At 64.5% G+C, this 57,671-nt stretch carries 44 protein-coding genes, 1 tRNA gene and 1 pseudogene (2 of these 46 only partly in view); 25 read left to right on the plus strand and 21 right to left on the minus strand.

Going from position 1 to position 57,671, the window contains the following annotated elements:
- Positions 1-119, minus strand: partial view of a Holliday junction resolvase RuvX gene (ruvX, locus tag PSQ39_RS14955; RefSeq protein WP_273927622.1) — the beginning only. The gene continues 307 nt to the left of window position 1, outside the view; 119 of the gene's 426 nt are visible here — the first part of the coding sequence; it begins with the start codon at positions 117-119; the stop codon falls past the left edge of the window.
- Positions 116-715: a YqgE/AlgH family protein gene (locus tag PSQ39_RS14960; protein ID WP_273927623.1), complete on the minus strand. Its 600-nt coding sequence runs from the start codon at positions 713-715 to the stop codon at positions 116-118. The genes ruvX and PSQ39_RS14960 overlap by 4 nt, the downstream gene beginning before the upstream one ends.
- A gap of 21 nt (positions 716-736) precedes the next feature.
- Between PSQ39_RS14960 and PSQ39_RS14965 the strand changes: the two genes are divergently transcribed.
- Positions 737-2,206: a cryptochrome/photolyase family protein gene (locus PSQ39_RS14965; protein ID WP_273927624.1), complete on the plus strand. Its 1,470-nt coding sequence runs from the start codon at positions 737-739 to the stop codon at positions 2,204-2,206.
- 72 nt (positions 2,207-2,278) lie between these two features.
- Here PSQ39_RS14965 and PSQ39_RS14970 read toward each other — a convergent pair whose 3' ends face one another.
- From PSQ39_RS14970 to PSQ39_RS14995, 6 genes are read right to left on the minus strand one after another with little or no spacing between them, the layout of a single operon-like run.
- Complete coding sequence (locus PSQ39_RS14970) at positions 2,279-8,890, minus strand: Hpt domain-containing protein (protein WP_273927625.1); 6,612 nt, start codon at positions 8,888-8,890, stop codon at positions 2,279-2,281.
- A gap of 40 nt (positions 8,891-8,930) precedes the next feature.
- The gene (locus PSQ39_RS14975; RefSeq protein WP_273927626.1) at positions 8,931-11,258 is read right to left on the minus strand and encodes a methyl-accepting chemotaxis protein; all 2,328 of its coding nucleotides are present in this window, start codon (positions 11,256-11,258) and stop codon (positions 8,931-8,933) included.
- Between the two features lie 22 nt (positions 11,259-11,280).
- A complete protein-coding gene (locus PSQ39_RS14980) occupies positions 11,281-11,826 on the minus strand; it encodes a chemotaxis protein CheW (RefSeq protein WP_273927627.1) in 546 nt (181 codons plus the stop codon).
- Between the two features lie 18 nt (positions 11,827-11,844).
- A complete protein-coding gene (locus tag PSQ39_RS14985) occupies positions 11,845-12,210 on the minus strand; it encodes a response regulator (protein ID WP_273927628.1) in 366 nt (121 codons plus the stop codon).
- Entirely contained in the window at positions 12,210-12,608 is a 399-nt protein-coding gene (locus PSQ39_RS14990; protein WP_273927629.1) for a response regulator, read from the minus strand. The genes PSQ39_RS14985 and PSQ39_RS14990 overlap by 1 nt, the downstream gene beginning before the upstream one ends.
- A 51-nt stretch (positions 12,609-12,659) precedes the next feature.
- Positions 12,660-12,812 (minus strand): rubredoxin, encoded by a 153-nt coding sequence (locus PSQ39_RS14995; protein WP_273967498.1) that lies wholly within the window; start codon positions 12,810-12,812, stop codon positions 12,660-12,662.
- A 113-nt stretch (positions 12,813-12,925) separates the two neighbouring features.
- Here PSQ39_RS14995 and thiD point away from each other — a divergent pair, with 113 nt between their 5' ends.
- On the plus strand, positions 12,926-13,858 hold the full coding sequence (gene thiD, locus PSQ39_RS15000; RefSeq protein ID WP_273927631.1) for a bifunctional hydroxymethylpyrimidine kinase/phosphomethylpyrimidine kinase: 933 nt from the start codon (positions 12,926-12,928) through the stop codon (positions 13,856-13,858).
- Positions 13,842-15,155, plus strand: coding sequence for a glutamate-1-semialdehyde 2,1-aminomutase (hemL, locus tag PSQ39_RS15005; protein WP_273927632.1), 1,314 nt, complete (start codon positions 13,842-13,844; stop codon positions 15,153-15,155). Before thiD ends, hemL begins: the two co-directional genes overlap by 17 nt.
- Positions 15,156-15,263: 108 nt before the next feature.
- Here the strand turns inward: hemL and purH are convergent, their stop codons facing one another.
- The 3 genes from purH to dusB form a co-directional block, all read right to left on the minus strand.
- Complete coding sequence (gene purH, locus PSQ39_RS15010; protein ID WP_273927633.1) at positions 15,264-16,850, minus strand: bifunctional phosphoribosylaminoimidazolecarboxamide formyltransferase/IMP cyclohydrolase; 1,587 nt, start codon at positions 16,848-16,850, stop codon at positions 15,264-15,266.
- Between the two features lie 74 nt (positions 16,851-16,924).
- Positions 16,925-17,161 (minus strand): Fis family transcriptional regulator, encoded by a 237-nt coding sequence (locus tag PSQ39_RS15015; protein WP_273927634.1) that lies wholly within the window; start codon positions 17,159-17,161, stop codon positions 16,925-16,927.
- The gene (dusB, locus tag PSQ39_RS15020) at positions 17,158-18,210 is read right to left on the minus strand and encodes a tRNA dihydrouridine synthase DusB (protein ID WP_273927635.1); all 1,053 of its coding nucleotides are present in this window, start codon (positions 18,208-18,210) and stop codon (positions 17,158-17,160) included. The genes PSQ39_RS15015 and dusB overlap by 4 nt, the downstream gene beginning before the upstream one ends.
- 169 nt (positions 18,211-18,379) lie before the next feature.
- On the opposite strand from dusB, the gene PSQ39_RS15025 reads away from it, so the two are divergent.
- From PSQ39_RS15025 to PSQ39_RS15035, 3 genes are all read left to right on the plus strand, one after another.
- The gene (locus PSQ39_RS15025) at positions 18,380-18,850 is read left to right on the plus strand and encodes a YqaA family protein (protein WP_273927636.1); all 471 of its coding nucleotides are present in this window, start codon (positions 18,380-18,382) and stop codon (positions 18,848-18,850) included.
- A gap of 86 nt (positions 18,851-18,936) precedes the next feature.
- Positions 18,937-19,464 (plus strand): exosortase H, encoded by a 528-nt coding sequence (gene xrtH, locus PSQ39_RS15030; protein ID WP_273927637.1) that lies wholly within the window; start codon positions 18,937-18,939, stop codon positions 19,462-19,464.
- Positions 19,461-20,060, plus strand: a complete 600-nt coding sequence (locus PSQ39_RS15035; RefSeq protein WP_273927638.1) for an exosortase H-associated membrane protein — start codon at positions 19,461-19,463, stop codon at positions 20,058-20,060. Before xrtH ends, PSQ39_RS15035 begins: the two co-directional genes overlap by 4 nt.
- A 21-nt stretch (positions 20,061-20,081) precedes the next feature.
- Here PSQ39_RS15035 and PSQ39_RS15040 read toward each other — a convergent pair whose 3' ends face one another.
- Complete coding sequence (locus PSQ39_RS15040) at positions 20,082-20,873, minus strand: glycosyltransferase family 2 protein (protein WP_273927639.1); 792 nt, start codon at positions 20,871-20,873, stop codon at positions 20,082-20,084.
- A 518-nt stretch (positions 20,874-21,391) separates the two neighbouring features.
- Here PSQ39_RS15040 and PSQ39_RS15045 point away from each other — a divergent pair.
- The 5 genes from PSQ39_RS15045 (at position 21,392) to PSQ39_RS15065 (ending at position 30,329) form a co-directional block, all read left to right on the plus strand.
- On the plus strand, positions 21,392-23,029 hold the full coding sequence (locus tag PSQ39_RS15045; RefSeq protein ID WP_273927640.1) for an ATP-binding protein: 1,638 nt from the start codon (positions 21,392-21,394) through the stop codon (positions 23,027-23,029).
- 216 nt (positions 23,030-23,245) lie between these two features.
- Complete coding sequence (locus tag PSQ39_RS15050; RefSeq protein ID WP_273927641.1) at positions 23,246-24,805, plus strand: type I restriction-modification system subunit M; 1,560 nt, start codon at positions 23,246-23,248, stop codon at positions 24,803-24,805.
- The gene (locus PSQ39_RS15055) at positions 24,802-25,920 is read left to right on the plus strand and encodes a restriction endonuclease subunit S (protein ID WP_273927642.1); all 1,119 of its coding nucleotides are present in this window, start codon (positions 24,802-24,804) and stop codon (positions 25,918-25,920) included. Before PSQ39_RS15050 ends, PSQ39_RS15055 begins: the two co-directional genes overlap by 4 nt.
- Positions 25,921-25,936: 16 nt before the next feature.
- Positions 25,937-27,238 carry an AAA family ATPase gene (locus PSQ39_RS15060; protein ID WP_273927643.1) on the plus strand — a complete coding sequence of 434 codons (1,302 nt, stop codon included), beginning with the start codon at positions 25,937-25,939 and terminating at the stop codon, positions 27,236-27,238.
- Positions 27,231-30,329, plus strand: coding sequence for an HsdR family type I site-specific deoxyribonuclease (locus PSQ39_RS15065; protein ID WP_273927644.1), 3,099 nt, complete (start codon positions 27,231-27,233; stop codon positions 30,327-30,329). The genes PSQ39_RS15060 and PSQ39_RS15065 overlap by 8 nt, the downstream gene beginning before the upstream one ends.
- A gap of 114 nt (positions 30,330-30,443) precedes the next feature.
- Here the strand turns inward: PSQ39_RS15065 and ychF are convergent, their stop codons facing one another.
- Entirely contained in the window at positions 30,444-31,538 is a 1,095-nt protein-coding gene (ychF, locus tag PSQ39_RS15070) for a redox-regulated ATPase YchF (RefSeq protein ID WP_273927645.1), read from the minus strand.
- Positions 31,539-31,887: 349 nt separating this feature from the next.
- On the opposite strand from ychF, the gene PSQ39_RS15075 reads away from it, so the two are divergent.
- Positions 31,888-34,491 carry a chemotaxis protein CheW gene (locus tag PSQ39_RS15075; RefSeq protein WP_273927646.1) on the plus strand — a complete coding sequence of 868 codons (2,604 nt, stop codon included), beginning with the start codon at positions 31,888-31,890 and terminating at the stop codon, positions 34,489-34,491.
- Between the two features lie 19 nt (positions 34,492-34,510).
- Here PSQ39_RS15075 and PSQ39_RS15080 read toward each other — a convergent pair whose 3' ends face one another.
- On the minus strand, positions 34,511-35,386 hold the full coding sequence (locus PSQ39_RS15080) for an MOSC domain-containing protein (RefSeq protein ID WP_273927647.1): 876 nt from the start codon (positions 35,384-35,386) through the stop codon (positions 34,511-34,513).
- A 126-nt stretch (positions 35,387-35,512) separates the two neighbouring features.
- On the opposite strand from PSQ39_RS15080, the gene PSQ39_RS15085 reads away from it, so the two are divergent.
- The 4 genes from PSQ39_RS15085 (at position 35,513) to PSQ39_RS15100 (ending at position 40,053) form a co-directional block, all read left to right on the plus strand.
- Positions 35,513-36,655, plus strand: coding sequence for an FAD-dependent monooxygenase (locus PSQ39_RS15085; protein ID WP_273927648.1), 1,143 nt, complete (start codon positions 35,513-35,515; stop codon positions 36,653-36,655).
- A gap of 44 nt (positions 36,656-36,699) precedes the next feature.
- Positions 36,700-37,443 (plus strand): DsbC family protein, encoded by a 744-nt coding sequence (locus tag PSQ39_RS15090; protein ID WP_273927649.1) that lies wholly within the window; start codon positions 36,700-36,702, stop codon positions 37,441-37,443.
- Positions 37,444-37,561: 118 nt separating this feature from the next.
- The gene (locus PSQ39_RS15095; protein ID WP_273927650.1) at positions 37,562-38,026 is read left to right on the plus strand and encodes a DUF3429 domain-containing protein; all 465 of its coding nucleotides are present in this window, start codon (positions 37,562-37,564) and stop codon (positions 38,024-38,026) included.
- Between the two features lie 107 nt (positions 38,027-38,133).
- Positions 38,134-40,053 (plus strand): M61 family metallopeptidase, encoded by a 1,920-nt coding sequence (locus tag PSQ39_RS15100; protein ID WP_273927651.1) that lies wholly within the window; start codon positions 38,134-38,136, stop codon positions 40,051-40,053.
- Here the strand turns inward: PSQ39_RS15100 and PSQ39_RS15105 are convergent.
- On the minus strand, positions 39,993-40,814 hold the full coding sequence (locus tag PSQ39_RS15105) for an enoyl-CoA hydratase-related protein (protein WP_273927652.1): 822 nt from the start codon (positions 40,812-40,814) through the stop codon (positions 39,993-39,995). The two genes, PSQ39_RS15100 and PSQ39_RS15105, sit on opposite strands and share 61 nt — an antisense overlap.
- A 199-nt stretch (positions 40,815-41,013) precedes the next feature.
- Between PSQ39_RS15105 and PSQ39_RS15110 the strand changes: the two genes are divergently transcribed.
- The 4 genes from PSQ39_RS15110 (at position 41,014) to PSQ39_RS15125 (ending at position 44,345) form a co-directional block, all read left to right on the plus strand.
- Entirely contained in the window at positions 41,014-41,793 is a 780-nt protein-coding gene (locus PSQ39_RS15110) for an enoyl-CoA hydratase (protein WP_273927653.1), read from the plus strand.
- Positions 41,794-41,886: 93 nt separating this feature from the next.
- Positions 41,887-41,963 (plus strand) — tRNA-Met (locus PSQ39_RS15115).
- 395 nt (positions 41,964-42,358) lie between these two features.
- Positions 42,359-43,012: a hypothetical protein gene (locus PSQ39_RS15120; protein WP_273927654.1), complete on the plus strand. Its 654-nt coding sequence runs from the start codon at positions 42,359-42,361 to the stop codon at positions 43,010-43,012.
- Between the two features lie 13 nt (positions 43,013-43,025).
- Positions 43,026-44,345: a porin family protein gene (locus PSQ39_RS15125; RefSeq protein WP_273927655.1), complete on the plus strand. Its 1,320-nt coding sequence runs from the start codon at positions 43,026-43,028 to the stop codon at positions 44,343-44,345.
- A 46-nt stretch (positions 44,346-44,391) separates the two neighbouring features.
- Here the strand turns inward: PSQ39_RS15125 and PSQ39_RS15130 are convergent, their stop codons facing one another.
- A complete protein-coding gene (locus tag PSQ39_RS15130; protein WP_273927656.1) occupies positions 44,392-46,050 on the minus strand; it encodes a DUF5666 domain-containing protein in 1,659 nt (552 codons plus the stop codon).
- Positions 46,037-46,906 carry a DUF6502 family protein gene (locus PSQ39_RS15135; protein WP_273927657.1) on the minus strand — a complete coding sequence of 290 codons (870 nt, stop codon included), beginning with the start codon at positions 46,904-46,906 and terminating at the stop codon, positions 46,037-46,039. The genes PSQ39_RS15130 and PSQ39_RS15135 overlap by 14 nt, the downstream gene beginning before the upstream one ends.
- A 280-nt stretch (positions 46,907-47,186) precedes the next feature.
- On the opposite strand from PSQ39_RS15135, the pseudogene PSQ39_RS15140 reads away from it, so the two are divergent.
- Positions 47,187-47,876 (plus strand): annotated as a pseudogene (locus PSQ39_RS15140) (Bug family tripartite tricarboxylate transporter substrate binding protein); the annotation flags it as partial.
- Positions 47,877-47,912: 36 nt separating this feature from the next.
- Here PSQ39_RS15140 and PSQ39_RS15145 read toward each other — a convergent pair.
- The gene (locus PSQ39_RS15145) at positions 47,913-49,052 is read right to left on the minus strand and encodes an FIST signal transduction protein (RefSeq protein WP_273927659.1); all 1,140 of its coding nucleotides are present in this window, start codon (positions 49,050-49,052) and stop codon (positions 47,913-47,915) included.
- A gap of 231 nt (positions 49,053-49,283) precedes the next feature.
- On the opposite strand from PSQ39_RS15145, the gene PSQ39_RS15150 reads away from it, so the two are divergent.
- Positions 49,284-51,809, plus strand: coding sequence for a polysaccharide deacetylase family protein (locus tag PSQ39_RS15150; RefSeq protein ID WP_273927660.1), 2,526 nt, complete (start codon positions 49,284-49,286; stop codon positions 51,807-51,809).
- Positions 51,810-51,813: 4 nt separating this feature from the next.
- Here the strand turns inward: PSQ39_RS15150 and bioB are convergent, their stop codons facing one another.
- On the minus strand, positions 51,814-52,896 hold the full coding sequence (gene bioB / locus PSQ39_RS15155) for a biotin synthase BioB (protein ID WP_273927661.1): 1,083 nt from the start codon (positions 52,894-52,896) through the stop codon (positions 51,814-51,816).
- A gap of 212 nt (positions 52,897-53,108) precedes the next feature.
- Here bioB and PSQ39_RS15160 point away from each other — a divergent pair, with 212 nt between their 5' ends.
- Entirely contained in the window at positions 53,109-53,807 is a 699-nt protein-coding gene (locus PSQ39_RS15160) for an acyl-CoA dehydrogenase family protein (RefSeq protein ID WP_273927662.1), read from the plus strand.
- Positions 53,808-53,817: 10 nt separating this feature from the next.
- On the opposite strand, the gene PSQ39_RS15165 is transcribed toward PSQ39_RS15160, so the two are convergent.
- Positions 53,818-55,083: a methyl-accepting chemotaxis protein gene (locus PSQ39_RS15165; protein ID WP_273927663.1), complete on the minus strand. Its 1,266-nt coding sequence runs from the start codon at positions 55,081-55,083 to the stop codon at positions 53,818-53,820.
- 8 nt (positions 55,084-55,091) lie between these two features.
- A complete protein-coding gene (locus PSQ39_RS15170; protein WP_273927664.1) occupies positions 55,092-55,457 on the minus strand; it encodes a response regulator in 366 nt (121 codons plus the stop codon).
- A 549-nt stretch (positions 55,458-56,006) separates the two neighbouring features.
- Here PSQ39_RS15170 and PSQ39_RS15175 point away from each other — a divergent pair.
- Together PSQ39_RS15175 and PSQ39_RS15180 are read left to right on the plus strand one after the other, a co-directional pair.
- The gene (locus PSQ39_RS15175; protein WP_273927665.1) at positions 56,007-56,420 is read left to right on the plus strand and encodes a response regulator transcription factor; all 414 of its coding nucleotides are present in this window, start codon (positions 56,007-56,009) and stop codon (positions 56,418-56,420) included.
- Positions 56,421-56,481: 61 nt separating this feature from the next.
- Positions 56,482-57,671: the 5' portion of a methyl-accepting chemotaxis protein gene (locus tag PSQ39_RS15180; protein WP_273927666.1), read on the plus strand. Its footprint extends 733 nt past the window's final position; only the first 1,190 of its 1,923 coding nucleotides appear in the window; the start codon lies at positions 56,482-56,484; the stop codon falls past the right edge of the window.

The raw sequence follows: 57,671 nt of genomic DNA on the forward strand, positions 1-57,671 counted from the left end.
GAGCGCGTGAAGCGGTTGCCCACCGCCACGCCGGTGCGTTTGACACCGAAATCAAAGGCCAGGAACGATTGGAACTGGGCGGGAACCACCGGCACGGGCAGGCCGTCGGCAGCGCTCATGCGTGCCCCGCTTCGGGCGACAGCATCCAGCTTTGCAGGCCCAGCAGGGCCAGCGCCTGGTCGTAGCGCTCGTGAATGGGGGTCTCGAAGATCAGGCGGCTGTCGGCGTCCACGGTGAGCCAGTTGTTCTCGGCCAATTCGGACTCGAGCTGACCACCGCCCCAGGACGAGTAGCCCAGGGTGACGATGACGCGGCGCGGGCCGGCGCCCGTGGACAGGGCCTCCAACACATCGCGCGAGGTGGTCATCTCCAAGCCCCCGGGGATGGACATGGTGGAGGCATAGGCCGACTGGTCGGCCTCGGGGGTGCCGGCCAGCATGGCGTCGTGAAGAACAAAACCGCGCTCGGTCTGCACCGGGCCGCCGTGCAGCACGGGCGCCTCGCTGAGATCGGTGCGGCGCAAAGAAAGATCAACCTTATCGAACAGCGCCTTGAGGCTGATGTCGCTTGGCTTGTTGATGATGAGGCCCAGAGCACCACGTTCGCTGTGCTCGCACAGGTAGACCACGCTGCGCGCAAAAGCCTCATCCTCCAGCCCGGGCATGGCGATCAGGAAATGATTCGTCAGGTTGATGGGGGCAGAATCAGAGGGCATCCCTCGATTTTAACGGTCCCCATGCCCAAGCCTTACCACTCTGGTCTTTTCTGGATCCGCCGCGACCTGCGCGCGCACGACAACGCCGGCCTGCACCAGGCCCTGAGCGAGTGCGACCAGGTGCACTGCGTCTTTGTCCTGGACCGCGACATCCTGGACCCGCTGCCCCGCCAGGACCGCCGCGTGGAGTTCATCGTGCACAGCCTGGCCGAGCTCGACACCGAGCTGCGCGAGCTGGCCCAGCGCCCCGGTGTGGGCCTGCGCGTGGAACATGCCCGTGCCAGTGAGGCCGTGCCTGCCCTGGCCCAGCGCCTGGGCGTGCAAGCCGTGTTTTGCAACCACGACGACGAGCCCGCCGCGCTGGCGCGTGACGCCCAGGTGCGAACCACCTTGGCCCGCCAGGGCCAGGCCTTTCACACCCGCAAAGACCATGTGATTTTTGAGCGCCAAGAGGTGCTGACCCAGTCCGGCACGGTGTACGGCGTGTTCACGCCCTACAAAAACGCCTGGCTCAAGAAGCTCACACCTTTCTACCTGAAGCCCTATCCGGTGGCGCGCCATGCGGCGGCTCTGGCCGACTGGCCTGAAGGCCCACCCGCGCCGGTGCCCAGCCTGGCCGACATTGGCTTTGAGCCCAGCAACTTGGGCGCGCTGCGCCTGCCCACCGGCAGCCGAGGCGCCCAGGCCCTGCTGACCGACTTCCTGCCCCGACTGCCCGCCTATGGCCAGGCGCGCGACTTCCCGGCGGTGAAAGGGCCCAGCTACCTCAGCGTGCACCTGCGCTTTGGCACGGTGTCGATCCGCCAGTTGGCCGGGCTGGCCCACGAACGCGCACAGCAAGGCTGTGCAGGCGCGGCCACCTGGCTGTCCGAGCTGATCTGGCGCGACTTCTATGTGCAGATCCTGGCCAACCACCCGCGCGTCGTGGAGCGCAGCTTCAAGCCCGAGTACGACGCCATCGAATGGGAGCAAGGCCCGCAGGCCGAGGCTTTGTTCCAGGCCTGGTGTGAGGGCCGCACCGGCTACCCCCTGGTGGACGCGGCCATGCTGCAACTCAACCAGACCGGCTACATGCACAACCGCCTGCGCATGGTGGTGGCGAGCTTCCTGGTCAAGGACCTGGGCATCGACTGGCGCTGGGGCGAGCGCTACTTTGCGCAACAACTCAATGACTTTGACCTGTCGGCCAACAACGGCGGCTGGCAATGGGCCAGCTCCAGCGGCTGCGATGCCCAGCCCTACTTCCGCATCTTCAACCCCATCAGCCAGAGCGAGAAGTTCGATGCCGAGGGCAAATTCATCCGCCGCTACCTGCCCCAGTTGGCGGCCCTGCCGAACGCCGACCTGCACGCGCCCTGGCTGGCTCGGCCGCTGACGCTGCAAGCCACGGGCCTGCAACTGGGACGGGACTACCCGTTGCCCATCGTGCAGCACGACGAGGCCCGCGAGCGCACGCTGGCACGCTACGCGGTGGTTAAGAAAAAGGCCTGAGACCGTCCCCCGCCGCCGCCTCGCGCCCCTGCCCCGAGGGGCCAGGCCACAGGCCCGCGACCGAGGCCCCGCTCAGGCGGCGTCGGTGGCGGCGGCCTGGGCCGCGTAGCGGCGCACCAGGCTCAGCAGCTCTTCTTCCGAGTAGGGCTTGCCCAGGTAGTGGTTGACGCCCAGCTCCAGGGCATGCTCGCGGTGCTTGGACGCAATGCGCGAGGTGATCATGACGATGGGCAGGTCGCGCAGGGCTGCGTCGTGGCGGATGTTGCGGGTCAGGTCAAAGCCGTCCATGCGCGGCATCTCGATGTCCGACAAGACCACCACCGGCCGTTCTTCCTGCAAGCGCTCCAGCGCCTGCAAGCCGTCTGAAGCCAGGGCCACACGGTAGCCTTCGCGCTGCAGCAGGCGCTGGGTGACGCGGCGCACGGTGATGGAATCGTCCACCACCAACACCAAGGGCACCTGGGCCAGGGCCGCACCGGCAGACGGACTGGCCGCAGCCGGCAGATCGGGGTTTTGCGGGTCCAGCGCGGCCTGCTCTGCCTGGGCCAGGCGCTGTTGCTCGGTGGTGCGCCGGATCTGATCGCCATACACCGTGGCCAGGGCCACCGGGTTGTAAATCATCACCACCGCGCCCGAAGCCAGCACCGACATGCCGGCCAAACCGGGCAAGCGCGCCAACTGCGGGCCCAGGTTCTTGACCACCACTTCCTGGTTGCCCAGCACTTCATCGACGTGCACCGCGATGCGCTGGGCCGCACTGCGGAAAATCACCACCGGGCGCGTGCGCGCCGCCGGCTCAGCCGCCGAAGGCGCGATTTGCAGCAAGGCGCTGGCGGTGAAGAAGGGCACCCATTCCACGCCCAGATCGAACTGAGCGGACTGGTAAGACGCCCCCAACTCCTCGGGGCCAACACGGCGCACGATCTCCACCAAACTGGCGGGCACGCCCACCGTGACCTGGCCGCAGCGCAGCATGACCACCTGGGTCACCGCCGTGGTCAGGGGCAGCACCAGCTTGAACTGGCTGCCTTCACCAGCGCGGGTGTGGGTCTCGATGCGGCCCCCCAAGGCATTGACCTCGGTGCGCACCACGTCCATGCCGATGCCGCGCCCGGCCAGCTCCGTCACCTCGGTCATGGTGGTGAAACCGGGTGTGAAGATCAACTGGGCCGCATCCTCGTCGGACAGGGCCTGCCCCGGCGACAACAGGCCTTGGGACTCGGCCCGGGCGCGGATGCGCGCCAGGTCCAGCCCCGCACCATCGTCGGCAAACTCCACCGACACGTCGTTGCCGCTTTGCGCCACCGCAATGGTGATGGTGCCGGCCGCCGGCTTGCCTTCGGCCAGGCGCTGCTCGGGCAGCTCCACGCCGTGGGCCACCGCATTGCGCAGCAGGTGCTCGAAGGCGGGCGTCATGCGGTCCAGCACACCCCGGTCCATCTCGATGCTGCCGCCCGTGATGTCGAGCTTGATCTGCTTGCCTGTCTCCTTGGCCGACTGGCGCGCGATCGCGTACAGGCGCTCGGACACGCCGTCAAACTCCACCATGCGGGTGCGCAGCAGGTCGCGCTGCAGCTCGCGGGCCTGGCGGGCCTGGGCGATCAATTCGTCTTCCGTGCCTTCCACCGTGCGCTGCAGATTGCGCTGCACCGTGGCCACGTCGTTGACCGACTCGGCCATCATGCGGGTCAGTTCCTGCACGCGGGTGAAGCGGTCGAACTCCAGCGGATCAAAGCCCGCTGCGCTGTCCTTTGCCTGCGCCAGACGCGACTGCATCTGCGACTCGGCCTGCACCTCGATGTCACGCAGCTGTTGACGCAAGCGGTCCAGGTTGCCCGTCAGCTCGCCCAGCGAGCCCCGCAGCTGGCCCATGCGGGCTTCCAGGCGCGAGCGCGAAATCATCACCTCGCCGGCCTGGTTGACCAGGCGGTCCAGCAGTTGCGAGCGCACGCGCACCGACTGCCCCGACAAGGCTTTGGCCGGCAGCAGTTGCACCGTGGGCGGGAAATGCAGCACCGGGGCGGCGGCGACCGGCTCGGCGACGGCCTCGGGCAAGGCGCTGTCGGCCACCGGAAGGTCGACCGGCGTGAGCGCGGCTTCAGCGGCCTGCTGGCTGTAGTCGCGCAAGGCATCAAAGCTGTCTTGCATGGCGTCAAAGCGGGCCATCAAGGTGTCCAGCGCGGCGGCATCGGCCCCGTCTTCACCCAGGCCTTCGATCAGCGACTCCATGCGGTGCGCCATCTCGCCCAGGCGCAAGGCCCCGGCCAGGCGGGCACTGCCCTTCAGGGTGTGCAGCAAACGCAGCACCTCGGGGCGTTCGGAGGAGCGGCCCGCCGCGCCTTGCCAATGGCGCAGGCTGGCGCCCAGGCGCGGCAGCAACTCCAGCGCTTCTTCTTCAAAAATCGGGAACAGGTCGGGGTCGATCACGTCGACCGCATCGATGTCGTCCTCCAGTTCGGCACGGGCTGGGGCGCTGACCGGCGCAGGTGCGGGGACCAGGGGCTCGGGTGCTGCTTCCAGATGGGCATCGGACTCGACCTCAGGCGCTGGTTCAGACGCCGCCTGGGGTTCGGACTCGGCCTCGGGCTGCGGCGCCAACTCTGCCTGGGGTTCAGACACGGGTTCGGGTTCAGGCAGCGGTTCCGGGTCCGGTTCAGGTTCTGGTTCTGCTGCGGCCTCCAGCAGGTCCACGGGATCGGCCAGGTCAGCCGGCGTGTCGGCCAGATCGTCGAGGCCGGTGTCCGGCGCGCTGGTCAGCCCGGGCTCGGTCTGCTCGACCTCGACCTCGACTTCAGCCTCAGCCTCAGCCGCAGGGGCGACTTCGCTGAGCGCATCAGGCGCGTTCAAGGCCTCATCGAAGGCCGGCTCATTGGAGGCCGGCTCGCTGAGCAGCTCGGACAGATCCAGAGGCTCCTCATCCAGCGTCAAATCCGGCAGCAGGGGGGCTTCGGCCTCCGGCTCGGTGGCGAGGATGTCCAGCAGGGCCTGCACGACCTCGGCCTGGGGCTCTTTGAGGAAGCCCGCAGCGAACTGGTGCAGCAGGCGCCGGATCTCGTCGGCGGCATCCACAAAGGCTTGCGCCTGCTGGCTGCGGCCCTGGCTTTGCAGCTGCACATGTTGCAACGCATGCTCCAGCGTGCGGGCCAGGGCGGACAAAGACTTGAAGCCCACGGTGCCGGAACTGCCCGCCAGCGAGTGCGCGTAGGTGATGGCGTTGTCGGGCACAGGCTCGTGCAGCTCCAGCGCCCACTCACCCAGGCTGGTTTGCAGGCGGCGCGACCACTCGTCGGCCTCATTGAGGTAGACGTTGTAGAGCGGAATGCTCAGGCGCAGATCGCCAATCACCTTGATGGATTCGTTGGCAATGGCCTCGGCAAACACGGTGTCGGGGCCCGCCACGGCGTCCGCGGAGGCCTCGGGCGCAGGCGCTGGCGCCGCCACCGGGCTGGCCCCGGGCAGGATGTAGGGCGCGGGCTCCAGGCGCAAGTCAAAGTCAAATGGCGCCTCGGTCTCGGCGGGCGCTTCCTCGTCGCTGGCGGGCGGCGGGGCGTCGGCGGACGACAGGTCCAGATCCGGCAGGTCCAGGTCGGGCAGGTCGCTGGGCCAGGCGGGACTGGAGCTCGCCGGGGCCGACTCGGGGCTGGCGAATTCGGGCGCGGTGGGCAGCTCGGGGTTGAGGGCTTGCTCCAGCGCTTGCTCGATCGGGTCCACCGCGGGCGTTTCGTCCAGGCCGGCCTGCAGTTCGGCCTCGAACTGCGCGAAGTCGATGTCGTCCACCTGCCAATCGACGGCGGTCGGCGTGGGCTCGGTCGCTGCGGCGCGGTCTTGCGGGTCCAGCAGGCGGGTGGGCGCGAAATCGGGCAGTGGCTCGTCCTCGGCCGGGGCGGCAGGCGGCGCGATCTCCGGCAGGTCCAGCGAAAACGCATCGGGCAGCAGGTCGACCGCTTCGGGCTCGGGCAAGGCCAGCTCCGGGGCGTCCTCGGCGGGGGGCGCCGGGGGCAAACCAAAGTCCAGCGCGAAGTCGAGATCGGCAAAGTCGGGTTCGGTCGCGGGCGCGGGCAGCAGTTCGGCGTCCTCGCCAGAACCGACATCGAGTTGGGCCGCGAGCTCGGGCTCGGGCAGATCGAGGGCCGGCAGTTCGGGCAGCGCCGGCAGATCAGGCAATGCATCGCCCCCCTCCACCAGCGACACCGCGTCGGCGTCGGTGACGGGATCGAGCCCAGCCTCGCTCGCGCCGGCCTCCGCGCCCTCGGACGCAGGCAGCAACAAACGGTCTTCCAGGCGCAGGGCATCCGCCAGCTCGCGCAGCGGCTGAGCGCGCCAGGCTTGGGCCTGGTGGGCGGCGATGTCGTCCGTCCACTGGGCCAACTGGGCCAGCGCATGGCGGCACACGCTCAGCAAGGCGGGGCTGGCGGGCTTTTGCTCGGCCAGCCAAGCGTTGAGCAATTGCTCCAGGGCCCAGGCCGCCTCGCCGTACTCCGTCAGGCCCACCATGCGGGAGCTGCCCTTGAGGGTGTGGAAGGCACGGCGCAGCACGGTCTGCTCGGTCAGTTGGCGGGGCTCGTCGGCCAGGGTGTGGACGGCGGCCTGGCCGGTGCTCAGCACCTCACGGGCCTCCTCCAGAAAGACGTCGATCAGGTCGTCTTCTTCCAGGGCGGGCTCGGGCTCGGCCAAAGCGCCACTGGCGGTGACCGGTGTGGGCACAGGCAGGGCTGGCGCGGCCAGTTCGTCCAGCGCGGCCCACGCGTCCATGGCCGACTCACGGGCTTCGGTGTGGGCCTCATCGGGTTGGGCTTCAAACGCGGCCTGAGGCAGCTCGGCCTGGAAGTCACTGGCGGGCAAGCCTGGCAGCGCGGGCGCTGTGGCCGGAGCGGCCTCATCGAGGTCGGCGGCCGCATCGGTCGGCGCCGCCACCTGTTGGCGCTGGCGTCCGCCCAGGAACTTGAGCTCGCCGGCTTCTTCGTCATAGACGAAGAGCTTGCGCGCCAGGCTGCGCTGGTAGCTCAGCATGTCGATCAAAAAGCCCAGCGCGCCCAGGCTGTTGCCCAGTCGCTCGAAGGTGCCGGCGCGCACGGCGTCGTCGGTCACCTCATCGACCATCAGGCGCTCCACGCTGTCGCGCATGCGCATGGCCGCGTGGGCGGCCTGGTCCAGGCCGAGCACCGACAAGACGCCGCGCATCTGCGACAGCTTGGCGGGCACTTCGCTGAGCACCTGACTGTCGGTGGGTTGGCGGAAGAAGCTGTCCAGGGACTTCTCCACCTCGGTCAGAGTCGAGCGCAGTTCTTCCACCACGCTGCCCATGGTCTGGCGGTCGCTGACGCGGCGGTACAGCTCTTCCATCCAGGGTTCGAGCGCCCCCACCTCATCGCCTTCCAGCACACGCTGCAGGCGCTGGGCCAGGGCGCCAGCGCGCTCGGCCATGACGGCTTCGTCGGTGTCCAGGTCTTGGTAGCAGGCCTGCAAGAACAAAATCGCCGTGGCCACTTCCATGGCCAAGGCCGGGCTGGGCAACTCGCCCTGCTCAGCCGTGACCAGGGCCGTGTGCTGCAGGGCTTCGCCCAGGGCCACGCTGGCCGGGTGCAGCTTGCGCAGGGATTCACCGACCAGGTTGAACTGGTCCACCGCGCTGCGCAGCTTGTTGCGGTCACCGCCCGCCAGGGCCGACCAAGTGTCGGTGGCGGTGGCAATGCGCTTGCGGGCCTGCACCAGCACGGAAGGGTCGAAGCGGCCAAAGCGGCGCGCCTCGTAATCGGCGCTGGGGTGGTCGGCCAGGCCAAAGGCTTCGCGCACCGGGCGCAGCAAGGGGGCCTCGTGCTCGGGCGTCAGCTGGGCCTGGGCGCAGTAGAACAACAGGTCTTGAAACAGGCGCTCGGACACGGCTGCATCGCCGCGAGACAGCGCGGTGTACTGCACCAGCACGCGCGAGATCACGCGTTTGACATACACATCCAGCGGCACCAGCCCCAGGGAAATGCCTTCAAAAAAGCCAGCCGCAACCTTCCAGAACAGCTTGCTGCCCTGGCTGCCGGCATCGGCCAAGCCCGCCGCCAGCTGGCCCATGGCGCGCGCGCCGGCAGGCCGGCCGGTTTTGACCAGGCGCAGCATGGCGTGGTCAAAGCGCGAGCGCACATCAGGGCTGTAGGCCAGGGGCTTGATGTCCTCGGGCAGCGCGGGGTCGGCCAGGCGACGCTCAGGGGTCCAGAGGTCGGCCGGGTGAACCCGCTCTGCGCCCAGCCATTGCTGCACGTCACGGTATTGGGGAAACAGGGCCACGGGCGATACCGCGTGGCCAGCCAGCACGGCTTCCAGGTATTCGCTGATGGCGAAGCTGGCGCGCTCGATGTGGCCGATCACGGTCTCATCGCACAGCTGCGGGCTTTGGATCAGTTTTTGCGCCACACCTTCCATGGCGCGCAGCATCAGGGCCACGGGCGGCTGCCCCACCATCTCGAGCGCACCGGTGGCCTGGTGCAATTGCTGGCGAGCCAGGCGCAAGGCGCTGACATCGGGGGCACTCAGCTCCGCGCCCGCACTTTGCGCGGCCTCGCGCACAAAACGCCGCAGCGCCTTGACCGAGCCCTCAAGGGATTTGCGCAGCTCGTCGAGCACCCAGGCCAAGGGGCCCAGGTCGTGATCCGCGGCATCGGGGCCGACAGAGGCCTCTGCTTCAGTGGGTCGCATGGAGTCGTCCGGTGGGGCGGGAAAGCGGGGCCGTCGTCAATCAGGCGATCTTGAAACGCGCCACGGACTGACGCAGTTCCTCGGCCATGTGGGACAGCTCGCGCACCTGCTGGGCCGTGCTGCGCGTGCCCTCGCCGGTCTGCTCGGTCACCGCAAAAATGTGCTGGATGTTGTCCGCCACCTCGTTGGCCAGGGTGGCTTCGTTCGAAGCCGAGGAGGAAATCTGCTCAATCAGCTCGGCCAGGCGGCGTGACACGCTGTCGATCTCGGTCAGTGCGGTGCCGGCGCTGTCGGACAGGCGCGCCCCTTCGACCACCCCTTGCGTGGAGCGCTCCATGGCGGCCACCGCGTCTTGGGTGTCGGTCTGAATGGCTTTCACCAGGGCCGAAATCTGGCGCGTGGCGTCAGCGGAGCGTTCCGCCAGGCGCTGCACTTCTTCAGCCACCACCGAGAAGCCGCGACCGGCTTCACCGGCCGAGGCGGCCTGGATGGCGGCGTTCAGGGCCAGCACGTTGGTTTGCTCGGTGATGTCCGAAATCAGTTCGGTGATTTCACCGATCTCCTGGGACGATTCGCCCAGGCGCTTGATGCGCTTGGAGGTGTCCTGGATCTGGTCGCGGATGGCGTTCATACCGCCGATGGCGTTTTGCACAGCTTGCAGACCGGAGTCGGCGGCTTGCAGCGACTGGCGCGCCACCGAGGCGGATTCTTGCGCCTGGGCCGACACGCCGTTGATTCGGGTCGCCATGTCCAGCACGGAGCGGCCCGTTTCGCGGATTTCGCGCAGCTGTTCGGTGGAGGCGGCCAGCAGCTCGGTCGAGGTGTTGTCCACCTGGGCCGTGGTCTGGGCCACCCGGGTGGCCGTGTTTTGCACGTTGCCCACCAGCACCCGCAGTTCTTCCACGGTGTAGTTGACCGAGTCGGCGATGGCGCCGGTGATGTCTTCGGTCACGGTGGCTTCTTGCGTCAAATCGCCTTCAGCCACGGTCTGCAATTCGTTCATGAGCCGCAAAATCGCGGCCTGGTTGGCGTCGTTGACGCGCTTGGCTTCCTGCTCTTGGCGCTGCGCTTCGAGCTGCTGCAACTCGGCTGAGGTCTGGCGGTTGCGGCTGTCGAGCAGCTGCACGCGGGCCAAGCCGAAGGCGCAGATCAACACGAAGAACGACGCCACCACCAGGGACAGGATGGAGGTCAGGCTCAAACCGGTTTGCGAAGACAGACGACCTTGCAGCTCTTCGAGGTCGCGGCGCAGCGGCTCGCTGTCGCCCAGGATGGCCGCCTGGGCCTCGCGTGCCGACACCAGGCCTTGCAGGTTGCCCAGAATGGCGCCGGCCTGGGTTCGGGTCTGCTCGTAGACCTTGATCAGGGCTTCCAGTTGCTCGCGGGTCTGGCCGTCCTTGGACGAGCCCAGGCGCAGCTCGGGGCTGCCGTTGAGCAGGCCCTGGGCGATTTCGCGGAAGGAGTTCAAGTCCTTGCCCAGCAAGAACACCGCCTCAGGGCTGACGCCCTCTGTGGTCTGGAACTCGTTGGCCGACTTGCCAATGCGCTGGGTCAGCATCACCAACTGGCCGGCGGCCGAGATTTCCGAGGCTGGTGCGTTCTGCTGCAGCTTCAGGGAGGAGATGGTCTCAGCGATTTCCAGCAAGTCCGCAGACTGGCGGTTGATGGTGCGCAGCGCGTCGCCCACCTGGGTCAGGATTTTTTGCTGGCCCATGACCACGCCAGCATTGCGCTCGGCGCGCTCGATCAGGGGCATGACCTTGTCGAGCTCAGGCTTGAAGCTGTCGTTCAGGGGCTCCAGCCGCATTTGCTCGTCACCCGAGCCCAGGCCACGCACGGCCTTGACCAGCACGCCCGAGCTTTCGACCACGTCGGGGAAGGCCTGGGGGCTGCCCACCAGCGCCTGCGACACCGACTTGGCCAAGCGTTGCGACTGCATCAGCGACTGGCCGGTGGCGGCGAGCTGCTGGGCCACTTTGTCGGCCTGGCTCAGCGCATAACCGGCGATGGCGGCCAGCACCAGCATGGCCACCCCCAGCAAGATGAACAAGATGCGCTGATGGCGCGCCACCGAGCCACGGCCCAGCAGGGGCAGGTCGATCAGGCCTTCGGTCGCGTCCTTGATGTCGGACTCGGCCAAGCGGGTTTCAGCAAAGCCCCCGACGCGGTTGTCCATCTCGGTGCTGGGCGCCAGGGACTCCGGCAAGGACAGGCCCGACTCCTGATGGGTGTCATGGCGTGCGCCAAAAGCCTGCTCGGTGATGGCCTCGTCCTGACGCGTATCAGGCACCCCGATGGACACCGAGGAATCGGCCTCCGTCGAGGTCTTCTTGGCAAACAGCTTTCCTAATTTGTCGACAAATGACATGGCACGACCTTGGCTGAAAAACTCAGGCACTGATACTGAGGAACTGGGCGGATTGCGACAGCAGCTGGAGTTTGATCTCCTGCCAGCGGTCGCCTTGGGCATCGGTGTAGACCCCGCCCAAAAAGGCCGGCGCGCCGGGCTCTGGGGGGGTGGAAGAGACAAAGGCGTCGGGGCTGCGCAAGCCGGCCAGACGGTCCACCACCAGGGCGGCATTGACGTCGAGGGCGGTGTTGAGCGCCAGCAGGCTGCAGCTGGATTGGGCCAGCTCGGTGCGCGGCAGCGGGCGGGGGGCACCCGACCAGGCCTCGGCCAGGAAGGCCGAGAGATCCACAATGCCGGCCAGGCTGCCACGCAGATTGGCCACGCCCCAGAACCAGGCCTGGGTGTAGGGCACGGCCTGCACCGGTGCCCAGGGGAAGATCTCGCCCGACTGGGCCAAGGGCATCAGGTAGCGGCCCGCGCCGGCTTCGACCGCCAACCAGGCAATGGAGGGGCCATCTGACTGAGCCGCTTGCAAACGCACCGCGAGACGGCTCTGGAGTTCACGAAGGGCTTCACGATTGGCCATTGCGATTGGGTTCTGCGCTCAGTTCAGCGCGTTGATCTTGGCTTTGAGTTCCGCTGGATCGACCGGCTTGGTGATGTAGCCCCTCGCCCCTTGGCGCAGGCCCCAGACCCGGTCGGTCTCTTGGTTCTTGCTGGTGCACATGATGATGGGCACGTCGGCGAACTTGGGGTCGCGGCTGATCGAGCGGGTCAGCTGGAACCCGTTTTGCCCGGGCATGACCACGTCCATCAGGATCAGGTCGGGCTTGTCTTCGGCCAGGCGCTTGAAAGCCTCATCGGCGTTCTCGGCCGTGCGCACTTGCATGCCATTCTTTTGCAGCAGATCGGACAAAAACAGCAACTCTGTTTTTGAATCGTCCACGATCAGCACCTTGTGAATGGGCATCACCTCGCTCCTTGGGTCTGCATGCCGAACTGCCGCACAGCTTGCAGCAGTTGGTCTTTGGTAAATGGTTTGGTGAGGTAGTCCTGACAGCCCACCATGCGGCCGCGCGCCTTATCGAACACGCCATCCTTGGAAGACAGCATGACCACCGGCGTGGCCGCAAAACGCTCATTGCGCTTGATGATGGCACACGTTTGGTAGCCATCCAGCTTGGGCATCAGGATGTCGCAAAAGATCAGTTGAGGCTCGTAGTCGCTGACTTTGGCCAACGCGTCGAAACCGTCGTCGGCGAGCATGACCTCATAGCCGCCCTGCTTCAGAAAAATTTCGGCGCTGCGCCGGATGGTGTTGCTGTCGTCCACCACCAGGACCTTGAGTCCTGAACTGTCACCGGGCATCAATGGGTTCCTCCTGTCGCCAGATTCGACGCCAGCAAGGGAGTCAGCTTGTCAGATCTGGACCATTTCAAAATCTTCTTTGCGGGCGCCGCACTCGGGGCAAGTCCAGTTCATGGGGACTTGTTCCCAGGGGGTGCCGGGGGCAATGCCCTCTTCCGGCGAGCCTGTCGCTTCGTCGTAAATCCAACCGCAAATAAGACACATCCAAGTTTTATTATCAGTCACAGCTTAAAGGGCCTTCAATTAGAATGCAACGATTGTATCGAGTCCTGCGGCAGGTTCTGCCACCCTGCAAAGGCTGCCCTTTTCCGGACTTCATGACCACGTTCACCCCCCCCGAATCCCCCCTTCTGACCTCTGACGAAGAAGGCACGCCCGCCTGTGTCATGGTGTTCAACGGCAGCGATCCCAGCGGCGCGGGTGGCCTGGGGGCCGACATCACCACCATCGCCTCCGTGGGCGGACACGCGCTGCCCGTGGTCACGGGTGCGTACATCCGAGACACGGCAGAAATCTTTGACCACGCGGCCTTTGACGACGAAGTCGTCACCGAGCAAGCCCGCACCGCCCTGGAAGACATGCCGGTGCAGGTGATCAAGGTGGGCTTTGTCGGCGACCCGGAAAACATCAGCGCCATCGCCAGCATCAGCGCCGACTACCCAGACATCCCGCTCGTGGCCTACATGCCCAACCTGTCGTGGTGGGAAGAAGACCGCATCGACAGCTACCTCGATGCGTTTGCTGAGCTGCTGCTGCCCCAGACCTCGGTGTTGGTCGGCAACCACAGCACCTTGTGGCGCTGGCTGCTGCCCGACTGGAGCCATGAGCGCTCGCCGACCGCGCGTGACATCGCCGCGGCGGCATCTGAAAAAGGCGTGCCCTACACCCTGGTGACCGGCATCCCCCTGCCCGACCAGCATGTGGACAACGTGCTGGCCAGCCCGCAGACCACGCTGGGCCATGTGCAGTTCGAACTGTTTGACGCGGTGTTTGCCGGCGCTGGCGACACCTTGTCCGCGGCCCTGGCCGCCCTGCTGGCCACGGGCATGGACCTGGGCGAGGCGACCAGCGAAGCCTTGAGCTACCTGGACCGCTGCCTGGACTCGGGCTTTCGACCGGGCATGGGCCATGTGGTGCCCGACCGCCTGTTCTGGGCTCAGCCCGAAGACGACGAAGAAGACGACGACCCCACCGAGCCCAGCGACCCGCTGGCCGGTTTTGTGATTCCACCCCATGACACCAAGCACTGATCTGAACCTGCCCCTGTTCGAACGCGCCAAGCGCGTCATCCCCGGCGGCGTGAACTCGCCGGTTCGCGCTTTCCGCGCCGTGGGCGGCACGCCCCGCTTTGTGAAGCGCGCCGAGGGCGCCTACTTCTGGGACGCCAACGACCAGCGCTACATCGACTACATCGGCTCCTGGGGCCCCATGATCCTGGGTCACGGCCACCCGGCCGTGCTCGAAGCCGTGCAAAAGGCCGCATTGGATGGCTTCTCCTTCGGCGCCCCAACCGAGCGCGAAATCGAACTGGCCGAAGAAATCCTCGGCCTCATGCCCTCGATGGACATGGTGCGCCTGGTCAGCTCGGGCACCGAAGCCGGCATGAGCGCGATCCGCCTGGCGCGCGGCGCCACCGGCCGCAGCAAGCTGATCAAGTTTGAAGGCTGCTACCACGGCCACGCCGATGCGCTGCTGGTCAAGGCCGGTTCCGGTCTGGCCACCTTTGGCACCTCGACCAGCGCGGGTGTGCCCCCTGAAGTGGTGCAACACACCCTGGTGCTCGAGTTCAACAACATCGCCCAACTCGAAGAAGCCTTTGCCGTGCACGGCCGCGAACTGGCCTGCCTGATGATCGAGCCGATCGCCGGCAACATGAACTTTGTGCGCGCCTCGGTGCCCTTCATGAAGCGCTGCCGTGAGCTGTGCACCGAATACGGCGCGCTGCTGATCCTGGACGAAGTGATGACCGGCTTCCGCGTCGCGCTGGGCAGCGCGCAAAGCGTGTACGCCCAGTCCATCCCGGGCTTCAAGCCCGACATCACGGTGCTGGGCAAGGTGATTGGTGGCGGCATGCCGCTGGCGGCGTTTGGCGCCCCGCGCGCCATCATGGAACACCTGGCGCCCTTGGGCGGCGTCTACCAGGCCGGCACCCTGTCGGGCAACCCGGTGGCGACGGCCTGCGGCTTGACCACCTTGCGCGAGATCCGCAAGCCTGGCTTTTTTGAAGCCCTGTCGGCCCGCACCCAAAGCCTGGTCGACGGCCTGCGTGCCGCTGCCGCGGCCGAAGGCGTGGCCTTCAGCGCCGACTGCCAGGGTGGCATGTTCGGCTTCTTCCTGCTGCCCGAGCTGCCGCAGAACTACGCCAAAGTCATGACCAGCGACAGCCCGCGCTTCAACCGCCTGTTCCACGGCCTGCTGGACCGTGGCGTCTACATCGCTCCAGCGCTGTACGAAGCCGGTTTTGTCAGCGGCGCCCACACCGAGGCCGACATCGCCGAGACCGTGGCTGCCGCGCGCGCCGTGTTCAAGGAACTGGCCGCCGGCTGAGCACCCCACACGCGTCGGCCGCGCAGCCGACACGTCCAAGCAAAAAGCGGCCCGCAGGCCGCTTTTTTTCGTCCGGGGGCAGCAGGCCAGGGCCCGCTGCGTCAGACCTCAGTGGCGGAAGTGGCGCACACCGCTGAACACCATGGCCACGCCACGCTCGTTGGCGGCGTCGATCACTTCCTGGTCGCGCATCGAGCCACCGGGCTGGATCACGCAGGTGGCACCTGCGTCCACCACCACGTCCAGGCCGTCACGGAAGGGGAAGAAGGCGTCGCTCGCCACGGCCGTGCCTTGCAGGCTCAGGCTGGCGTGGCCGGCCTTGATGCTGGCGATGCGGGCCGAGTCCAGGCGGCTCATTTGGCCAGCGCCCACCCCCATGGTCATGCCGCCCTTGCAGAACACAATGGCGTTGCTCTTGACGTACTTGGCGACCTTCCAGGCGAACAGCAGGTCTTGCAGTTCTTCGGCCGTGGGCTGCTTGGTGGTGACGACCTTGAGGTCGGCCAGTTGCAGCTCGTGGTTGTCGGCGGTCTGCATGAGCAGGCCCGAGCCAATGCGCTTGACGTCGACCAGGTTCTGGCCCTTGTCCCAGGCGGTGCTGCCACCCGTGGGCAGCGCGATCTTGAGCAGGCGCACATTGACCTTGCTCTTGAAGACTTCCAGCGCTTCGACGCTGAAGTCAGGCGCCATCAGCACTTCCACAAATTGCTTGCTGACTTGCTGCGCGGCCACGCCGTCGAGCGGGCGGTTGAAGGCGATGATGCCGCCGAAGGCCGAGGTCGGGTCGGTCTGGAAAGCCTTGCTGTAGGCCTCGAGCGGGTTGGCGCCCACGGCCACGCCGCAGGGGTTGGCGTGCTTGACGATGACGCAGGCAGGCGCGTCGAAGCTCTTCACGCATTCCCACGCAGCGTCGGCGTCGGCGATGTTGTTGTAGCTCAGTTCCTTGCCTTGCACCTGGGTGGCCGTGACCAGCGAGCCCGGCGCCGGGTACAGGTCCCGGTAGAAGGCGGCTTGCTGGTGCGGGTTCTCGCCGTAGCGCAGGTCTTGCAGCTTGACGAAGCGGCCATTGCTCTGGGCCGGGAACAACTGCTGCGAAGGCGTGTTGTTGCCTTCTTCAAAGTTCAGTGCCGACAGGTAGTCGCTGATGGCGCCGTCGTATTGGCTGATGCGGTTGAAGGCGGCCACCGACAGGGCAAAACGGGTCTTGTCGGTCAGCTTGCCGGCGCTCTTGAGCTCGGCCAGCACGCCGGCGTATTGCGACGCGTCGGTCAGCACGCCCACGTCCTTCCAGTTCTTGGCGGCGCTGCGCACCATGGCCGGGCCACCGATGTCGATGTTCTCGATCGCGTCTTCCAGCGTGCAGCCGGGCTTGGCCACGGTGGCTTCAAACGGGTAGAGGTTGACCACCAGCAGGTCGATGGTGTCGATGCCGTGCGCGGCCAGGGCGGCCATGTGCTCGGGCACGTCGCGGCGGGCCAGCAGGCCGCCGTGCACCTTGGGGTGCAGGGTCTTGACGCGGCCGTCCAGCATTTCAGGGAAGGCGGTCACTTCAGCCACTTCGGTGACCGGCAGGCCTTGTTCGGCCAGCAGCTTGGCGGTGCCGCCGGTGGAGATCAGCTTGATGCCGAGGGCATGCAGTTCCCGGGCCAATTCGACGATGCCGGTCTTGTCGGAAACAGAGAGGAGTGCGTTCATGCGAGGTCTTCTGGTTGGAATGTGGAAAGGGGGTGGTGACCAGGCCGGAGCCGGGCCACCTGCAGTTCAAAAAGTCATTTGAGCAATTGGTGCTCGAGCAGCTTCTTGCGCAAGGTGTTGCGGTTCAGGCCCAGCCATTCGGCGGCGCGCGACTGGTTTTGCTCGGCCTGGGCCATGACCACTTCCAGCAGCGGCTTTTCGACCAAGCGGATCAGCATGTCGTGCATGCCGTGGGGCTCTTCGCCGTGCAGGTCGCGGAAGTACTCCAGCAGGTTGTCACGGACACAGTCTTCGATGTTCTTATTGCTCATGCAGCGATTTCCATTGTTTCTTCGTCCACGCCCACAGCGGCCGCACCTGCCCACTCCGGCAGGCGCTCCATCCGGTCGCCCAAAGCGTCAAAATACCCCGCCACCGCAGCCCACTGCTGGGCGCTGTCTTCGATGCCATTGATCTGCTGGCGCAAGTCCTCGCCCTGGGGCAAGCCCTTGACGTACCAGCCGATGTGCTTGCGCGCCGAGCGCACGCCGGTGAATTCACCGTACAGGCTGTAGTGCTCCTGCAGGTGCTCGAGCAGCCAGTGCCGCACCTCGGCCACGCGGGGCGGCGCCAGCAGCGTGCCCGTGGCCAGGAAGTGCGCGATCTCGCGGAAGATCCAAGGCCGGCCCTGGGCGGCGCGACCAATCATGATCGCATCGGCCCCGGTGCGCTGCAGCACCTCCAGCGCCTTGTGCGGGCTGTCAATGTCGCCATTGGCCACCACCGGGATGGCGACTGCGGCCTTGACGGCGGCAATCGTCTCGTACTCGGCCTGGCCTTTGTAGCCCTGCTCGCGGGTGCGGCCGTGCACGGTCAGCATTTGCACGCCCACCGACTCGAAGCCCTTGGCCAGCACCAAAGCGTTTTTGTGCTGCTGGCACCAGCCGGTGCGCATCTTTAAGGTGACGGGTACGCGGTGCGGCGCGCAGGCCTCGACCACGGCCTCGGCAATGGACAGGGCCAGCGACTCGTCCTGCATCAAGGCCGAGCCGGCCCACTTGTTGCACACCTTCTTGGCCGGGCAGCCCATGTTGATGTCGATCACCTGGGCGCCGCGCTCGATGTTGTAGACCGCAGCGTCGGCCATCATCTGGGCTTCGGTGCCGGCGATCTGCACCGCGATCGGCTCTTTTTCACCCTCGTGATTGGCGCGGCGGGACGTCTTCAGGGAGTTCCACAAATCACGGCGGGAGGTCACCATCTCGCTGACCGCGTAGCCCGCCCCCAGCGATTTGCACAGCTGTCGGAAAGGCCGGTCCGTGACCCCCGCCATGGGGGCCACAAACAAGGAATTTTCAAGCGACAGGTGACCAATCTGCATGGATCAGGCAGGTTTTGCGGGTGACGGGGGGAGAGGTGCTGCATGCCGGAGCATGCTGAAAAATGAGGCATGATTGTAGCTGCTTAATTTTTCAGCAATTGAAATGGGCTTTTGGCCCGCCTCCGCCACCCCCAACAAGGGGTTTGCGCGATGCCTATACTGAGCGCCCATGCAAGCCTGGATCGACACCCTGCTCCACCTCTTGGCCCTGCCCGAGTTGGGCCTGAGCACGCTGTTCGTGGTGTCGTTCATCTCGGCCACCTTGCTGCCCCTGGGCTCGGAGCCCGCCTTGTTCGGCCTGCTCAAGCTCAACCCGGATTTGTTCTGGCCCGCCATCGCCGTGGCCACCGCCGGCAACACGTTGGGCGGCGCTGTGGACTGGTGGATGGGCTACGGCGCCCACAAGGCGATGGACCACTACCACCGCTCGCCCCACCACCTGCGGGTGCTGAGCTGGCTGCAGCGCCTGGGGCCCAAGGCCTGCCTGCTGAGCTGGCTGCCCCTGCTGGGCGACCCCCTGTGCGCCGTGGCCGGCTGGCTGCGCCTGCCGTTTTGGCCCTGCGTGGGCTGGATGCTGATCGGCAAGTTCCTGCGCTACCTGGGCATGACCGTGGGGCTGCTGTACCTGTTCCCGAACTGAGCCTCCGTTAGAGCAATGCAGGTGCCCGCCCGGGCCACTGTGCGCTACAGTCAGCGCTCTGCAACTCCGAGGGAGGGCACCGCCCCATGGTGCGTTTTTTTCTGATTTTTCTGGCCCTGCTGGTGGCCTTGTTCGTCGGCGAACTGACCCCACCGGCGCAGCAGTGGCTGGTCCTGCCCTGGACGTCTTTCCTGGCCAGCGCCAGCGCCTTCCTGGTGCAGTTGTTTGATGCCAATGTGGTGTCGTACGGTAAGATTTTGCAGAACGCCAAGACGGGCATCGGGGTCTCGATCGAGGCCGGCTGCAACGGGGTCGAAGCCTGCCTGATCCTGCTGGCGGCGCTGCTGGCCTACCCGGCACGCTGGTCGGCCAAGCTGGTGGGCTTGGCCCTGGGCTTTGTCGCCATCCAGGCCCTGAACCTGCTGCGCATCATCTCGCTGTTCTACCTGGCGGGTTGGAACACCCAGGCTTTTGAGTTTGCCCACCTGTACTTGTGGCAAGCCCTGATCATGCTCGACGTGCTGGTGGTCTGGCTGGTCTGGATGCGCTGGGTGGCGCGGCAGGACTTTCGCCGCCAACACCTGAATGACGCGCCCTCAGGGGTCGCCCCATGAAGCCCGGCTTCAGCGTCATCAGCGGCTTTTTTGTGCGGGCCCTGCTCTGGCTGGTGCCCTGCCTGGCCCTGTGGTATGCGGGCCGCCACTATGTGGTGCTGGCGCCGGCCTGGCTGGCCGAGTTCACCATGCACAACCTGTTCCCGTTCTGGGTTCATGGCTCTGAATTGCAAGGCACCCAACAGGTGCTGCTGACAGGCCTGAGCGTGGCTATGCCCGGCGGCCGACTGGCCGACGTGACGCCCGAAGCCAATGTGCTGACCTACGCCTATGGCGCGCCGCTGCTGGCAGCCCTGTTCCTGGCCGTGCGCTCGCCCGGGTGCTGGTGGAAGATCCCGCTGGGCTGGCTGATGCTGCTGCCCTTCCAGGCCTGGGGTGTGTGCTTCACCTGGCTGCTGCAGTTGGGCGTGCACATGGCCGATGCCACGCGCAGCCAAACCCGTTTTGATGCCTTCGACACCAACCTGATCGGTGCGGGTTACCAAATCGGCTTCTTGCTGCTGCCCACGCTGGCCCCCATCCTGATCTGGCTCGCACTGGACCGGAGACTGATCCAACAGGTGCTGATCGAAGGGGCGCTGAGCGCGGGTGAGTGAAGCGCCGCTCCGTCGGTTGGCTCAGCGGCCCAGCCGCTGCCAGAGCTTGAGCGCGTAAAACTCCAGCACCCCGCGCTGACGCCGGTAAGTGCTTTGCGACTCGGCATAGGCGGCCAGCATCTGAGGCCGCGTGCAGGCACTGATCAGGCTGGGCCCGCCGACCCGCCGCGCCACCACCGGTTCGGCCAGGGCCACATGGCCGGCCTGGCGCACGGCGCGCATGAAGAAATCAATGTCCTCGTACACCGGCATGGTGGTGCTGAAGCCGCCCGTGGCCTGAAAAGCCTCACGCCGGATCACACAGGTGCTGCACACCAGCAAGGCCGGCCCGAACAACAGGCGGGCCACCACGCGCAGCGAGGACGGCCCCCGCGCCAGCCAGGCCACGGCCTGCTCGAAATAGGCCCGCTCTTCCTCGACCCGGCGCGCATCCTCTCCAAAGGGCTGGGGCGCGCTGATCAAGACCCCGGCACTCGATGCGCTGAGCTGGGCGCAGGCCCGGGCCAAGGCCTCAGGCAAGGCCCGGTCGTCGTCGTCCAGAAAGTACAGCAGCGGCGCCCGCGCCAGCGCAGCGCCCCGGTTGCGCAGCACCGCCGGGTGGCCGCCGGTGGGCGGCTGGTGCAGCAGGTAGCTGACCCTCGGGTCGTTCAACCCTTCGATCACCGCACGGGCGCTGCCCTCCGGGCTGTCGTCCAGCACAAAGACCTCCACCTGCAGACCGGGCACCGCGAGCGCACTGTGCACCGCGTCCAGCAACATGGCTTCGCGGCGGAAGGTGGGGATGATGATGCTGAGGTCGGGTGAGGGGTTCATCGCGGGACTGGAAACAAAAAAGGGGGCGGGCGCTACCAACGCGCCCCTTCACCAGCGGCCCGTACCGTTCGATCATTGAGCCAACGGCACGGTGACGGTTTTTTTGGGGTTATTAGCGTGTCATGAAAATCAGAGATCCGCAGAAATTCGAGTCAGCTCGACGGCACCGCAAGTCGCCTCAAAAGGCGGAATCAAGACAGGCATGACCGGATCCTCAGTGCGGCTCCCACTGTTAGACTTGGACGACCAACCCAACGTCTTGCGCAAACTCAGACAGAGGCTCGTTATCAAGCGTCGGCACTTTTGATCGTTGCGAGAAAGGTCATCCAACCATGTTGGGACTATAAAGGCACTTTTTGTCAAAGACCAACGCGCATGAAACCCCGCCACATCACCTCAGACCGCAGCGGAGGTTTTAGCGCCCCGATGCGGTCGAGTCGGTGATAGCGGCAGAAGCCGAAGTGAAATCAAGCGGTGGGCGAGCAAACAACAACAAGCGCAGCAGAGGAAGGTAGCAAGTGAGCTTGGAAGGACAACTCCTTGACCAGAAGTCCTTGCGGGCCGTGACCGGCAAGACGGCGGACTGGAACGAAATCGCTAAGGACTGCATTGCCTTTGCCAATGCAACGGGTGGCCGTCTACTGCTGGGGATTGAGGATGGGCAGAGCGAGCCCCCAGCCGACCAGCGCATCCCTCCAGACCTGCCTGACACATTGCGCCGCAAGTTGGCAAAGCGCACGGTCAACGTGACGGTGCTGCCGGATGTCACCCTCGCGCCCAATGGCGGCCAGTACATCGAATTGCGCATTCCGCGCGCCATGGCCGTTGCATCCACCACGGACGGCCGCTACTTCTTGCGCGTAGCCGATCAAAGCAAGCCCGTGACGGGCGATGACGTGATGCGCCTCGCCAGTGAGCGTTCCGCATTGCCGTGGGAAACGCAAACCACCTTGCATGTTCCACGTACCGAAATTGATGTCGCCAAACGCGACAAGCTGCTTGCAGCCTTGCGCGCATCGGATCGCGTCAAGCCGTCCGTGAAGGAGAAGTCTGACGACGAACTGCTCGATCACTATCAGCTCGCACAAGGACCAAACCTCACCAACCTGGGCGTGCTCAGTCTCGGTCGCCAGCATCATCGCGCGCAACTGACCACCGCTCCAGTCATCCAGTTCATCAAGTACGACGAGCACGGGCAGAAGGTCAACAAGCTGGTGTGGGACGACCACACGCAAAGCCCGATGGAGTTGATCGAAGTAGTCTGGCAGGAGGTGCCTGACTTCCGCGAGCGCTACGAGCTGCCCGATGGCCTGTACCGCCAGAACGTGCCTGCCTTTGATGAAATCGTGGTGCGCGAATTGTTGGTCAACGCGTTGGTGCACCGTCCCTACACCCAGCGCGGTGACATTTTTTTGAACCTGCATCCAGACCGGCTGGAAATGGTCAACCCTGGACCGCTACCGCTGGGCGTCTCGCCACAGAACGTGCTCCACACCACGGTACGCCGTAACGAACACCTGGCACGCCTGTTCCATGACTTGAAACTGATGGAGCGGGAAGGCAGTGGCTTCGACAAGATTTTCGAGGTGCTGCTCTCACAAGGCCGCCCGGCTCCCGAGTTGATCGAGAGCCACGACCGTGTGCAGGTGACGGTGCGCCGCCGCATCCTCAAGCCCGAGATCATCGACTTCATTGCGAAGGCAGACCAGACCTATCAGCTCACGCAGCGCGAGCGGATCGCGTTGGGCCTATTGGCGCAGCACGATGCCCTGACGGCGCGCGAGCTGGCAACGTCGCTTGAACTGCCATCGGTTGAAGCATTGCAACCTTGGCTCAAGCGGCTCCTGGACTGGCAGTTGGTGCAAAGCGCCGGCCGCACCCAGGCAACGCGCTACTTTGTTGACCCGAGCCTGCTGCGCAGCCTCCAGTTCACCGGCGAGACCACCCTCAAGCGCATTGAGCCACACCGCCTGGCCGCACTGGTCTTGGAAGACCTGCAGCGCTACCCCAGGTCAGCCATCAGCGACATCCACCAGCGCGTCGGCGGTGAAATCCATCCCAAGCAAGTCAAGCGCGCGCTGGAAGAGCTGATCGAGCGCGGGGACGTCCGGTTTGAGGGCAACAACCGCTGGCGGCGGTACTGGGCGGTGGCATGAACAGTCTATCGGACAACCTGTGTTCTATCGGCGATAGATGGGTGATAGAAGCTGGGCGATACGTCGGCAACCGCCTGAAGAAGCAAGGATTTCTATCGACCCAAGGCGACAAAAGCAGGGAGATAGAACGCGGCCCTCTTGCCGTAACAACCCATTTCCTCCAGTTCAAGCATCGAGCCTGAGCCGGACCCAACGAATCAAAACTGGACTTTTAAGATGACAAGTAACGAACAACGCGCTGCCCTACAGCGCAAGATCTGGGATATCGCCAATGACGTCCGCGGTGCCGTCGATGGGTGGGACTTCAAGCAATACGTACTGGGCACCCTGTTCTATCGCTTCATCAGCGAGAACTTCATCGACTACATCACCGGCGGCGACCCCTCTGTCAATTACGCCGCCATGGCAGACAGTGATCCGAACATCGCGGCCGCCAAAGATGACGCCATCAAGACCAAGGGCTACTTCATCTACCCCAGCCAGCTGTTCGTCAATATCGCGGCCAACGCCAACACCAATGAAAGCCTGAATACCGATCTGGCCAACATCTTTGCCGCTATCGAAGCCTCCGCCAACGGTTACCCCTCCGAGCGCGACATCAAAGGCCTGTTTGCTGATTTCGACACCACCAGCAACCGCCTTGGCAACACCGTCAAAGACAAGAACGATCGACTGTCCAAAGTGCTCAAGCGCGTGGCGGAGCTGGACTTCGGCGGTTTCGATGCTAGCCACATCGATCTGTTCGGGGACGCCTACGAATTCCTGATTTCGAACTACGCGGCTAACGCGGGCAAGTCGGGCGGCGAGTTTTTCACACCGCAGCATGTGTCCAAGCTGATCGCCCAGCTGGCCATGCACAAGCAAACCAGCGTCAACAAGATTTATGACCCCGCCTGCGGCTCCGGCTCGCTGCTGCTGCAAGCTAAGAAGCACTTCGACCAACACCTGATCGAAGACGGGTTCTTTGGGCAAGAAATCAACCACACCACGTACAACCTGGCGCGGATGAACATGTTCTTGCACAACGTGAACTACGACAAGTTCAACATCCAGTTGGGCAACACGCTGGAAGAGCCGCATTTCGCTGACGACCGGCCATTTGATGCCATCGTCTCCAACCCGCCGTATTCGGTGAAGTGGATCGGCAGCGACGACCCCACGCTGATCAACGACGAACGCTTTGCCCCGGCCGGTGTGCTCGCGCCCAAGTCCAAGGCCGACTTTGCCTTTGTGCTGCACGCGCTGAACTACCTTTCCAGCAAAGGCCGCGCGGCGATTGTCTGCTTCCCCGGCATCTTTTACCGGGGCGGTGCTGAGCAGAAAATCCGCCAGTATCTGGTGGATAACAACTACGTCGAATCCGTGATCTCGCTTGCCCCCAATTTGTTTTACGGGACCACTATCGCCGTAAACATTCTGGTACTGGCAAAAAACAAGAAGAACACCACTACTCAGTTCATCGATGCCAGTGGGCTATTCAAGAAAGAAACAAATAACAACGTACTGCTGGAATCGCATATCGAGCAGATCATGGTGGCGTTCGACAGCAAGGCCAACATTGAGCACTTTGCCAAGACCGTTCCCTTAGAACAGGTCGCTGCCAACGACTACAACCTCTCGGTCAGCAGCTATGTGGATGCGAAGGACAACCGCGAGGTAGTAAATATCGTCAAGCTCAATACCGACCTGAAAGCCGCGGTGACCAGAATCGACCAACTGCGAAAAGACATTGATGCCATCGTCGCGGAGATTGAGGGACAGGAGTTCGAAGCATGAGCCAAGCGAACTATTTGGAAAAGCTTCTGGATGGCGTTGGGGTGGAATGGATGCCTCTGACAGATGTCGTTGACTTCAAGCGAGGCGAGCAGCTAAAGCCAACCAACATTATCCCCGGCCCATATCCAATAGTGACCGCCAGCAAAACGGAAGTCGGATCGCATTCCACGTGGAACTTCGGGCCCGTGAGCATCACCATTACGTCGCACGGCGCATATGCAGGCCACGTCAACTATTGGTCAACCCCAATCTGGCTAGCCAATAATGTTTTCCTCTTGTCGCCAAAGATTAAATTGCTTCATAAGTTTCTCTATTATTTCTTGAAAAACAATGAATCAGCAATTCAGGGTCTTGCAAAGGGTGGCGGAGTACCATACTTCAACACGCGTGACGTTGCGCCGCTTTTGATCCCAATCCCCTGCCCGAAAAATCCCAAAAAATCGCTGAAAATCCAAACCGAAATCGTCCGCTTACTGGACAGCTTCACCGAGCTTACCGCTCAACTTCACGCCGAGCTGACTGCCCGAAGAGAGCAATACCATTACTATCGTGATGAGTTATTAAGTTTTGACGATAGTGACGTTGAGTGGAAAACTCTGGAAGAAGTTACAAAAAGTATCGCCTCAGGGCGAAATAAGGATCGAGTTGCAGATGGTCCTGTCCCAGTCTATGGATCGACGGGGCTGATTGGCTTCACTAGCGAAGCAGCGTACTCGGGCGAAGTGCTTCTCGTTGCGCGAGTCGGCGCAAACGCTGGGCGAGTCAATGCGGTATCGGGTAGTTTTGACGTATCTGATAACACTCTCATAGTTCGCCCTAAAGATGAATGGAATATTCGCTTCGCGTTTCATCAGCTAACGCACATGAATCTGAATCAGTATGCGGTGGGAGGAGGTCAGCCACTAGTGACGGGCGGCCTTCTAAAAGGATTGAAAATCCCGTTTCCATCAATGCGGGAGCAAGAGCGAATTGCGGGCATCCTTGATAAGTTCCACACCCTAACAACATCCCTCACTGCAGGCTTGCCTCACGAGATCGAGCTACGCCAAAAGCAATACGAATACTACCGTGATCTACTGATGAGCTTTCCAAAGCCGGAAGAGGTGAAGGCATAACATGGGAAAGACACTCGTGCAGATTGCACAACAGCTGCAAAATGCTAACAAAAAGGTGCAACTAATCTATGCATTCAATGGATCAGGCAAAACTCGGCTATCCCGGGCGTTCAAGGATTTGATTGCACCAAAGAACTCCGAGGACCACAATGGAGGAGAAATAGCCCCCCCGCGGAACAAGATACTTTATTACAACGCATTCACTGAAGACTTGTTTTACTGGGATAACGACTTAGACAGCGACGTTGAACCCAAGCTTAAGGTTCAACCGAATACTTTTACGGACTGGCTGATCACGCTACTCCAAGAGTTGGGTGAAGATGGCAACATTGCATCAAACTTTCAACGGTATACGAGCAGCAATATCAATCCGGTGTTTAATCAAAGATATACGAAGAAGATTAGAAATTTTGACGAACAAGAGGTTGACTTGGTCGTTCCAGCCTTTTCTGAAATTTCTTTCCAGGTGCCTATCAATAGGCCTGTTATCGCCGCTCAAACCGATTCGGGCGCGAGTGTTGTCGACGCCCCAATTCAGGGTCAATACCAAATAATTAAAATCTCTAAAGGCGAAGAAAGTAATTTTATTTGGAGTGTTGCGTATACACTTTTAGAGCAGGCTGTACTAATACGCAATGAGGCCAATATAGCAAATAGAGTTACCGATAAATTCAATAGCTTGGAGTATGTTTTTATTGATGATCCGGTAAGTTCGTTGGATGACGGCCATCTCATAGAACTTGCTGTTGATTTGGCTGGGCTAATCAAAAAAAGCGCTTATGTTGAGGGCAAAGGATTGAAGTTTGTAATAACAACGCACAGCCCTCTTTTTTACAACGTTTTGCACAATGAACTTAACAACGATCTAAAAAAACGCAATCAGGATGGCACTTCATCCTGGATTTATAAGCGTGGGCAATCTGAGAAATACAGGCTAGAGAAGAAGGCCGATGGCAATTTTGATTTGATCACATCCAATGACCATCCTTTCTCTTATCACTTGTTCTTGCTGGCCGAATTGCGATCCGCCATAAAGGACGGACAGATAAAGAAATATCACTTCAACTTTTTGAGAAACATTCTCGAAAAGACGGCGACATTCTTGGGCTATCTACGATGGGAAGATTTGCTTCAGACGACTTCAGATGGTGTGCCGGACCCATTCGCAAACAGAATTCTGAATCTGTCTAGTCATTCTGCACACTCAGGTGAAGAAGTGGCTGAGATAGAAGAATCTGATAAGGAAAGGCTTGCTCAGCTGGTTTCATTTTTAGGCGAAACCTACCGCTTCAAAAAGCAGGAGGCCGAGAATGTTTGATTACAAGGCCATCGCTGAGTCCAAGAACTTCATCGTTCTCGAGCAGTACACCCGGGAGTGGAAGGCTTCAGAGAGCTACCAGAGCGAAAGCGATCTGGAGCGCGAGCTGATACAGGATCTGGTCAACCAGGGCTACGAGTTCGCCTCGTTCCTCAAGACCCCTGTTGACCTGCTGGCCAACGTGCGCGTGCAACTGCAGGCACTCAATACCGTGCAGTTCACCGATAGCGAATGGCTGCGATTCGTGGAGTCCTGGCTGGACAAGCCAAGTGACGGCATCGTCGAGAAGACACGCAAGATCCACGACGACTACATCCACGACTTCGTCTTTGACGACGGCCGCATCCAGAACATCTATCTGGTGGACAAGAAGAACGTCACCCGCAACAAGGTGCAGGTGATCAAGCAGTTCGAGCAGACGGGCAGCCACGCCAACCGCTATGACGTGACGATTCTGGTCAATGGCCTGCCGCTGGTGCAGGTGGAGCTGAAGAAGCGTGGTGTGGCCATCCGCGAGGCCTTCAACCAGGTGCACCGCTACAGCAAGGAGAGCTTTAACAGCGAACAGTCCCTGTTCAAGTATTTGCAGCTGTTCGTGATCTCCAATGGCACCGACAGCCGCTACTTCGCCAACACCACGCAGCGCAACAAGAACAGCTTTGACTTCACCATGAACTGGGCGAAGTCGGACAACACGCTGATCAAGGACCTGAAAGACTTCACGGCCACCTTCTTCCAGAAGCACACGCTGCTCAATGTGCTGCTGCATTACTCGGTGTTCGACGTCAGCAACACGCTGCTGGTGATGCGGCCCTACCAGATCGCTGCCACGGAACGCATTCTGTGGAAGATCAAGAGCAGTCATCAGGCCAAAAACTGGAGCAAGACAGAAAGCGGAGGCTTCATCTGGCACACCACCGGCAGCGGCAAGACCCTGACCAGTTTCAAGGCAGCGCGCCTGGCCACCGAGTTGGATTTCATCGACAAGGTGTTCTTCGTGGTGGACCGCAAGGATCTGGACTACCAGACCATGAAGGAATACCAGCGCTTTTCACCTGACAGCGTGAATGGCTCGGACAGCACGGCAGGCCTGAAGCGCAATCTGGAGAAGGACGACAACAAGATCGTCGTCACGACCATCCAGAAGCTCAACAACCTGATGAAGAGCGAGACGGACTTGCCCATTTACGGCAAGCAAGTGGTGTTCATCTTCGACGAGTGCCACCGCAGCCAGTTTGGTGAAGCCCAGAAGAACCTTAGAAGCAAGTTCAAGAAGTTCTGCCAGTTCGGCTTCACCGGCACGCCCATCTTCCCGGAGAACGCTTTGGGTGCCGAAACCACGGCCAGTGTGTTTGGCCGTGAGCTGCACTCATACGTGATCACCGATGCGATCCGCGACGAGAAGGTGCTGAAGTTCAAGGTGGACTACAACGATGTGCGCCCGCAGTTCAAGACGGTTGAAGCCGAAAGAGATGAGCAGATACTCCGTGCGGCGGAGAACAAGCAGGCCCTGCTGCACCCGGACCGCATCCGCGAAATCACCCAGTACATCCTGAATAACTTCCGCCAGAAGACTCATCGCTTGCAAGCTGGCAACAGGGGCTTCAACGCCATGTTTGCCGTCAGCAGCGTGGACGCAGCCAAGCTGTATTACGAGAGCTTCCGGGAGTTGCAGAAGACCAGCGACAAGCCGCTAAAGGTGGCCACCATCTTCTCGTTCGCGGCCAACGAAGAGCAGGGCGCGATTGGCGACATTCAGGACGAGAGCTTCGATGTCTCGGCCATGAACAGCAGCGCCAAGGAGTTCCTGAGCACGGCCATCGCCGACTACAACGCGCTGTTCAAGACCAATTTCAGCGTGGACAGCAACGGTTTCCAGAACTACTACCGCGATCTGGCCAAACAGGTGAAGGCCAAGGAGATCGACTTACTGATCGTGGTGGGCATGTTCCTGACTGGCTTTGATGCCCCCACGCTCAACACGTTGTTTGTCGACAAGAATCTGCGCTTCCATGGCCTGATGCAGGCTTACTCGCGCACCAACCGCATCTTTGACGCCACCAAGACCTTCGGCAACATCGTCACCTTCCGCGACCTGGAACAGGCGACCATCGACGCCATCACCCTGTTCGGTGACACGAACACCAAGAACGTGGTGCTGGAGAAGAGCTACAAGGAGTACATGGAAGGCTTCACCGATGCGGCCACCGGTGAGGCGCGGCGGGGATTCATGGATGTGGTGCAGGAACTGGAAGCACGCTTCCCCAACCCTGCTGCGATTGAGAAGGAGTCGGACAAGAAAGCCTTTGCCAAGCTGTTCGGCGAGTACCTGCGCGTCGAGAACGTGCTGCAGAACTATGACGAATTTGCCAGCTTGAAGGAGCTGCAAAGCGTCGATCTGGCCGACCCTGCCGCAGTTGAGGCGTTCAAGGCCAAGCATTACCTGAGTGATGAAGATCTGACTGCGCTGCAAGCCATCACGCTCCCGCCCGAGCGGAAGGTTCAGGACTATCGCTCGACCTACAACGACGTGCGCGACTGGCTACGCCGTGAGAAGGCGGGGGCCGAGAAAGAGAAGTCCACCATTGACTGGGATGACGTGGTCTTTGAGGTGGACCTGTTGAAGTCACAGGAAATCAACCTGGACTACATCCTGGAACTGATCTTCGAGCACAACAAGAAAACCAAGAGCAAGTTGGCACTGGTGGATGAAGTGCGGCGTGTGATTCGCGCCAGCCTGGGCAACCGCGCGAAAGAAAGTTTGGTGGTGGACTTCATCAACCAGACCGATTTGGACCAGATCGGTGACAAGGCCAGCGTGATCGATGCGTTCTTCAAGTTTGCTCAAGCGGCGCAGCAGCGCGAAGCGCAGGAGTTGATCAACACCGAGAGCCTCAACGCTGAGGCCGCCAAGCGATACATCACCACCTCACTCAAGCGTGAGTTCGCCAGCGAGAACGGCACTGAGCTCAACGCGGTTCTGCCCAAGATGAGCCCATTGAACCCGCAATTTCTGACCAAGAAGCAGACTGTCTTCCAGAAGATCGCTGCCTTTGTTGAGAAGTTCAAGGGTGTAGGGGGGCAACTGTAGATAGCGTTGCATGCAACGAGCTGAAATGAAAAAGCCCCGTATCTACGGGGCCTTGTGTCGTTTTCAGTGATGCGCCTGCAAGCAGCTGCAATCGCCTGAAATGGCTTGCTCGAATCAGACGTTGAACAAGAAGTTCAGCACATCGCCGTCCTTGACCACGTATTCCTTGCCTTCGGCGCGCATCTTGCCCGCGTCCTTGGCGCCTTGCTCGCCCTTGTAGGCGATGAAGTCGTCAAAGGCGATGGTCTGGGCGCGGATGAAGCCGCGCTCGAAGTCGCCGTGGATGACGCCAGCGGCTTGCGGGGCGGTGTCGCCGACGCGGATGGTCCAGGCGCGCACTTCCTTCACACCGGCGGTGAAGTAGGTTTGCAGGCCCAGCAGCTTGAAGCCGGCACGGATCAGGCGGTTCAGGCCGGGCTCGTCCTGGCCCAGCTCGGACAGGAACAGGGCGCGGTCTTCGTCGCTCATGTCGGCCATGTCGGCTTCCATCTTGGCGCAGATGGCCACCACAGGGGCGTTCTGGCTGTTGGCGTACTCGGTCAGGCGGTCCAGCAGCGGGTTGTTCTCAAAGCCGTCCTCGCTGACGTTGCCCACAAACATGGCGGGCTTGGCGGTGATCAGGCACAGGGGCTTGATCACGACCAGGTCGTCCTTGCTCAGGTCCAGGGTGCGCACCGGCTTGCCTTCGTTGAGGGTGGCTTGCACGCGGGTCAGCACCTGCACCAGCTTGGCGGCTTCCTTGTCGTTGCCCGACTTGGCGGCCTTGATGGAGCGTTGCAGGGTCTTCTCGACCGTGCCCAGGTCGGCCAGGCAGAGTTCGGTCTGGATGACTTCGATGTCCGAGATGGGGTCCACGCGGCCCGCCACGTGGATCACGTTGTCGTCTTCAAAACAGCGCACCACGTTGACGATGGCGTCGGTTTCGCGGATGTGGGCCAGGAACTGGTTGCCCAGGCCTTCGCCCTGGCTGGCACCGGCCACCAGGCCCGCGATGTCCACAAACTCCACAATGGCCGGCACGATGCGCTCGGGGCTGATGATCTGAGCCAGTTGGTCCAGGCGCGGGTCCGGCACTTCAACCGTGCCCACGTTGGGCTCGATGGTGCAGAAGGGGTAGTTCTCGGCCGCGATGCCAGCCTTGGTCAGCGCGTTGAAAAGGGTGGACTTGCCGACGTTGGGCAGGCCCACGATGCCGCATTTGAGGCTCATGGAAATTCCTTGGTTTAAATCGACCCCTGGTGCACCACCGGGTCCAACACGGACCCGCTCAAGGTGCCGGATCTGCGCGGGGCACAGCCGGTCGGCAAGCCTCCCAGCGGGCCGCAAAGCGCCACCGGGTCAGGCTTGATGCCTGCAATTGCCTGGGGAAACTGGCGCCAATTGTACTGATCGGCGCAAGGCCACCCGCCAGGGCTGCCTCAGGCCAAGGCACAGCCACCCGCGCCCCAGCCATGCACCAAATCAGGGCCCCATCGACGGGCTAGCATAAGTCTTGCTTAAGACCAGCAACCCAACGCTAATGCGGCGGGACGCGAACGAAGACACCAAAGGATCTGCCATGAGCACCTCGGCATTGACTGCCAGCCAGTCCGAAGTATTTTTGCCCTACATGCGCGATGTGGGCCGCTGCGAGCGCTCTCTGCAAGAGCTCAACCTGATGTGGCGCATCATCGAAGCCTCGGCCAAGATGAACTGCCCCCAGGAAGCCCGCGCCATCCTGCCCACCATGGCGGCCACGCGCAGCAGCTTTGCCCAGCTGGAAAAAGAGCTGGTGCACAGCCTGGTGCAGCAAAAAATCAGCCATGTGCTGACCGAGATTGGCACCACCGCGCAGTACGTGATCGACATCGTGGTGCGCAACCTGTTTGAGCGCACCGCCGACGTGGGCTTTTTGGCCACCGACCGCGAGCTGTGCAGCTTTGTCGCGGGCCTGCACGAGGAACGCGGGCGCATCCACCACCGACTGTGCGAGTACCGCAACAAATACACGGTGTATGACGAGATCATCCTGCTCGACACCGAAGGCCATGTGCTGGCCCAGATCGACCCCAGCAGCCCGCTGGAGCACAGCACCGACCCACTGCTGCGCCAGACCCTGGCCAGCGACCAGTACGTCGAGACCTTCCGCGCCAGCGACCTGCGACCGCACAAACGCCAGGCCCTGATCTATTCGCGCCGCATGCACCACCCCGACACTGGCGCGGTGGTGGGCGTGTTGTGCCTGTGTTTCAACTTCGAAGAGGAGATGGCGGGCATCTTTGAATCCCACGGGGACCCGGCCCACCGCACCAACCTGCTGCTGCTGGACGACAGCCACCGCGTGATCGCCAGCGCCGACCCGGAGTGGATGCCCGTGGGCGTGCGCGTGCCCGTCAACCTGGACCAGTCGCCTCGGCTGTTCATGCACGCGGGGCGCGAGTACCTGGTGCGCACCTTCAGTTCAGCCGGTTACCAGGGCTACCCCGGCCCCACGGGCTGGCTGGGCCAGGCCATGATCCCGCTGGACGTGGCCTTCAGCAGCCAAAGCCGGGATTTGGTCAGCGGCCTGGACCCGGACCTGCTGGCCGGTCTGCTCTCGCACGCCGACCGCTTCTGCCCGCCGCTGCACGACATCGTGGTGGCCGCGCGCCACATCCAGCGCATCGTCTGGAACGGCCAGGTCATGACCGCCGGCCAGCATGGCGACATGCAAAAGCTCAAGACCGTGCTGGAGCAGATCAGCGAGACCGGCAACCGCAGCAACGAGCTGTTCGAACACTCCATCCACGACCTGTACCAAACCGTGCTGGGCTCCTCGCTGCTGGACGCCGAGTTCACCGCCCACCTGCTGGTTGACCTGCTGGACCGCAACCTGTACGAGCGCTCGGACGACTGCCGCTGGTGGGCCCTGAGCCCCGAGCTGCGCCAGGCCTTGGCCGAAGGCCCACCCGACGCGGCCGAGCGCATGCGCTCGGTGCTGGACACCATCCACGCGCTCTACACGGTCTACACCAGCTTGTTTGTCTACGACGCCGAAGGCCGCATCCTCGCCGCCACCAGCGAAGCAGGTCAGGCCTTCGTCGGCCAGTCATTGGACGCCCGCGACCTGGCGGCCGTGCTGGCACTCAACTCGCCCCAGCACTACCACGTCAGCCCCTTTGAGAACACGCCCTGGTACGGGGGCCAGCCCAGTTACGTCTACCACGCGGCCATCCGCCACCCCGACGATGAAGATCGGGTCGTGGGCGGCATTGGCATCGTGTTCGACTCCACCCCGGAGCTGCACAACATGCTGCTCAGCGGCCTGGGCGGGCGCGAACACATGCAAGCCCTGTTCGTGAACCGGCAGGGCCGCGTGCTGGCCAGCACCAGCACGGCGCACCCAGTGGGCTCGGTCCTGGCGCTGCCGGGCTCGCAAACCGCGCTGGCCAATGGAAGCAGCCAGGCCCGGGTCTGCACTCACCTGGAGGAGTACGCCATTGAGGCCTGCTCGGTGTCCAAGGGCTACCGGGAATTCAAAACCCAGGACGGCTACCGGGACGACGTGATCGCCGTGGTCTACCGCCACTTCGGTCCGGTGCGCGGCGCCCGCACCGCCCAGCGCAGCCAGGACTTCTACATCGAGCACGACACCGCCACCGACAGCGGCCTGGAGTTCGCCACCTTCTTCTGCGACGGCAGCCTGATGGCCCTGCCCGCCGAATGCGTGCAGGAAGCGGTGTCCTTCAGCGAAGTGCGGACCACCTCGATGGGCGTGCGCAGCGGCCAGATTGGCATCCTGGGCCTGCGCGAAAGCCAAAGCCCGCAAGGCAAGGCCAGCTACATCTGGGTGTTTGACCTGGGCCAGTTGCTGCACGGCCAGCGCGCCGAGCGCACCCCCAACAGCCAGGTGATGATCCTGCGCCACGGCGGCCAGGCCCTGGGCCTGCTGGTGGACGAGTTGCACGCCGTGACCCCGTTCGAGGCCTCGGCGCTGGAGCCCAGCCCGCTGGCCCTGCAAAGCCAGTCCATGCTGACCCGCCAGGTGATCAAGGCCAACCAGGGGAAGCTGTTGATCCAGGCCGTCGATGTCGACCGGCTGTTTCAGTGGTTGATCGATGGCATCGAACCGCCCCGGTTCAGCCTGGCCGATGCGCTGGCCGCGCAGGCCCCCCAAGAAGAAGCCCTCGCCTTGGTGGCCTGAGCCCCCGGGGCGGGCGGCCTCAATCGAAGCGGTAGCGCCCCCACACCGGTTGGCCCACGCGCACGATGCGCTCGGCCCCCTCGGTGACGATGGCGTTCATGCCGAACGTGATGGCACCGCCCACGCGGTCGTCGCTGCGAAAGCCGCGCAAGGTGTCGCCCACCTCCGGGCTGCTTTGCGCGCTTTGCGGGTCGATGTCAGGGATGGGGCAGCGCGCACAGGGCTTGACCGGTCGCAGCACGCTGGGGCCGTCCTCGGTGCCGATGTAAAGGTCCTCCAGCCGCTCCTCGTCAAAGGCTTCGAAGCCGCCCAGGACCACATTGGCCCGAAAGCGCTCCACCCCCACCGGGGCATGACCGGCCGCGGCCAGGCGTTCATTCAGGTCGGCCACCGACGCTTCGCTGCTGAGCAGCACCGGAAAACCGTCGCTGAATTGGTTGGGCGCAGCCACCCCACCGGTCCACTTCAGGCTGGACAGGCGCTGCTGCTCGGGGTCAAAGCGCACCAGGCGCAGCGGCCGGCCCAGAAAATCCGTGAACCACTGGGCGGCCACCGCGCCCATGTCAAAGGCCTTGACCTGGTCGTCCCAGACCTGGACGCTGACCGGGGCTTCCACCTCGTCGATCGCCACATGCAGGGCCAACATGCCGGGGGCGCGCAGCACCATTTCATAGGTTTTGAGCTGGGGGCGAATCAGCGCCATGCGGGGCAGCTCGCGCTGGGTGACGAAGGCCCCCTCAGGGTCCACCACCATCCAGGCGCGGTCCAGCTCCAGGCCGGTGTCCAGCAGCCAGGCTTCCTGCACCTCGACCGCCGCGCAGGACTTCACGGGGTGGACAAACAATCGAGCGATCACGCCCTGCACATCGCCCTGCTCGGGCGTCAAATCAGCCATGCCATACCTCTTTGGGGCGCACCGGCCCGTCGCAGCGCTGCGCCAGCCTCCCATGCCCCTTGGGCCCGATGAAGTGTTGCCACAGCTTAAAAATGCGATTGTGCCCGCCTCCTACAATGCCTCTCCATGACGCAAGCCTTTGATGTGTGTATCCGTGGCGCCGGTGTGGTCGGCCAAACCCTGGCCCTGCTGCTGGCCCGTGAACGCCTGCGCGTGGCCCTGGTGGCCCCGCCCCGAAGCGGCTCCGCCGTGCCGCCTGCCGACGATGTGCGGGCCTATGCGCTCAACAGCGCCTCGCAAAAGCTGCTGGCCTCGCTGCGCTGCTGGCCCGACGCCCAAGCCGCCACCCCGGTGACCGACATGCGCGTCTATGGCGACCAGGGTGGCAGCGTGCATTTCAGCGCCCAAGCGCAGCAAACCGAGGCCCTGACCTGGATCGTGGATGTGCCCGCCCTCGAAGCGCGGCTGGCCGACGCCGTGGGTTTTCAGCCCCAGATCGAGTGCGTGGACAGCCCCCGAGCCGCCGCCTTGACCGTGGTGTGCGAAGGCCGCGCCAGCCGCACGCGCGAAGAGTTTGGTGTGAACTACCAAACCACCCCCTACCCGCACACCGCGATTGCCGCCCGCCTGACGCTGCCTGAAGTGCACCAACAGTGTGCAAAGCAGTGGTTCCTGCCGGGTCAGGTGATGGCATTTTTGCCCCTGAATGGTGCGCAAGGGAACTCTGTGGCTTTGGTGTGGTCAGTCCCCCACCACGATGTGGCCGAACTGATGTCTCTTCCTCCAACCGACTTTGCCGACCGCGTGGCTGCCGCCGCGGGCCTGCCTGCGGGCGCGCTGCAACTGAGCAGCGAGCGCGCCAGCTGGCCGCTGCAGCAAAGCCGGGCCGACCGCTGGACTGGCCCCATGCCCAGCGCGGCCGGCAAGCCTGGCGCCAGCTGGGCTTTGGCTGGCGACGCCGCGCACGCGGTTCACCCCTTGGCAGGCCAAGGCCTGAACCTGGGGCTGGGCGATGTGGCGGCGCTGGCCCGCATCCTGCGCGAGCGCGACTACTGGCGCAGTGTGGCTGACCCCAAACTGCTGCGCCGCTACGAGCGCGAGCGCAAGGCCGGCATTTGGGCGTTGGGCTTGGCCAGCGACAGCTTGCAACTGCTGTTCGACCACCCCCAAAACCTTCTGCCCAGTGCACGCAATTGGGGCATGAACCAGTTCGACCGCAGTGGCCCCCTGAAAAACTGGGTGACGCGCCTGGCCATGGGCCTGGCCTGAAGCCCAGCCGTCCGGCAAGCCGCCCTCTTCACCACCGACCTACCATGACCTTTTCCTCTTCGTCCCGTTGGCTGCTGGCTTCGCTGGCCTTGGCCGGTGTCTGCGTCAGCGCCCAAGCCCAAGACGCCGTGATCCGCAAAAACCTGGCCGCCCGCCTGCCCCAGCTGCAAAACATCGAGGCGATCCGCAAGACGCCGATGGCGGGCCTGTTCGAGGTGCAGGTCGGGAACGACCTGTACTACACCGATGCCAAGGGCAACTACTTGCTGCAAGGCGAGCTGATCGACACCGCCCAGCAACGCAACCTGACCGAAGAACGCGTGGCCAAGATCACGGCGGTGGACTTCAGCGCCCTGCCCCTGGCCGACGCCTTCACCATCGTGCGCGGCAACGGCCAGCGCAAGATCGCGGTGTTTGAAGACCCGAACTGCGGCTACTGCAAGCGCTTCGAGAAAGACCTGGCCAAGGTCGACAACGTGACGGTCTACCTGTTCCTGTACCCCATCCTGGGTCCGGACTCGGCCGACAAGTCGCGCAACCTCTGGTGCGCCAAGGACAAGGCCGCCGCCTGGATGGATTGGATGGTGCGCGACAAAGCCGCGCCCACCGGCACCTGCGACGTGGCCGCTCTGGGCCGCAACGTGGACTTTGGCCGCAAGTACAAGATCACCGGCACCCCCACCGTGATCTTCAGCGACGGCAGCCGCGTGCCCGGCGCCCTGAACACCCAGCAGATCGAGCAGCGCCTGGCCCAGGCCAGCAACCCCAGCGCCAACAGCAAAGAGTAAGGCGACGCGGGTTTCTTGGGCGGACGCCCCCCTGCGCTGAGTCCGCCACGCAACACCTGGCCCCCCAGAATGCCCCGCCCCTGCATGGGCGGGCGCAAACGCAGCCACAATTCAGGGCATGAACACCTCTGTCCCGACTCCCCACCCGGCGGGCGCGACCCCGCTGTCAGTCACCATCGAGCGCCTGGGCTATGCCGGCCTGCTGCCTTTCGTACTGTTGGCCTTGTTGATGTGGCTGGTCACCCCCGACCTGATGCCTTTTGTGGCCCTGGCCTTGATGGCCTATGCGGCCACCGTGACCTCGTTTCTTGGCGGTATCCACTGGGGCATTGCCTTCCAGCAAGGGGAGGACGCGCCGCGCATCCACCTGATCTGGGGCGTGGTGCCCGCCATCGTGGCCTGGGTGGCCGTGGTCATGCCGGTCTATGCGGGCCTGCCCCTGCTGGCCCTGTTGCTGGTGGCCTGCTACCTGGTCGACCGCAAGACCTGGACCTCGCCCCAATTGCGCCCCTGGCTGACGATGCGCTTTCGCCTGACCGTTGTGGCCACCCTGAGCTGCCTGCTCGGCGCGGCCAACACCTGATGCCCCGGGGCCACCGCGCACCGGGGTCCCACGAGCCTGTGGCCGGCGCTTGACGCGCCAGCCCCTCCCACCGCTTCTTCAGGGCCTGCGCCCGCCACCACCTGCCCATGACCCGCCCCACCGCCCCCCTGCACTACCGCATTGATGCCAGCCAGCAGCACGCCCACCTGTTCCAGGTCACACTGACCATTGCCCAGCCCGCCGCGCAGCAGACGGTGTCGCTGCCGGTTTGGATTCCGGGCAGCTACCTGGTGCGTGAGTTCTCCAAAAACCTGCAACAGCTGGAAGCCCGGCAAAACGGCCGCCGCATCCCCCTGCAACAACTGGACAAGTGCCAGTGGCAGGTGGCCAGCCAGGCGGGTCAGGCGCTGGAGCTGCGCTACGAGGTCTATGCATTTGACAACTCGGTGCGCACCGCTTGGTTGGACCCACAACGGGGCTTTTTCAACGGCACCAGCCTGTGCCTGCGGGTACACGGCCAAGAAGACCAGCCCCACCAGCTGGAGTTACTCGCCCCCGACACCGAAGGCGCTGCCGGCTGGCGCGCTGCCACCGCCCTGACCCCGGTCAAGGTCAACCGGCGCGGCTTTGGCCTGTACCAGGCCGCGGACTACGACGAACTTGTCGACCACCCGGTCGAGCTGGGCGACTTCTGGCAAGGCGAGTTCCAGGCCTGCGGCATCACCCACCAGTGGGTGGTGGCAGGCGCCACGGCCTCGTTTGACAGCGCGCGCCTGCTGCGCGACAGCCAGCAGATCTGCGAGACCGTGATCCGCTTTTGGCACCCCGACATCGACCAAGGCAGCCAGCCAGCCCCGATCCAGCGCTATGTGTTCATGCTCAACGCCGTGGACGACAGCTACGGCGGCCTGGAGCACCGCGCCAGCACAGCCCTGATCTGCGGCCGACGCGACCTGCCGCGCCTGGGCGAAGCCCGCAGCAGCGAGGGCTACACCACCCTGCTGGGCCTGATCAGCCACGAGTACTTCCACACCTGGAACGTCAAGCGCCTGCGCCCGGCCGAGTTGGCACGCTACGACTACCGCCAGGAAAACTACACCGAGCTGCTGTGGTTTTTTGAAGGCTTCACCAGCTACTACGACGACCTGCTGCTGCGCCGCGCTGGCCTGCTCGACGACGCGGGCTACCTGAAGCTGCTCAACAAAACCCTCAACCAGGTGCTGCAAACCCCAGGCCGTGAGGTGCAGAGCGTGGCCCAGGCCAGCTACGACGCCTGGGTCAAGTACTACCGCCAGGACGAGAACACCGCCAACGCCACGGTCAGCTACTACACCAAGGGCTCGCTGGTGGCACTGGCCCTGGACTTGAGCCTGCGCCAGCAAGGCCACCACCTGGACGAGGCCCTGCGCCGCGTCTGGCAACGCTGCCAGGGCGGCCCAATGAGCGAGGCGGATTTCGCCACGGTGCTGCAAGAGCTCACTGGCCGCAGTTGGGGCCCCGAGCTGCAGGCCTGGGTGCACAGCACCCGTGAGCTGCCCCTGAAAGCCTTGTTCCAACACCACGGCGTGGCCTGGCACGACGACCCCGCCCAGTTGGCCCAGCGCCTGGGCCTGCGCGTGGCCGAGAAAAACGGCAACGTGCAAATCAAAACCGTGCTGCGCGGCGGCGCCGCTGAAAAAGCCGGTCTGGCCGCCAACGACGAGTGGCTGGGCATCGAGGTGGGCGCGCAAGGTTGGCGCCTGGGCAAGCTGGACGACCTGAGCTTTTACGCTGGCAGCGCCAAGCGCGTCACCGCCCTGGTGTCGCGCGACCAGCGCCTGCTGCGCCTGCCCTTGACCATGCCGGCGGCCAGCACCACGGTGCGCCTGTCCATCGCCCAAGCACCGCAGGTCGCGGCCTGGCTGCAAGCGCCCGCAGCCAGCGCCCCGCCCAGCCCGCCCGGCATGGCGGCGCCCGAGCCTGTAGGCCGCCCGGCGACGGAAGCCGCGGCCGCCAAGAAACCGCGTCAGCGCCCTTTGAAGACCGGCGCCCGCTTGGTCAAGAAGGCTTCCACGCCCTCAAAGTAATCCTCGGTCGCGCCCATGGCCGACTGGGCATCGCGCTCGGCAGCCAACTGGGCGTCCAGCTCGCGCGAGGTGGCGTCACGCAGCAAGCGCCGCGTCTGCACCAGCGCGGCCGTGGGCATGGCAGCGAGGCGGCGCGCCAGCACCAGGGTGCTGTCCAGGCAGTCCTCGGCCACGTCCCAAATCAAGCCCCAGTCGCGTGCCTGCACCGCGCCCAGCTTGTCGCCGGTCAACGCCAGGCCCAGGGCCCGGGTCAGGCCCACGCGGCGCGGCAGCAGCCAGGTGCTGCCCGCGTCCGGAATCAAACCGATCTTGCTGAAAGCCTGGATGAAACTGGCCTGTGGCGAGGCGATGGCCACATCGCAGCTCATCACCAGCGACATGCCCGCCCCAGCGGCCACGCCATTGACGGCGGCCAGCACCGGCACGCGCAGTGCCTGCAAACGCCGCGCAGTGGGGTTGAATGACTGGTCAATCAAGGGCCCAGGGTCCGCGCGCTTGACCCGGTCCGGCCCGGGCGAGAAGTCAAAGCCCGCCAGGTCGGCGCCGGCGCAAAAGCCCCGCCCCGCCCCCGTCAGCACCACAGCGCGCACCGTGGGGCTGGCCTCGGCCTGGTCCAGCGCGGCCCACAGGGCGCGGTGCATCTCTGGCGTGAAGCTGTTGAGGGCCTGCGGGCGGTTGAGGGTGATCACCGCCACGGCGCCGCCGCTGGGTTCATCCAGGGCGTACAACACCGGGGGTTCAGAAGCGCTGGGCTCGGACATGACTTGGGTCTCCTGGTGGGTCTGGTGAAAGCGGCCCGGTGCGGCTACCGCCCGGGCGCCAAACCATTCTGCCCGCCAGGCGCGCGCCTGGCTTGTCCTGCAGGTGCCAGTTGCAGGCATTGCAACCCCGGTGTCAGCGCGACAGGGGTGGGCTTGGGTATAGTGCGCCCAACCCCCAATTGAGATGGAGAACCGAGACATGGCCTACGAAACGATTGAAGTCCGCACCGAAGCCGAGAAAGTTGGCGTCATCACCCTGAACCGCCCCAAGCAGCTCAATGCGCTGAACGACCAGCTGATGACTGAGCTGGGCCAGGCGCTGCGTGCGTTCGACGCCGATGACAGCATCGGTTGCATCATCGTGACGGGCAGCGAGCGTGCCTTCGCCGCAGGCGCGGACATCGCGGCCATGGCCAAGTACAGCTTCCAAGACGTCTACAAGGGCGACTTCATCACCCGCAACTGGGAAACCATCCGCAGCATCCGCAAGCCCGTGATCGGCGCCGTGGCCGGCTTTGCACTGGGCGGCGGCTGTGAGTTGGCCATGATGTGCGACTTCATCATCGCGGCAGACAACGCCAAGTTTGGCCAGCCTGAAATCAAGATTGGCGTCATCCCTGGAGCCGGTGGCACGCAACGCCTGCCGCGCGCCATCGGCAAGTCCAAGGCCATGGACATGGCCCTGACCGCCCGCATGATGGACGCCACCGAAGCCGAGCGCTCGGGCCTGGTCAGCCGCGTGGTCCCGCTGGACAAGTTGATGGAAGAAACCCTGGCCGCCGCGCTGGTGATCTGCTCCTTCTCGCCGATCGCCGTGATGGCCGCCAAGGAAACCGTCAACCGCTCGTTTGAGAGCAGCCTGTCCGACGGCCTGATGTACGAACGCCGCGTCTTCCACGCGCTGTTCGCCACCCAGGATCAAAAGGAAGGCATGGACGCCTTCTTGAACAAAAGAACGCCCAATTTCACGGCTCAGTGAGCACAAGCCAAAAAATTGTGGCTATAATCGTGGGCTCAGACAGCAACGTTGTTTGAAACAGCATCTCAATCGCAAGATGTTGAGACCACAGTTGGCGCTTTAGCTCAGTCGGTTAGAGCGATGGAATCATAATCCACAGGTCCGCGGTTCGAATCCGTGAAGCGCCACCAAAATTTCTTCAAGTGCGACAAGCACTTGGACGCAAAAGCCACCTTCGGGTGGCTTTTTTGTTTCTGGGCGCTGGCGCCCGTGTCGTCACACGGTTCTCGGTTTCCGCCTCGTCGCCGCCCGGCAAGGCCCCAGGCCACGCGCCTGCGGGTTTGCGCCGCCGCCTCGGATGGCGCCAGCGTCAGGTGACCATAGACCGGTCCAACCCAAGCCCCCCTTCTCCAGAGCCCCAGGCTCAGCCGCTCCCTCCACCCCGCAGCACGCCATCGCAATTGTTTCTTTTTGTGAGTTTGCGTTGACGGTTCGTTAAAGATTTTTAAAATGGGAAAACATCCCATTAAAAGGATGTGCTTCTGGCCTCTTTCTTTCAACCTCGATGAACCACAAAGGAATTTCCATGAACAAGACCACTGTCGCGATGGCCCTGCTGGGCGTGATGAGCTCGTTTTCTGCCCTGGCCGATGACCACGGGGACTGGGGGCGTTGGGTGCAGGTGGCCAGCGCCAGCACCAGCAGCCGGGTGGACAGCGACGACGACAGCTCGCGCAAGCGCGGCAGCAGTTCCGTCGCCCTGGTGCCCGCCGGCTCGGCCACCTACAGCGGCGCCACGGTGGCGGTGATCACCGACAGCAGCTCGGGCACGGCTGTGAAGTCGGTGTCGACCGGTGCCGTCAACCTGAACGTGGCCTTCAGCGGCACGGGCACCACGACCGAAACCGGCACCATCACCGGGCTGACCGGCAGCGCGGGCGCCAAAGTGGGCAACCTGGCTTTCACCGGCACGGGCACTGGCAGCCGCTTCTCGGGCACCGTGACTTCGACCACCTACCCCACCGTGGCGGCCACCAGCACCGCGGCGGCGACGGGCACCGGCAGCATCAAGGGCAGCTTCTCGGCCCCCGTGGTGGTGACGCCGCCTGTGGCCGCCACCAGCACCACCGCCGCCGTGGCGGGTGTGTACTCCGCCCCGCTGGCCGTGGCAGGCAACTGGGGTTTCACAGCCACCTCGACCCTGAAGGCGTCGGGCAGCTTTGCCGCTGTGAAGCAATAACACCCGGGTGAGCATGTCTTCATTGCGATGCCGGGCCACCGCTGCCACGGGGGTCCGGCCCCGGACCGGCGCCTGCGGGCTGCCGGTCTGGGTCATTCATTTGATCTTGGGTCTGGCGCCGCTGGGGGTGGCCCAGGCCAGCGACAGCCCACTGGCGCAGGCCTGCGCCCCCTGGAAGCCGCAAGAGACGCCAGCACCGACAACGCCCAGCGCCGCTCGCCTGGCCGAGTGCGCGCTCCAAGAGCGCCGCTACGAGGAAGCGGCCCAGCGCTACCAAGCCCTGCTGGCTGAAAACGACCACCCGATCTTCCACGCGGAGCTGGGCCGGGCCTACCTGGGGCTGCAGGACTTTGAACGGGCCCGGATTGAATTTCTGCAGGCCCTGGCCACCAACCTGCCCCCCCAGGCGCGCGCCCTGCTGCAAATGTTCCTGCAGATGAGCGAGCAGCAGCGCACCCAGGCCAAGAGCTGGATGGCCACCCTCAGCTGGGGCCTCATGCATGACAGCAACAGCAACCAAGGTCCGCGCAGCGACCAGGTCGAGCTGTTCGGCTTGCCCTTCACCCTGAATGCCGACGGACTGCCACGCGCCTCCCCTGCGGGCCTGGCCAACCTGAGCGTGGTCCACAACGCCACCCTGCAAACCGATTGGTTGTGGCAAAGCAACCTGAACGGCGCCCTGACCCGGTACAGCCGAAACCACGCCATGGACCTGGGCAACGTGGCGCTGGACACGGGGCCGCGCTGGGCACTGCCGGGCCAGGGCAATTCAATCTATGTGCCGGTGGGCTACAGCCGCACCGAGCTGGACGGGCAGCACTATGTCGACGCCAGCACCATCACCCCGCAATGGGTGCGCCAGTTGGGCTTGTCCGATCAAGCCTTGGTCAGTGTGATGCTGGCGCGCAGCCGCTACCCCCAAAACGACGCCCGCAGCGCCGTGGGCCGCAGCGCATCGCTGGGCTGGCGGCACCTGATCGCCGGCCGCTGGACCCTGGAGGGCTCGGTGCGCCAAGGGCAGGAAGACGCCCGAGACAGCGCCTACAGCCACCAATTGCGCGGCGTCACGCTGGGGCTGTCGGGCAGCCCGGCCGAGGGGTGGCGGGTCGGCGGCCAGCTCGGCTGGGCCCAATACCGCTACCGCGATGCCGAGGTCTGGGCCAGTGCAGCGCGCCGCGATGTGCGCGTCAACGCCGGCTGGCAACTGGCACGCGCATTCCCTGGGGGCTACTACCTCAGCCTCAGCGGCACGCTGGCCCGCACCCAGTCCAACCTGGCCCTGTACAGCAGCCTGCGCCGCCAAACCCAGGCCACCGTCAGCAAGACCTTCTGAGTTCAGGGCCCGGCCCTGAAGGCCGCCGTGAGGCGCTCTGCCGGGCTCAGTGCTCGATCTCGATCGAGGTCGCCAGGTTCTGCCCCCCGGACTGCACAAAGTGCACCGACACCCGCGCCCCATCGACCAGGCTGCCCCCGGTCGGGGCCACGCCATTGCGCTGGATCAGCAGGTTGTTCACCTGGAACGAGGAAGCGCCCACCTGGTAGGCCCGGCCCTCGGTCTCATAGACCTTGCTGCCATCCACGCTGCTGTCACTGCCGCTCTGGAAGGTGACGGTGTAGGCGGTGTTGAGCGACCCGCTGCTGGTCGCCTCGATCTCGACCGAGGCCCCATTGACCAAGCGACTGGCCACGCCATTGCGGTAGACCACGTTCGCGGCCAGGGTCACGGCAGCGGTTTGGCTGCGGCCATTTTGCTGGTACTGCAAGGTGAAGGTCCCTTGGGCGGGCACCCAATTGCTGACCACGCCCCGGTAGGTCACCGTCGCCCCCTGCGGCACGCTGGCCGGCAAGACCACGGTTTGCGCCAGCACCGCATTGGCCAAGCCGCTGGCCACTGCGCCTGTGATCTGCACATAGACCCCATTGCCCAGGGCGCTCGGGCTCCCCCCCTGCACCGAGGCCTGGCTGGCATCCACCGTCACCCCCCGGACCAAGAAATTGCTGCTGCCCACATAGCCCGTGATCACCCCTTGCAAGGACACGGTGGCCGCCTGCTTGGCCGCCACCTGCAGGCTGGTGGCCGTGACCAGGCCGGTGCTGGCATCGAGACTGCCCTGCACCACCACATAGGCGCCCCGGCTCACACCCGAGACCGTGGCCGCCAAGGCACTGGCCGACACGTCCACCGGAATGCCGGCCAGGTTCAGGCGCCCACTGCCCAGGCTGGTGACCAGGCCTGCCACCTGCGCTTGGCCGCTGCGGCCCGCCAGGCTGCGCACGCGCACCGCGCCCGCACTCATGCGGGTGCCCGCCGAGGTCAAGGGCGTGGCACTCCAGACATTGACCCACTGACCGTTGCTCAACACCGCGCCGCTGGGCGACAAGGTGGTGGTCGCCCCCATCTGCACCCGCACCGAGCCGATGTTGAACACGCCTTGCGCCGTGTCCAGCCCGGAGACCGGCCCAGCCAGACGCCGTGCCTGCACCGTGCTCGCCAGTTGCGACACCAGGGTGGCCTGCTGGTAGGCATTGCCGTTGGCGTCCAACCCGGGCACGCCATGCACCTCCACCAGCATGCCCAGCTTCACATCCGACAAGCCCCGCAAACCGGCGTAATACGTGACCGGCCCGGCCGTGGCCACCGGGTTGACCACCACCGCCATGCCGTTGACGGTGAAGCCGTTGCTGCCCACCTGGGACACCGTGCCCACCAAGGTGGGCTCGATCAGCACCTCGCTCGGCGTGCCCGACGCATCCAGGGCGATCTGCAGTTGGGCGCCCAGGCTCACATCGGTCGCAGCCACACGGGCCGCTGCCGCGCTGTCGCTGGCTGCCACATAGCTGGGCGTGTCGCTGCTGTAGCGGGTGCCGTCCACCACCAGGCTGCCAAAGCCCACCACCGTCCCGAGCGAAATCCCCGTCCCGCCCGTGCCCACCCCGCCCGGCAACTGCGCCGTCAGGCCGCCGCCCCCGCAGGCCACCAGGACCAGGCTCAAGACGAAGGTCAGCAGGCCGGCCAGGCCCCATTTATGGGTTGTCATGGTCTGAGGTTCCAAGAGAAGGCTGGTTGAATTCGGATTCGGGTTCAGGTTCGGCGGGCCGCTGCCAGTCGCCCGACCAAAAATACGCGCCCAGGCGCATGCGCTGATCGGCCTCGGGGCGGCCTTGGTCGGCCTCGTACAGGCGGGTGGCGGCCGCAATCAGCTCCTGGCGGCTGCGCGCCCAGAGCTGGCGGGCCAGGGCGCCCAGCTCATCGGCCGAGGCCTGGGTGATGCCCTCGGCAAACACGCTTTGCTCCAGGAACTGTGGGCCCTCCAGCAAGTTGCTGACCGCCGCCTGCAGATGGTCGGCCAGGTTGGCGGCAAACAAGTCCACCGCATCTTGCGAACCCACCTTGGGAATGAAGCCGTCCTGCTGGGGCACCACGTACTCCAGCTCGTGGCGCAACTCCAGCCGCACCAGGTCAAGGCGGATCAATTCGGTCAGCACGCTGAAGGGGTGGACATCGGAAGTCACCAGGCGGGCCAGGGCCTCAAACGAAGGCGCCGGGCCGAAGCGGGGAATCCCCAGTGGGCGCTCGCCGTCGCTGTAGCCAGGTTCCTGCAGCCACCGCGCAAACACCTTGGCACTGGGCGACAGCTCGCGGGCCCGGGCTTCGCCGAGGCCATTCAAACGCCAGGCCCGCACGTCCTTGCGGTGCACCCCGCTCAACAAGGTCAGCGCCGAGTCGGTCTCTTTCTGACCGGCGCGCAGCAACTCCCGCTGCGCCTGTTCAATGAACAAGGGCTTGAGCGCCGCACTCAAGCGCGGGTAATCCACGCCCGAAGCCACCAACAAACGCAGCAGCGGCGCCCAGGCGCGCACCACGGCCTGCATCACATCCGCCGCTGGCGGCAAGAATCGGGCCGGCCCGCGGGGCGCGACAGGGGGTTTCTTGGGAGGTCGACCCATCAGAGGGGCTCAGGGACAGCGAGCCCGCAGGCTCAGTTAAATGGGAATATTTTCGATCATAACGCCGTGCAACCGAGTGCACGCAGCAGGGGATGGCCCATGCGGCTCTCAGGGTCATCGCACTGACCAACAGCTTCTCGACGCAGAGGTGAGCCCGAATCTACATAAGCTTAGCCAAAGAACTTCGTTCACGCCGTGCGGCAGTCTGCCTAGAGTCGCGCGCACCATGAACCCTGTTGCTCTTCGCATTCACCGCCCGCTGTGGCGCGCCACCCTGAGCTGCCTGGCGGCCCTGGCCCTGCACACCGCCCAAGCCGCCGAGCCGGCGCCGTTTCCCAGCAAGCCCGTGCACATCGTGGTGCCGGTCGCGGCAGGGGGCAGCGCCGACAAACTGACCCGCGCGCTGGCCGAAAAGCTCTCTGCACTGTGGGGCCAGCCCGTGGTGGTGGACAACGTGCCGGGTGCCAGCGGCAACATCGGGGCCACCAAGGTGGCGCGCGCCGCACCCGATGGCTACACCCTGCTGCAACAGGGCGAAGGCCTGACCCTGAACAACATCCTGTTTACCGAGCTGCCCTACGACGCCACCAAGGCCTTCGCCCCCGTGATCAAGGCCGTGGTCAACCCGCAAATCCTGGTGGTCAACCCCAACGCGGGCCTGAACACCTTCGCCGATGACCTGGCGCGGGCCAAAGCCCAGCCAGACACGCTGACCCTGGGCCTGCCCGGCAACGGCGGCATTGCCCACGTGGCGCATGAAATCCTGAGCCAGGAAACCGGCGCCCGGGTGCGCTACATCCCTTACTCGGGCGGAGCCCCGGCGGCCCTCGATGTGTTGGCCGGCCACACCCAGGCCACGCTGATCACGCTGGCCGCCAGCCTGCAGCAAGAACGCCCCCGTCACGCCAAAGCCATCCGGACCGCCGGCATCGCCTTGCGCTGAGCGCAAAACTCAGCCCAGCACCAACACGCAGGCGTTGTGAAACCGCGGCACCGCCGGGAAGCACTCGGACTGCAGGGTGTCGATCTCGCCCAAGGACAGCGCACCGATCAAGCCGCCCTGGCCTGACAGCGCATCCAGGGCCTGCAGCTCCTGTTCGGCTTGCTCGCCCAGGTGCATGCGCCGGCCCGCACAGTAAAAGGTGGGCCAAGGCTGGGGGGGCCGCTGGTGCTGCTGCACCAGCATGAATTCCACCAAGTCGGGCAAAGCCGTGCCCTGCCCGACCGCCGGCGCGCGCAGCACCCGCATCAAATTGCCCGGCGGGATCTCCCCCACGCAGAGCAAGGAACCATCGTCATTCAGCGCCACCGGAATGCGCACCAGCACATCCACCACCGTCACCAGGCCAAAGGGGAAGTGCACGGCGTAGTCGTAAAAGTTCTCGCGTGTCAGGTCCACACCAAACTCATGCCGGATCAGGGCCTGGTACACCTCAAAGGCCGGGCGGTGATCGATGGTGTCAATGCGATTGCCATGGCCGGACGTGGCCGTCAACAAGCCACGGCTGACCGGGTAACCATGGCGTGCGATGGCATCCACCCCGGCCGGCGCCAACCAGGAGATGACACCGCCCTGCAGCAAGCGCTGGGCATCGAACAAGCAGGGCATGGGCTGAAAGGTCTCGCTGCCCGCATTGACACCCGCAAAGCGCAGCGGCGCAGTCAAGGCCTCGTACAAACCGTCCATCAAGGCCCCCACCTGGGGCACCTGGGCGTCAAAAATGCTGAACAGGAGCGGTGGGGCCGTGCCCGGGGTCGCCGCCGCCTGCATGGCCCGAACCGCCTCATGCCAGGCCTGAACCCCTGCCGGATCCAGGGGCGCTTGCAGCACAAAAGCGGGCATGCGCTCGAAACAGAGCAAGGCAACGCGGTCGTCCAGGAAGCCCTGCTCCGACAACAACCTGGGAAACACCGCGCCCAGCATGGGGCAGGCCTGGGCCCCAAAACCCTGCTGTAAATCAGGCACCCGGGCAAGCAAGGCCTCGGGCACCAGGACCAGCACTCCCGACTCAGGCCAGCGCTGACGCCAAGCCTGCAGCGTGGCCGGCAGATCTGCCAGATCAGGTGACAAAAGACATTGATCGATGAACATGGACAGAACAAGCGCTGCGAACAAGACCTTCAATGTAGCGGAACACCCCCGGCGGGGCTTGACCCACATCAAGACCAGACCCGCCAAGGCCTACGCCGCGCAGCTCGTGGCGCCTTGCGTGGGCTATGTAACAGATCGCTGACAAAGCCCCCGCTACAAAGAAGCCACTGTTTGCGCCGGGCAGTGGTGCACGGCGACCCATCGGGCAGTCTGCATCCACAAGGTGACCCCATGCGCTCTTTCAAGCCCGCCGCCTCACAGCCCCTTTTCAAGGGCGCTGCTGCCAGGAAGCCCAGCTCGCCCCCTCGGGGACGCTGGCTCTTGCTCCCCCTGCTGGGCGGGGTCTTGAGCGCCTGCGGTGGCGGGAGCGGCGGCAGCGCAGCCGACCTCAGCAGCAGCACCAAACTGACCCAGGCGGGGGACGCGCTGACGGACAGTGCAAGCACCGGCAGCCCTGCCACCGTGGTGCCCGAGGTGCTGGCCAGCCAGGCCCTGCCCACCAGCCCACCCACCGCGTCGCCCAGTCCCGCGGCCAGCAGCGCCAGCAGCAACACCGTGAGCGACGACAGCACCGCCGCGCTGGACGCCACGGCACTGAAGGCCATCCCCCTGCCCACCCCCGACCCCGGGGTCTTGCTGATGCTGGTGCCCGACACCCAGTCCATGACCGACCCCCGCATCGCGGCCTGGCAGGACGCGGCCTCGGAAGAAGGCGTCCGCCTGAGGGCCATCACCGACAGCCAATTCCTGGCCCTGGGCACGGGGGCCAAGGCTTTTGCGGGCCTGATCCTGCCCGACAGCCTGCACACCCAGGCCTCGGACACCTTGATCGCGGCCATCCGTGCCTACGCGCAGAACCAAGGGCAGATCATGCTGGTGTATGACTTTGGTGCCCTGCTACCCAATGGCTTTTACCCGGCCAGCGGGCCGTCGCGGCTGAGCGACCTGGCCGGGGTGCAGTACATCCGCTATGCCGAACTGCTCAACCAGACCACCGGCCTGGGCCCCGTGCGGGCCTTGCGCCCAACCCTGCGCTCGCTGCTCGTGCCGCCGGGCAAGTCGCTGCCGTATGTGGCGCCCGGCACCCTGTCGACCACCGCCATCAGCACCGTCAATGCGGCCAGCGCGAGCGCACGAGACACCGGCCTGATTGGCGCGGCCGGCATCACCAACAACACGGCCCTGTACCTGCCGGTGAGCCGCAGCGACCCAGGCGGCGCCAAGGGCTTTGACCCGCAGCAGTTCATGGCGCTGCGCTCGCCCCAGGCCGGCTCCGCCGCGCTGAGTGCGGCCAAGCCCCGGCCCATCACCATCAACTTTGGCCAGGCTTTCACCAGCAGCCGCCTGGCCAATGTCAGCCAACTGAGCCTGAATGCGCCCAGCAGCACCAAACTGCTCAATGCCACGGCCGCCGACCCAGTCGATGCCTACAGCGGCTACCTGCTGGGCAACTTGGTCTACCCGGTCTATGCCACCTCAGGGGCTTTTGGCGGCAGCGCCAACCCAGCCCAGCAGGTGCTGGCCGATTCGCCGCAATTCGGCCTGGTGGCCGGGTTGAACCCGGTGGGCACGGGTCAGGTGATGTTCGTCAACCTGCCGCTGACCTACCTCAAGGGCCGTACCGACGCCTTGCCCATGCACGGCTTTTTGCATTACTTCGCGCGCAATGTGCTCAAGCTGCCCCACCTGTCGGCCATGCCCAACGGCGTGGCCGGCATGACCTTTGACTGGCACCTGGACTCCAAGGCCGCCCAGGCCCCCACGCTCAGCCTGATGAGCAAGAACGTGTTCAAAGACCCTGGCGCCTTGTTCTCGATCGAGATGACGGCGGGGCCCGACACCATTGCCGCGGGCGACCAGTTGGGCTGGAACCTCAAGGCCAACTACCCCGCGCAATGGATCATGGTGACCTTTGACAACGACGGCCACTCGGTGGGCAGCCACGGCGGCTGGATCCATGACTTCTATGGCGAACAGGCCAACGACACCAATGCCAGCAGCCCCACCGGCGGCGCCTGTGGCAAGCCCCCGGCGCTGGACAACTTCCTGCAGTGCCTGGTGCTGAACCGCCAGGCTGTGGACAGCCATGTCGGTCGGCCCGCCCGAGGCTACTCGGCGCCGCAGGGCAACAACCCGACCTGGGCCATGAACTGGCTGGAAGCGCAAGGCGTGGTGGCCACCTACTTTGCCGGCCACACCGGCCTGGGGGTCACCCGGCAGTACCGCGACGGCGCCCTGGCCAACCCGTCGCTGTGGGTGTCACCCGTCACGCCGCAGGGCTTCTATGCAACCTTTGAGGAGTTCCAGGCCTACAACGTGCCCAAGACGGAAGTCACCCAGTGGTACCGCGACCTGATCGACTTCAACATCGCGCAAAACACCTCGCGCATGGTCTACGCCCACCCGCCCGGCGCCCAGCTTTGGTACGACGTGCTGAGCGGCCTGTTCAGCTACGCCAAGACCCAACGCGACGCCGGCCAGTTGGCCTGGTACCCCATGACCCGCATGGCCGACTTCATGAGCACCCGGCTGCAAGTGACCTGGACGCAAACGCTCAACGCCAGCACCGGCGTCACGCTGTTCAGTGCCAGCCACCCGGTGACCCTGAAGGAAATGGTCTGGCGCCTGCCCAAGTCGCGTTACCCCAACGCCCCGGTGCTGGTGTCGGGTGCTGCTACCATCGGCCTGAGCGACAGCAGCTACTGGCTGGTCAAAGCCCAGCCGGGCAAGGCGCTGAGCTTCTCGGTCAAGTCCTGAGGTCTCAGGCCGGCGCGTGGGCGCAGCGGGTGCTGTGGTCTGCGTTGGCGCTCGCCGCCTCGGCCTCGGGCGCCGGTGTCACCTGACTCTGCGCTTCGGTCGCACAGTGCATGCCCAGACGCTGCAGCAGTTGGCGGTCTTTTTGCGCCTGGGGGTTGCTGGTGGTCAAGAGCTTGTCGCCATAGAACATGCTGTTGGCCCCGGCCAGGAAACACAGCGACTGCAGCGATTCGGGCATCTCTTCACGCCCGGCCGACAAGCGCACCATGGCGCGCGGCATGCAGATGCGGGCCACCGCGATCATGCGCACGAACTCAAATGGGTCCAGCGCCTGCGTGCCCGCCAGCGGCGTGCCCTCGACCTGCACCAGGTTGTTGATGGGCACCGACTCCGGGTAAGGCGCCAGGTTGGCCAGTTGCACGATCAGGCCGGCGCGCTCGCGCCGCGACTCGCCCATGCCCACAATGCCACCCGAACACACCTTCAGGCCCACATCGCGCACCCGCTCCAGGGTGTCCAGGCGGTCCTGGTAGGTGCGGGTGGTGATGATCTGGCCGTAAAACTCAGGCGATGTGTCCAGGTTGTGGTTGTAGTAGTCCAAACCGGCGTCGCGCAACTGCGCCGCCTGGCCATCGGCCAGCATGCCCGCCGTCAGGCAGGTTTCCAGGCCCAGGGCCTTGACCTCCGAAATCATCTCGCCAATCACCTCCACATGGCGCGCCTTGGGCGAGCGCCAGGCCGCCCCCATGCAAAAGCGTGTGGCACCGTTGGCCTTGGCGGCGCGCGCGGCCTCCAGTACCTCGGCCAGGGGCAGCAGCTTGTCCGCTTTCAGGCCGGTGTCGAAGTGGGCCGACTGGGGGCAGTATTTGCAGTCCTCTTCGCAGCCGCCGGTCTTGATCGACAGCAACGAAGACAGCTGGATCGCGTTCGGGTCAAAGTGCTCGCGGTGCACCTGCTGGGCGCGGAACATCAAGTCGTTGAAGGGCAACTCGAGCAAGCTCAAGACGCCCGCCACCGTCCAGGGCGTGGCGTTCACACGCTGAGCGTCCAGGGTGGGGGTGCGGGTCTGAATCTGATTCGGGTTCATGGTTTCTCCATCGCCAGGCCCACAAGGCCCTAGCGCATTTGAGCGGCCCAGGCCGCGGGTCCAGGGGGGCTGCCCCTGCCGGGCCGCAAGCCTATCACCGCCACAGCCCCTGTCGGCCGAGTCACCCCACAGCATCCCAGCCCATCTGATCCGTGAGGCAAGCCGCCATCTGAGCCTGTTCAACCAGCAGGCGGCGGCCGACACTGCGCCCCATGCCCAGCCCCCCCACGCCCATCGCCAGCGCCTTGTCGCCAACGCCGTCATCCCACACCAGTCCGTCCACCTTCTGCGACCCGGTGGACCTGCACCACCTCAAGCGCAGCGCCGCCATTCGCTGCGCCGTCCCCACCCAGCTGGGCGGCCTCGGTGGCGACGTGGCCGATTTATCGGCCCTGATGGAGGCCTTGTGCCGCCAGTCGCTGTCGGCCGCGCTGCTGTTCTGGAGCCAACGCCTGGCGATTGAATTCCTGGTGCAAACCGGCAACGTGGCCGTGCGCGAACACCTGCTCCCAGACCTGCTGACCTTCCAGCGCGCGGCCAGCCTGCCCTTGTCCTTGAACCAGCGAACCATCCAGGCCCGCGACACCGGGCGGGGGTGGCAACTGAGCGCTCAAGGCTTGCTGGCAGCCCATGCCACACCGGCGGGGTTTTCCTTTGTGGCCCCCATTGAAGCCGGCGACCTGTGCGGCTGGGGCCTGCTGCGCAGTGAAGAAGACGGCTTTGACGTTCACCCCCAGTCGCTGGGGGCGGGCACGGCGCCGGCTGACACCGCGCGCATTGACCTGCGGCAGGTGTTTTTCAGGGAGGATGAATGGTTGGGCGGCCCGGAGCTGGACCAGACCGTTCACCCGGTGCGCCGGGCCCTGGGCCGTTTGGGCCTGCACCTGGCGCAGCACATGGCACCGATCTGAACGCTCCAGCTCAGAACAGCTCGATGCGGGGGCCGTTGGCGGTGGCCAGCTCCAGGCCCACCGGCTCCGTCTCCGTGGCCTGGCTGGACACCCCCAAGGGCGTGCCGCCCGTGCCATGGGCATGGGCCACGCGCTGGGAATGCATCACGTAGTCGCTGCTCCAGCGGCGCAGCAGTTCTTCCAGCAACTCGGGTGGCGGTGGGGCTCGGCCGTCGATCAACTGGTACAGCTGCGCGAAGTGCTTGGACAGGCTGGCCAAGGCGCTGTTGATCTGCTCCAGCAACTGCCGATTGATGTCCTGAAACTGCATGTCGCCCAGGGTTTCCACAATGTCGGCGGTGACCTGCTGCATGCTCACCTCCATGTGGCTGGACAAGCCCGCCAGGTAGGGCACCACATCGCCCAGGGTGTTGCTCAGCAAGCGCATGTGTTCGGCGATCTCATGCATCTGCACCGACGAGCTGTGCACCAGGCCTTCCTCCAGGCGATGCAATTCGGCGTCCACGCCCAAGGCCGCGGTATGGATGCCTTGCGTGATTTGTTGCGCCGCCTCGGCCGTTTGGGAGGACAGTCGGCGCACCTCGCTGGCCACCACCTTGAAGCCTGCGCCCGCGTCACCGGCACGGGCCGCCTCGATGGAGGCGTTGATGGAAATCAGGTTGGTCTGGCGAGAAATCTCCGTGATCAGTTGGGCCAGCGGGGTCAGGTCGCGCACCTGGTTGGCCACCGAGCGCACCCGGTCCAAGCTGCCCTGGCGCAGGGTCTCAAACTCACGCTGGTGGTCCGCCAAATGCTCCAGCGCCTGACCGTGGCGGTCCGCCTGCGACAGCGAGTCCGCCGACAGCGCCTGCGAACGCCCCACCGCCTCTGAGATGCGGTCGCGCAACTGCATGGTGTTGCCGTGCACCCGGGTCATGCGCTCCATCATCGAAAACACCGCCGTCTCGGAGGTCTGGATGGTGGCGCTCACCTGCTGTCGCAGCACCGCAAAGGCTTGCTGCGAAGTGTTGATGTCCTGGGCAATGACCTCGTTCGTGGCCGGCCCGTGGCGCGCCGCGGAGCGGCCCAGCCACAGCTGCAGCCAGCTCCCCACCACCAGGCCCAGCAAAAGCGTGAGCACCGACTCAGGGGCCAGCCACTGGGCCAACACCACCAGCGCCACCGCCAGGGCCAGCAGCAGCCGCCCCTGCGTGCGCCACGCGCTCCACCAAGACTTCATCCAGCGGCGCAGGCTGGCGGGGTTGGAGGAGGACTCATTGTGGGGTTCGATGTCCATGTTGCACCTCACACGCCAGGCAGAACCTGCTTGATGACTTTCAACAAATCAGCCCCCCCCACGGGCTTGACCAGCCACCCCGTGGCACCAATGCGCTTGGCCTCTTCCCGCTTGGCCTGCTGGCTCTCGGTGGTCAGCGCCAGGATGGGGGTAAAGCGCAGCAGCTTGCGCACTTCACGGATCAGGCCAATGCCGTCGAGCTTGGGCATGTTGATGTCCGTGATGATCAGGTCGGGCTTGAGCCCCGCCTGCACCTTCTTCAAGGCGGCTTCGCCATCAGGCGCCACCTCGACTTTGAAGCCGCTGATCTCCAGCGTGTTTTTAAGACTCATCAGCATCGTGGCGGAATCGTCAACGAGAAAGATGCTTTTCATGGCGCAGGGCTCCTGGGCTGGGTCGGGCCGACGGCCGCTCCGGTGACCAGCGAGTCCGGGGACTCAGCGGTCGGTGAGGACTACCGACAACGGGATTGAACAATGACTCAATGCTCGCACAAATGATTCAAAAGATAAAGCTTTTCACAATTTAATCATTAAATATGATTTTTTGACGAAGCAGTCGCCCACCTGATCGGCAGGGTGTCCCAGCCCAATTCACCTCGACAGCGTGACCAGCACGCTTGGGGAAATCCCAATACTCCCAGGCACTTCCGCCCTATCAGAGCCGCCAAACCGCAGCGCATTCAACCCCTCATGGAGGTCGGGAATACAAGCTGGGCACGGCCAGCGCCCGTCTGCGCCAATGTGGCACAAGTGTCATTTAATTCAAATTTTTACCGCCAATTGGTTCTAACTGCGAACTTAATGGATTTAAATGCTATTTACTCTCATTTAATTCATTGTTTTTCTCATTTGATTAGGATTTTTTGATCATTTTGATTACATTTGTGACAAGTTTGACAGCCCGTATCGCTGCACCTTCTCATGAAAAAAACCATCCTCACCATCGACGACCAGGCCGACATCCGCCGCCTCGTGCGCATGACCCTGGAGTACGACGGCTACACCGTGCTCGAGGCCAGCGAAGGCGCTGAAGGCCTGGCGCTGGCACGCAGCCGCCGCCCCGACCTGATCCTGCTCGACGTGATGATGCCGGGCATCGACGGCCTGATGGTGGGCAAGACCCTGCAGGCCGACCCCGTGCTCTGCCGCATCCCCGTGATCATGCTGACCGCCCTGGACCGCGACTCCGACGTCGACGCCGGGCTGGAGGTGGGCGTCCGGGCCTACCTGTGCAAGCCCTTTGGCCCGGTCGAGCTGCTGCAAATGATCGAGTCCTTCATCCAAGAGGCCCAGTCCACACCGGACTCGGCGCCCTCCGCATTCCCCTCCCGCTGAGCCCTCAGGGCCAGTTCTTGTGCATCGCTCAACAGCCATCAACCCAACTGAGGAAACCACCATGGCGCTCGTGAAAAAAACCCCGTCCACCGCTTTCAGCGCGGAGCCTGCTGCAGCCACACGCAGCTCGCCCAGCGCCGCCCGTGAGGCCGAAGTGCAGCGCAAGCGCGCCCGCACTCTGGCCAAGCAGCAGCAAGCGGCTGAGCGCATCGCGGCGGCCACGGGTCAAATGTCCTCCGGCATTGCCGAAGCGGCCTCGGCAGCCGAAGAACTCAAGCGCGCCGCGGACCAGATCGCCACCGGTGCCGAAGAGGCGTCGGGCGCCGCCCAGGAATCGCTGGCCGCCTTCAAGCAAGTCGAGGCCTCGGTCACCCGCCAGATGCAAAACGCTGAATCCAGCCGTGTCCGCACCGACGCCATCCAGACCCTGGTGCAACGCACCACCACCGAAGTCAATGGCCTGGTCGACAACGTGGGCGTGTCCGCCCAGCGCCAGATCGCCTCGGTGGGCATGGTGGCTGAGCTGGAAAAACAGGCCGCCAACATTGGCGATATCGTCAAGGCCGTGGCCCGCATCGCCGACCAGACCAACCTGCTGGCCCTGAACGCCGCCATCGAAGCCGCCCGCGCCGGCCAACACGGCAAGGGCTTCGCCGTGGTCGCCGACGAGGTGCGCACCCTGGCTGAAACCTCTGAAAAGAGCGCCAAACAGATCCAGGACCTGGTCGGTCAGATCCAGCAAGAAGTGAAGGTCATCGCCGAAGGCATCAGCGCCTCGGCCAAGAGCGTGGAAGGCGAGGTCGAAAACGGCCGCATCATCACGCAGCAGCTGGAGCAAGTGCGCCGCGACACCCTGGAAATCGTCAAGGGCGTGCAAGAGATCTCCGCCGGCGCCCAGCAGTCGGCAGCCGCCACCAAGCAAGCGCTCAAGGGCTCGGAAGACATTGCCGCGGCCGCCGAAGAGCAATCCGCCGCCGCCGAAGAATCGGCCAAGACCGTGGCCGAGCAATCCCAGGCCCTGTCGCAAAGCGAGCAAACCGCCGCCAGCCTGTCCGAGCTGTCGGAAGATCTGAAGAACTCCACCGACGTGGCCAAGAGCGCTGAAGAAGTGGCCTCGGCGGCGGAAGAGCTGTCGGCTGCCGTGCAAGAAATCAGCCGCTCGGGCGCCCAGATCATGGCCGCCATCGACCAGATCCGCAAAGGCGCCGAAGTGCAGTCGGCAGGCACCGAAGAAGCCTCGGCCGCCGTCAA

Source organism: Curvibacter microcysteis (genome assembly GCF_028649455.1).
GTDB classification, from domain to species: Bacteria; Pseudomonadota; Gammaproteobacteria; order Burkholderiales; family Burkholderiaceae_C; genus Curvibacter; species Curvibacter microcysteis.

Bases quoted from the DNA above. Each gene is read 5' to 3' on its own strand.
- PSQ39_RS14960 (WP_273927623.1), bottom strand. From the start codon at position 715: ATGCCCTCTGATTCTGCCCCCATCAACCTGACGAATCATTTCCTGATC.
- PSQ39_RS14965 (WP_273927624.1), top strand. From the start codon at position 737: ATGCCCAAGCCTTACCACTCTGGTCTTTTCTGGATCCGCCGCGACCTG.
- PSQ39_RS14970 (WP_273927625.1), bottom strand. From the start codon at position 8,890: ATGCGACCCACTGAAGCAGAGGCCTCTGTCGGCCCCGATGCCGCGGAT.
- PSQ39_RS14975 (WP_273927626.1), bottom strand. From the start codon at position 11,258: ATGTCATTTGTCGACAAATTAGGAAAGCTGTTTGCCAAGAAGACCTCG.
- PSQ39_RS14980 (WP_273927627.1), bottom strand. From the start codon at position 11,826: ATGGCCAATCGTGAAGCCCTTCGTGAACTCCAGAGCCGTCTCGCGGTG.
- PSQ39_RS14985 (WP_273927628.1), bottom strand. From the start codon at position 12,210: ATGCCCATTCACAAGGTGCTGATCGTGGACGATTCAAAAACAGAGTTG.
- PSQ39_RS14990 (WP_273927629.1), bottom strand. From the start codon at position 12,608: ATGCCCGGTGACAGTTCAGGACTCAAGGTCCTGGTGGTGGACGACAGC.
- PSQ39_RS14995 (WP_273967498.1), bottom strand. From the start codon at position 12,812: ATGTGTCTTATTTGCGGTTGGATTTACGACGAAGCGACAGGCTCGCCG.
- thiD (WP_273927631.1), top strand. From the start codon at position 12,926: ATGACCACGTTCACCCCCCCCGAATCCCCCCTTCTGACCTCTGACGAA.
- hemL (WP_273927632.1), top strand. From the start codon at position 13,842: ATGACACCAAGCACTGATCTGAACCTGCCCCTGTTCGAACGCGCCAAG.
- purH (WP_273927633.1), bottom strand. From the start codon at position 16,850: ATGAACGCACTCCTCTCTGTTTCCGACAAGACCGGCATCGTCGAATTG.
- PSQ39_RS15015 (WP_273927634.1), bottom strand. From the start codon at position 17,161: ATGAGCAATAAGAACATCGAAGACTGTGTCCGTGACAACCTGCTGGAG.
- dusB (WP_273927635.1), bottom strand. From the start codon at position 18,210: ATGCAGATTGGTCACCTGTCGCTTGAAAATTCCTTGTTTGTGGCCCCC.
- PSQ39_RS15025 (WP_273927636.1), top strand. From the start codon at position 18,380: ATGCAAGCCTGGATCGACACCCTGCTCCACCTCTTGGCCCTGCCCGAG.
- xrtH (WP_273927637.1), top strand. From the start codon at position 18,937: ATGGTGCGTTTTTTTCTGATTTTTCTGGCCCTGCTGGTGGCCTTGTTC.
- PSQ39_RS15035 (WP_273927638.1), top strand. From the start codon at position 19,461: ATGAAGCCCGGCTTCAGCGTCATCAGCGGCTTTTTTGTGCGGGCCCTG.
- PSQ39_RS15040 (WP_273927639.1), bottom strand. From the start codon at position 20,873: ATGAACCCCTCACCCGACCTCAGCATCATCATCCCCACCTTCCGCCGC.
- PSQ39_RS15050 (WP_273927641.1), top strand. From the start codon at position 23,246: ATGACAAGTAACGAACAACGCGCTGCCCTACAGCGCAAGATCTGGGAT.
- PSQ39_RS15055 (WP_273927642.1), top strand. From the start codon at position 24,802: ATGAGCCAAGCGAACTATTTGGAAAAGCTTCTGGATGGCGTTGGGGTG.
- PSQ39_RS15065 (WP_273927644.1), top strand. From the start codon at position 27,231: ATGTTTGATTACAAGGCCATCGCTGAGTCCAAGAACTTCATCGTTCTC.
- ychF (WP_273927645.1), bottom strand. From the start codon at position 31,538: ATGAGCCTCAAATGCGGCATCGTGGGCCTGCCCAACGTCGGCAAGTCC.
- PSQ39_RS15075 (WP_273927646.1), top strand. From the start codon at position 31,888: ATGAGCACCTCGGCATTGACTGCCAGCCAGTCCGAAGTATTTTTGCCC.
- PSQ39_RS15080 (WP_273927647.1), bottom strand. From the start codon at position 35,386: ATGGCTGATTTGACGCCCGAGCAGGGCGATGTGCAGGGCGTGATCGCT.
- PSQ39_RS15085 (WP_273927648.1), top strand. From the start codon at position 35,513: ATGACGCAAGCCTTTGATGTGTGTATCCGTGGCGCCGGTGTGGTCGGC.
- PSQ39_RS15090 (WP_273927649.1), top strand. From the start codon at position 36,700: ATGACCTTTTCCTCTTCGTCCCGTTGGCTGCTGGCTTCGCTGGCCTTG.
- PSQ39_RS15095 (WP_273927650.1), top strand. From the start codon at position 37,562: ATGAACACCTCTGTCCCGACTCCCCACCCGGCGGGCGCGACCCCGCTG.
- PSQ39_RS15100 (WP_273927651.1), top strand. From the start codon at position 38,134: ATGACCCGCCCCACCGCCCCCCTGCACTACCGCATTGATGCCAGCCAG.
- PSQ39_RS15105 (WP_273927652.1), bottom strand. From the start codon at position 40,814: ATGTCCGAGCCCAGCGCTTCTGAACCCCCGGTGTTGTACGCCCTGGAT.
- PSQ39_RS15110 (WP_273927653.1), top strand. From the start codon at position 41,014: ATGGCCTACGAAACGATTGAAGTCCGCACCGAAGCCGAGAAAGTTGGC.
- PSQ39_RS15120 (WP_273927654.1), top strand. From the start codon at position 42,359: ATGAACAAGACCACTGTCGCGATGGCCCTGCTGGGCGTGATGAGCTCG.
- PSQ39_RS15125 (WP_273927655.1), top strand. From the start codon at position 43,026: ATGTCTTCATTGCGATGCCGGGCCACCGCTGCCACGGGGGTCCGGCCC.
- PSQ39_RS15130 (WP_273927656.1), bottom strand. From the start codon at position 46,050: ATGACAACCCATAAATGGGGCCTGGCCGGCCTGCTGACCTTCGTCTTG.
- PSQ39_RS15145 (WP_273927659.1), bottom strand. From the start codon at position 49,052: ATGTTCATCGATCAATGTCTTTTGTCACCTGATCTGGCAGATCTGCCG.
- PSQ39_RS15150 (WP_273927660.1), top strand. From the start codon at position 49,284: ATGCGCTCTTTCAAGCCCGCCGCCTCACAGCCCCTTTTCAAGGGCGCT.
- bioB (WP_273927661.1), bottom strand. From the start codon at position 52,896: ATGAACCCGAATCAGATTCAGACCCGCACCCCCACCCTGGACGCTCAG.
- PSQ39_RS15160 (WP_273927662.1), top strand. From the start codon at position 53,109: ATGCCCAGCCCCCCCACGCCCATCGCCAGCGCCTTGTCGCCAACGCCG.
- PSQ39_RS15165 (WP_273927663.1), bottom strand. From the start codon at position 55,083: ATGGACATCGAACCCCACAATGAGTCCTCCTCCAACCCCGCCAGCCTG.
- PSQ39_RS15170 (WP_273927664.1), bottom strand. From the start codon at position 55,457: ATGAAAAGCATCTTTCTCGTTGACGATTCCGCCACGATGCTGATGAGT.
- PSQ39_RS15175 (WP_273927665.1), top strand. From the start codon at position 56,007: ATGAAAAAAACCATCCTCACCATCGACGACCAGGCCGACATCCGCCGC.